Source organism: Gordonia otitidis (assembly GCF_020735545.1).
Taxonomy (GTDB): Bacteria; Actinomycetota; Actinomycetes; order Mycobacteriales; family Mycobacteriaceae; genus Gordonia; species Gordonia otitidis.
In genome coordinates this window covers 1,499,330-1,557,000 of sequence record NZ_CP085974.1, presented here as the reverse complement: position 1 = coordinate 1,557,000, position 57,671 = coordinate 1,499,330, and the positions used below count along the sequence as shown (strand labels likewise).

Below are 57,671 nucleotides of genomic sequence, written 5' to 3'. Positions count from 1 at the left end.
GATTGTCGTCGTCGAAGGTGATGAGCGCACTTTCGTCGTTGACGCGGGCCGCGATCTCGTTCATGGCGAGCTGCTCGATGGTGACACCCGGTGTGACGTGCTGGGTGCTGAGCAGGCGCTGGATGGCTGCCGCTGAGTTCTCGGGTATGTTCACGCGGGACATCGTATTGTGCCCGCATCTCTGCACAATGCCGGAGCCCGAGGCGTGTGCCCGCCCGACGATCGCAGGCGGCCGGGAGGTCTTCGGTCACTGTGCGGAGACAACGAAGTGAGGATTGAACGAATGCGCAAGGGTGGAATGAAGGTCGGAATCCTGACGGGATTCTGTGCTGTGGCGTGCGTATCGATGGTGGGGTGCTCTTCGTCGGACGAATCGTCGACGGCCGAGCCAACCACGACGGGCAGCGCGTCGCAGATCGACACCACTGGTAGCTCATCCACCGCTCCGGAGGGAAACATGGATGGTAAGTCGGGGATGAGCAAGCAGCTCCTCGCAAAGTCGGTGTCCGAAGAGCTCACGAAGAGCACCGGGCGCACACCAGACGAGGTCCGATGCGAGGGAATGCTGGTCGCCGAGCCGGGCGCAACGCAGACGTGTGCCCTCCGCGCCGGGAGTAGCTGGCTTCCGGTCAACGTGACGGCCACCAACGTGCAGGGCAACGGCGAGGTCGAGTTCACCGCGAGCGTCGGAAAGAGCCCGATCCCCGAGCCGGCGTACTGAATCGCCGGAGCGTCGCGCCCTTGTCAGTCGACATCGGACACGCTCGCAGCGAGCTGGGCTCGTGGCGGTGGTGTGGTGCCTGGTTCGCTGGAAGCGGGAGACGGCGAAATGCGCGCGCGTGATCGAGGCGTCGCCAGCACACCGGCCGCGCACCCGGCAATGACGAGGGCTGCCCCACCGAGTTCGAAGTAGGTGGGCTGCTCACCGAGGAAGAGCCACGCCGCGGTGATTCCGACGACCGGAACCAGCAGTGACATCGGCGCGACGCGACTGGCCGGATAGCGCTGCATCAGCGACGTCCAGAGGCCCGAACCCGCGATGGTTCCGAGTAGCACCACATACGCGAGACCGCCCAGTGCTACGAGGCCCGATGCCGAACCAACCGTTGCAATCGAGTGCCAGCCCGCCGCGGGGCCCTCGACGACCAGACTCAGCAGATACAACGGGATGGGCGGCACCACCGTCATCCACAGGGTCATACGCAGTGCGTCGCCCGAATTAGGTGGCAGCGCGAGGCGATTCCCGATGTTGCCGAACGCCCACGAGAGTCCGGCCAGGACGGTGAGCACGATCGGCACCACGACTCCGATGCCGAGCGCGCTGTGACCCGCTCTGTCGACACCGATGAGCACGATTCCTGCGACTGCGATGACAATGCCGATGACCTGCGCGGGAACGAGGCGTTCACGTAGGAACACGACGCCGAGCAGCACCGTGAACGGAGCCGACGTCTGTAACACGAGTGATGCCAGGCCGGTCGGCATGCCGATGTTCATCGCGAGGAAGAGAAACGCGAACTGCCCGACGCCGAATCCGAACGCATACAACAAGAACCACCTGATCTGCATGCGGGGGAAACGGACGAACAGCACCACCGGAACCGCCATCACGGCGAAGCGGAGCGCGGCGAAGAAGAACGGCGGGAAGTGGTCGAGTCCGAGACGGATCGCGATGAAGTTCAATCCCCATAGCACCACGACGGTCAGTGCCAGCATGCGATCACGCGTTGTCATGTGTCTATCGTCGAGGTCTCATCCGTGAAGCACAATCGAAATTAACTGGATGGACAATGTAGTAGATCTGCACAATCCTGCTGCTCAGGTCGCGTCGACAGCGCCGGAAGGTTCGTCGACAGCACCGGGAACAACGCCGACGGCACCGGGAACAGCGCTGACGGCATCAAAAAGAACGTCGACGGCACCGTGGTTCGGTGCCGTCGACGCTAAATGTGGTGCTGTCAGCGAGCGATGTGTCAGCGCCAGCCGAGCTCAGGAGCGACGTCGTTAAGAATCGACTCCATCACGTGGGCGTTGTACTCGACGCCGAGTTGATTCGGGATGGTCAACAGCAGTGTGTCGGCGGCGGCGATGGCCTCGTCCTCACGCAACTCCTCGATGAGCTTGTCGGGCTCGGCCGCGTAGCTACGGCCGAATCTCGCAAGTCCGCCCTCGAGGTGGCCGACCTGGTCCTGGTCGTCGCGGTCACGTCCGAAGTAGGCGCGATCCATGTCGGTCGTCAGCGGGAAGATGCTGCGGCTCACCGAAACTCGCGGTTCACGGTCATGTCCTGCCTTCTCCCACGCGTCACGGAAGCGTTGGATCTGCTCGGCCTGCAACTTGTGGAACGGGATGCCCGTGTCCTCGGTGAGCAGCGTCGAGCTCATGAGGTTCATGCCCTTCTCGGCGGTCCACTCTGCAGTGGCACGGCTACCGGCGCCCCACCAGATGCGGTCGCGCAGCCCCTCCGAATAGGGCTCGATGCGAAGCAATCCCGGCGGGTTGGGGAACATCGGCCGCGGGTTGGGTTGCGCGAAGGCGGTTCCTTCGATCACCTTCAAGAACACGTCGGTGTGCTGACGTGCCATGTCGGCGTCGGTCTCGCCTTCGGCGGGTACGTAGCCGAAGTACTTGTAGCCCTCGATCACCTGCTCGGGGGATCCCCGGCTGATGCCCAGCTGCAGCCGACCGTCGGAGATGAGATCGGCGGCGCCCGCGTCCTCCGCCATGTACATGGGGTTTTCGTAGCGCATGTCGATCACGCCGGTGCCGATCTCGATGCTGTTGGTTCGCGCGCCTACCGCCGCGAGCAGCGGGAATGGTGACCCGAGTTGGCGTGCGAAGTGGTGCACGCGGAAGTACGCGCCGTCGGCGCCGAGCTCTTCGGCGGCCACGGCGAGGTCGATGGATTGATGCAAGACATCTGACGCCGTCTGGGCCTGCGAACCCGGAGACGCCGACCAGTGCCCAAAGGACAAAAAGCCGATTTTCTTGGTCATGTGATATACAACCGGACCATGGTCCGATTATTCCGGCGGTAAAGGTCTTCCGTGGTGCTGTCGGCGCAGATTTCGGTGCCGTGGGCGGGTTTTTCGGTGCTGTCGGCGCTCGTCGCGGTGCCGTCGGCGCTTCGTCCAGACCGTTAAGCCGGATGACCCCGATCTGCGGAATCGTCGTAGCATCACTTCATGGATGTCAAGCGCCTGCGGCTGCTGCGTGAGTTTGCCGACCGTGGTTCGGTGGGCGCGGTCGCTGACGCGATGCACATGACGCCGTCGGCGGTCTCCCAGCAGTTCAAGGTCCTGGCCAGAGAGGCGGGTGTCGAACTACTCGAGGCGGACGGCAGGCGGGTGCGGCTGACCGCCGCGGGGCAGGCGCTCGTCCTGCGCGCCGACGAGGTGATCGCCGCGGTCGAGCGTGCGCAGGAAGAGATGGCCACGTACCGCTCCGGCCGGTCGAGGGTGCGGCTCGCAATGTTCCCGTCCGGCTCGACGCTCCTGCTGCCCGCCGTCCTCGACCGCGCTGCCGACAACGAGATCGCGGTCGACGCCTCGCACCTCGACGTCGGCTATCCCGATGCCCCACCTGCGCTGGCCGATTTCGACGTCGTGGTGACACACCGCGATGAGCGCACGGCTCCGGTCGCCTCACCGCGGGTGCGCGTCACAGAACTCATGCGCGAGCCCCTCGATGTCGTCGTCCCCCGTACGTCGTCTCTTGCACAGCGTGATTCGGTGTCGGTCGCCGAGCTTGCCGACCACGACTGGATCAGTGTCGAGGGAGGATTCCCTGTCGACGACGTGCTGCTCTCGATCTCGGCGGTCACAGGCGTGGCTCCGCGCGTGACACAACGGATGCTCGACTTCACCACGATCGAGGCGCTCGTCGCGGCCAGACACGGGATTGCGTTGATGCCTCGGCACGCGTCACGGCACCCCGGCGTGAAACCGCTTGTCCTGGAGGGTGTTCGAGCGGCACGGGTCTATGAGGCGCTGACGAGGCCTCGACCGCGTCGAGCAGTCGCGGCGGTGGTCGACACCCTTGCGGCTGCGGCAGCCGACCTTGCGGAATGAACCCTTCGATTTCAGGCCGTGGTAGCTCGCCGCCCTCGAGGCATCGCTGCGAGCGGGATGCCGAGGGCTACCAGCACCCCCACGTAGGCGGTGATCCCGGCCCAGCCGAAGGCTGAGTAGGTAAGCCCGCCGAGCGCTCCGACCACCGAACTGCCGAGGTAGTAGTGGAAGAGATATAGCGACGACGCTTCTGCGCGGTGTTCGGTCGCCCGCGCCGATACCCAACCGCTCGCCACGGAATGCGCGGCGAAGAACCCTGCGGTGAACAGGAACAGCCCGATGACCACCGACCAGAGGTGATCGGGGAGTGTGATGAGCAGGCCAGTCAACATCATCGACGTCGAAGCCACCAGGACGCGCCGTCGTCCGAGGCGGTCGGCGAGGCGGCCACCCCACGCCGATGACACGGTTCCGGCGAGATACATCAGGAAGATCGCCGCGACGACCCCCGCGGGCAGACCGAACGGCCCACCGAGCAGCCGGTAGCCGATGAAGTTGTAGACGGTGACGAAACCGCCCATGAGCACGAAGGCCAGTGCGAACAGCGACAGGAGGCCCGGATCACGTAGATGCCCAAGGAGATTGCGTCCGGTGGCACGCAGCGAGACGGGCTGCGGGGTGAAGAACTGTGAGCGAGGGACCATGCGCCAGAACGCGATTGCGAACACGAGCGAGACGATGGCCGCGATCTCCAGCGCCCACTGCCACGACACCACGTCGACCGCGAACCCCGGGATGAGGCGCCCGACCAGTCCGCCGATCGTCGTGCCCGCCACGTACTTGCCCATTGCCCCACCGAGCGAGCCGCCGTCGACCTCCTCGGCGAGATATGCCATGGCCACCGCGGGTACCCCGGCACACAGCAGGCCCTGCAGCGCGCGACCGGCGAGAAGGAACTCCATCGAGGGCGCCCACGGGAGCAGCAGCCCGATGACCGACGCGGCCACTGCGGAGCCGACCATCAGCCGCACACGGCCATACCGCTCCGATAGCGCGCTCGCGGGGATGATCGCGACGGCAAGGAGGCCGGTCGTCAGTGAGACCGCCAGCGCCGAGGTCGTCGGCGACACCTGAAAGTGCGACGACAGCTGCGGTAGCAGCCCTTGGACGTAATACAAGGCCATGAACGTCGTCATGCCCGCCGCGAACAGCGACAGCGTCGCGCGTCGATAACCGGGGGAACCGGGAACGTGTTTGACGGGCGCGAGGTCGGCGGCAGTGGAGCGCAGGGCGGTGGTTGTCACCGGATCCACTGTGGCCGGGTAAGCAGCTATGTGGAAATGAATGTTTAGCGACATATCAATTCATATGTGAATAACAGCAGCTAGGATCGATTCCATGTACGACGACCTCCGCTGGTTCATCGCGATCGCAGAGACGCAGAACCTCACCGCGGCGGCCGACCGCGTGCATTCCTCGCAGCCGACTCTCTCCCGCTTCCTCGGACGACTCGAACGCGACCTCGGGGTAGCACTCTTCGATCGGGATGGTCGACGCCTGGTTCTCAATCGATTCGGGCGGGTCTACCTCGACCGCGCGCGCCGCGCCGCGTCACAGTTGGAGGCCGGGCGACGTGAGATAGACGACATGCGCGCCCCGGCACGCGGCGCCGTGCGTCTGGCGTTCCTGCACTCGTTCGGGCTCGGACTGGTGCCCGAACTCATCAGCGGCTTCCGCATCGAGAATCCCGAAGCCCGATTCACACTGACCCAGGATGCCGCGGCGACGGTCGTCGGACACGTCGTCGACGGCGAGGCCGACCTCGCGATCGTCGCGCCCCGGCCGATGCGGACCGATATGGCGTGGGCGCGTGTCGCGGAACAGAAGCTCGCACTGGTTGTCCCGCGCGAGCACCGCTTCGCCGGGCGTGATCAGATCGGCATCGTCGAGGCGGGCGACGAGGAGTTCATCGTGATGCAGCACGGCTACGGCATGCGGCGGATCTTCGACGAGATCTGTGCAGCACACGATCTCAATCCCGCGATCGCGTTCGAGTCGTCGGAGTTGGCAACGGTGTCCGGGCTCGTCGCCGCGGGCCTCGGCGTCGGGGTGGTACCCGTCGAGGAGTCGGTGCGACACCCCGGCGTCGAACTCATCCCGCTCGCCGGAGAATCGCGCGAGATCGGTCTGACGTGGTTTCGTGGCCGTCCACTGAGCGACGTCGCATCGCGGTTCCGTGACTTCGTGGTGGCGCGAAGTACTGACGTGCGGTGAGCGGCTGACTTACATCCGTTCGGAAACCCGGCCTCACATCCGTTCGGAAACCCGGCGGGCCGCCAATTGCACTGCCTCCCAGACCGTTGCGAACGGTGGCGCGTAGGCGAGGTCCATCTCGGCGAGATCGTCGACGGTCATCTCACCCCACAGTGCCGCGGCGACGGTGTCGATGCGCTTACCCGATTGCATTCCGCCGACGATCTGCGCGCCCAGGATGCGTCGGGTGCTCTTGTCCGCAGTGAGTAGCACGGTGATCGGTGCGGCCTCGGACATGTAACCGCTTGCGGTGTCACTCTGCGTGATCAACGTGAGAGCGTCGTGGCCGAATCGTCCGGCGACCTCGGTGTTCATTCCCGTCCGCGCGATCTCGAGATAGGTCGGGCCCGCGGAGAATCGCGTGATGGCGGTCGCGAGCACCCCGGCGAAGCGTTTGGTCTCGTCGCCGCCCAGATTGAAGCCGCAGACCCGGCCCTGCTTGTTGGCGTGTGTGCCCAGCGGCGCGAAGATACGCTCCCCGGTCATCCTGTCGACGGACTCGCAACAATCGCCCGCTGCCCAGATACCGTCGGCAAGGCGTTGATGGTCGTCGGGCAGGTATCCGCCGTGGACTCCGATCGGTAGTCCCGCAGCTGCACCCAGAGACGTCGACGGTCGGACGCCCAATGCCAGCACCACGACGTCAGCCTCGATTGTCTTCCCGGAAACCGTTGTGACAGAGCGAATCCTCCCACTCGAGGATTCGGCACTCGCGATGACCGTGTCGGTCAGGACCGTGACACCCGCGGCTCGCATGCCGTCCTCGATGCGATCACTCATCTCCGGATCGAGCTTGCTCATCACCCTGGTGCGCGTGGCGAGGGTCGTGTCGAATCCACGCTCGGCCAACGCTTCTGCCATCTCCACGCCGATGTAGCCGCCGCCGATCACCACTCCTCGACGACCGGAGCCTGCGATCAGATCAAGCCAATAGCGTGCGTCGTCAAGGGTTTTGGCCGGGTGGACGCCCTCGATCAACGCGCCGGTGCTGTCGCGAGCCCACGCTGGGACGATGGCCTGCGCACCGGTGCACAATACGAGCTGGTCATAAGAGATCTCCGACGATTCGTCGAACTCCGACGTCGCCGAGACGTGCTTCCGCTCGCGGTCGATGCCGGTGACCGTCATTCTCATGCGGAGGTCGACGCCGAGTTTTCGGTGCTGCTGCGCGCTCCGTGCGATGAGGTCGGTGTCCGAATCGACGAGGCCGCCGACGAGGTAGGGAATGCCGCAGGCCGAGTAGGAGGTGTCCGACGTCTGCTCGAGTGCGATCACCTCGACGCCGCGCCCAGTGACCTCTGCGGTCCGAAGTGCCTGGTGAGCAGCACTCATGCCGGCGGCGTCTGCGCCGACCACGACGATACGTTCCACCTGCGTCACGCTACCCGCGTTCAGCGAGCATCCGTGTGCCGGAGGTCAGCGTTCCACGCTCACTGCCTTACCGATGACAACCCCGATCCCCGCGACCATGAGCGGCAGCGCAACGAGCACAGAGACCAGGAGAACCACTGTTTGCATACCGCCAATGGTCCGCCCATATTTCCGTGCCGTCGCGCTGACCAGGCGTAAGGTAGCCAGTTTCACAAATGGTACGGGTGACACGTTCTCGGCGTGGCCCAGGTAGATTCTCGTGAACGACAGAATGGGCCGGAACCCCTGCGAAGCGAGGATCGCCCGCTCACAGCAAGGGATTCCGGCCCATGCCAGTCACGCCGAACACCAGGGGTTACCCGCTGTCCCGTGAGTTCTTCGGTGAGAGAGGTTTACGGCGCCCAGGTGCGCGGCGCGGTGTCGGTCTCAGCGGGCGCCGGTGCGGTCACGCGGTAGGCGCGGTTGACCGCCGAGACCACGGCACGCAGGCTCGCGGTGGTGATCGACGACGCGACGCCGACACCCCACACGGTTTCGCCGTTGACCTCGGTCTCGACGTAGGCCGCAGCACTCGCGTCGCCACCTGCGGTCAGAGCGTGCTCGGCGTAGTCGAGCACGCGGACATCGAAGCCGACGGTCGAGAGTGCGTCGACGAACGCGGCAAGTGGTCCGTTGCCGCTGCCCGAGATCTCCTTTTCGGCGCCGTCGACCTTCACCACTGCCGTGATGTGGTCGTCGCCGCCGTCGACCTCGGAGGCGTCGACCTTCTGACGCATACGCTCCAGCGGACGGATCGGGTGCAGGTACTCGTCGGCGAAGACGTCCCACATCTCCTTGGGAGAGACCTCACCACCCTCGCCGTCGGTGATCTTCTGGATCTCGCGGCTGAACTCGATCTGCAGGCGTCGCGGCAGGTCCATGCCGTGGTCGGCCTTCATGATGTAGGCGACGCCGCCCTTGCCCGACTGGCTGTTGACGCGGATGACGGCCTCGTAGTTGCGGCCGACGTCCTTGGGATCGATCGGCAGATACGGCACCTGCCAGAGGATGTCGTCGACATCGGAGTCGGCTGCGTCGGCGTCGACCTTCATCGCGTCGAGGCCCTTGTTGATCGCGTCCTGGTGGCTGCCCGAGAATGCGGTGTACACCAGGTCGCCGCCATAGGGGTGACGCTCGGGTACGCCGAGCTGGTTGCAGTATTCGACGGTGCGCCGGATCTCGTCGATGTCGGAGAACGAGATCTGCGGGTCGACGCCGCGGCTGAACATGTTCATGCCCAGCGTCACCAGGCACACGTTTCCGGTGCGCTCGCCGTTACCGAACAGGCAGCCCTCGATCCGATCGGCACCTGCCTGGTAGCCGAGTTCTGCTGCGGCGACGGCAGTTCCACGATCGTTGTGTGGGTGCAGGCTGAGGATGATCGAGTCGCGACGCTCGAGGTTGCGGCTCATCCACTCGATGGAGTCGGCGTACACGTTGGGTGTGGCCATCTCGACGGTTGCCGGCAGATTGATGATGAGCGGCTTGTCCGGTGTGGGGGCGATGATCTCGCTGACTGCGTCGCACACCTCCTTGGCGTAGCTCAGCTCGGTGCCGGTGTAGGACTCCGGTGAATACTCGTAGCGCCAGTTGGTGTCCGGGAACTTCTTCTCCTCCTCGAGCACCTTGTGCGCGGCGTGCGTTGCGATCTCGGTGATCTTCGACTTGTCGGCGCGGAACACGACGCGCCGCTGCAGTACCGACGTCGAATTGTAGAAGTGCACAATCACATTCGACGCTCCGCGGCACGCCTCGAAGGTGCGCTCGATCAGTTCGTCGCGACACTGGGTGAGCACCTGGATCGTGACGTCGTCGGGAATGGCGCCGTCCTCGATGATCTCGCGGACGAAGTCGTAGTCGGTCTGGCTCGCCGAGGGGAATCCGACCTCGATCTCCTTGTAGCCCATGCGCACAAGCAGTTCGAACATCCGGCGCTTGCGGGCGGGACTCATGGGGTCGATCAGTGCCTGGTTGCCGTCTCGCAGGTCGACAGCGCACCACATCGGAGCCCTGGTGATGACCTTGTCGGGCCAGGTGCGGTCGGGGAGCGAGATCTTCTCGACCTCGTCGGCGAACTGCCGGTAGCGATGCACAGGCATCGCGGAATTGCGTTGCGGATTCCAGGAGGGCTGGTCTGCGGGGATCGGACCCGCCGGTTCGACGATGCGGCTCGCGCCCGAGGTGAAAGTGTCTGCTGGTGCCATGATGGTCAATCTCCGAAGGTGATATCGAGGGGAGTGACCGGCGCGTGATGAGGCCCCGCGACGGAGGGCCGGTCGATCAGACCCCGCCGCGGCAACCGAGAAGGAGTGCACGCTGCATGGCAATGAATGTACTCCCCGGGCCGGTCGTCGATCAAATGAGGGTCGAACGGACGGGGCACGTGCGCGCCGGGGAGAACCCGCATGTCAGGGCTCTGTGGGTGCATGGACCGCAGCGCGATGAGTGCACAGTGTCGCGCGAATGTCGGCGGGGATCGGCGACGACTGGTCGGTGCGGTGGCACCAGTCGAGCGTTTCGTAGCCCACGCGGCACAGTCTGATGTGTCGTGGCCAGCGTGGCGCTGACCAGCGAGGCTCGTCACTGGCGCTGTCCGTTGCGCTCATCTCCGCTTCGAGAAGCGCCCACTGCAGGTCCCGCCGTATCGCGAGCAGCGGTGCAGAACCGACCGGCGCGCGTGCGGAGCGGTCGAGAAGACGGTCGACATGATCGAGAACGTCGGTGTCTGCCCGTGCCCACGTGTGGCGGTGAGCGTGCGGCAGCAGCCAGAAGAGCGCCGCGACGGCCAAGCCGACGCCGAGCAGCGTTTCCAGGAAACGGTCGCGGACAGGGATGGTGATGTCGGAGTCGGGGGTGCCCATCAGCATGGCCAGCGGAGTGATGAAGGAGACGGCCACACCGTAGTTGCCGACGATGGTCAGTTCGATGAGCACGTTGAGCACCGCGATCACCACGATGAGCCAGGCGGTCGTCAGACCGAGCTGATGGAGGCCGACGTAGATCACCAGGCCGACAACGGTGCCCGCGAGCCGGTGGGTGGCACGCACGACTCCGCGGATTCGATCCGGTCCGAGTTGGAGAACAAGAACGGTGCCCAGGATCGCCCAGTCGGGTCGTGAGAGTCCCACCGCGAGTGAGGCGACACCCGCCGCGAGCGCTGTCACCGCCACCCGCACGGTCGTGACCTGCGCGTGGCTGTACTTGCGACGTGCAGCAGCCATCCGGTGTCGCACGGACGGTCGACGCATCGGTGGCGACAGCGGACCCGGCGGCGCCACGTGGAACTGATGTAGCGAGGTCCAGAGACGTTGCGCGAGCGGTGTGTCGGTGGCAGCGGCGTCGTGCAGCACGGTCCACGCGTTGAGCGTCGACATCGCCACACCGTGTCGGTGGGCGGGGTCGGTGGATTGATTGCTGGCGAGGTAGGCGTCGATCGTCTCGATCGCGGCGAGTGTCGCTGCGGTTTCCGGACCGTCGGGTCGCCAGAGCGCAGGCGCCATCCCGACCACGAGTGAACCCACGGCGCCGGCACACGTCGCGATCACCAGGTCTGAGACGTCGACGCCATGTCTGGTCACCACCGACGAGATGCAGGCGGTGAGCACGAAGAAGAACGGCCCAGGTGGTCCGAGACGCATGGCGTTGACGGTGAACACCGACGCCGACGCCCAGACGACGAGTCCGGCAACCACGATCAGCGAGGCGGTCGTACTCGGGTGGGCACCGGCGAGATCGCCCAGAAATCCGAAGATCGTCGCGGCAGCGATCAGCACGACGGCTGCGAGCGCGATGACCCGCCAGCGCACACGGTAAGGACGCTTCTCGCCGTAGAGCACCGCGAATGCGCCGAGTGCCGCGAGCAGGGCATCGCGCTCGAAGCCCGCGGCGAACAACACGGCTGCCGGTACGGCGAACGCAAGCCCTGCACGAATCGCGGCGGGCCATCGCCCGCGCACGTCGGGAATTGCGAACAGGATCCGTGTGGCCCGAGGTCGTGGTGGTGGCAGCGGGGCGTTCACCGCTCACACATTAGGCGGCGTCGTGGTGCCGTCGCGCGGCAACGATTCCAGCGGCCAGGGGGGTGCGGCGCATCCAGTCGGCAGCCAGCGTGTCCGGGTTCGGTGTCGAGTGTTCGGTCGCTCCAGGCCACCCGCCGCCGACCGCGAGGTTGAGAATCGCACATGTGGGCTCGTCGAACATCCATCGCGGCGCCTCGAGTGCTCGACGAGGTCGATTTCACCTGCGGCAGGAAACCTGACGAATGGATGTCGTTGCCCAACAGCCAGAATCCGTAAGTCCCTTATGTCGGATTACGGAAGCGACGAATAGTACATTCCTTTCGGCTGAAAGTCTCTTTGCCTGAGCATTACTGGGTATTAGCACTGTGAATTCTCAGCTGGCACTTAGTATTTGCGAGTTTGCTTCGAGTGGTCGCCGGAAAGCCGGTCGCCCCCACTCGACTGCGAGTGTGTGCCGAGAAAGGTAGAGACATGTCACGTTTGTTCACCGGAGCGGCGGCACGTCGCATCACCCTGGCGCTGGCCGGCGTCGGCGTTGCGAGCGCGATCGCCACGGGCGGTGTGGCAACGGCTGCGCCAGCGCCCGCACCGACAAAGCAGGCTCCGGCCCAGACGACGCCGGTGCCCGGTACCAAGTGCACGCTGGCCGGGGTCGAGAAGGCCTTGGCCAAGGAGGACCCCACATTGTGGAAGGAGATCGAGTCCCATCCACGCGCCAAGGAGCGGTTCGAGAAGACGATCGTCCTGACACCGCAGCAGCGCAAGCATCGCCGTCAGGAGATGCACAAGTCACACCCCGAGCGTGCGCAGATCAAGAACTTTCTTCGCGACCACGGTCTCGCCAAGAAGGACCGCACCGCTCACCGGGCAGCGATCAAGAAGGCCTTGGAGGCCTGCAGCGGATAGCCGAGCACGCGGATACACGTGTTTCTGACACACGCACGGCGAACTTCGCTCGCATTCGTCAGAAACACGTGTATCGACAGCGATCCGTCAGGCCTCGAACGGGTCTCCCCAGCGTCTACCGAACGCGATCTGGTCGAGCGGTAGCCGCTCACGTGGGCGCTCGTCACGTTCGCGGATCTCGTCGGGCAGGGTGGATCGGTCGGCCAGCTGTCCGACGGCGAGCATCGCGAGCGGCTTCTTGTCGTCGGGGATGTCGAAAGCCGTTCTCGCGGCGCCCTTGTCGAACCCCGCGAGCGGATGGCCGTTGAGACCGAGTGCCCCGCACTGCAGGATCATCTGCGCCAACGCCAAACCGAGGTCGACGCCACCGTAGAGGTCGGGTTTCGGGTCGGACGGATCGTCGGTGGTACACAACAAGATCAGCGCACCCGCCGCGGGCGCCCACGTCGTATTCCCTCGGTTGAGGACGGCGGTCAAGGCGTCGAACGTTTCGTCGCCGCGCAGTCCGACGACGAAACGGACCGGTTGCATGCTGCCCCACGTGGGTGCCCAGCGCCCTGCCTCGAGGATCTCGACGACGTCGTCGGCCGAGACCGCGGCGACAGGGTCGTAACCGCGGGCGCTCCAGCGCTGCCGTATCAGTTCGTGCACCGTGACGACGGTACTGGCCGGGGCTTGTCGAGGTGCGGTGACGGCGGGGTGCGGTGGATCGGTCAGAGGCGGGCGAGGTCACGCCGAGGGCGACGCATCCTGCTCCGGTTGGCCGACGGATCGCGGAGTACGCATGACCACCGCGAGGATCACGCCGAGCACGCCGAGCGCGATCACCGCAGCCAGCGACGCCGCGTGGATGCCGCTGACGAACGCCTCCTTGGCGGCGTCGGCCAGTGCTCCGCCCGAGGACCCCATGTCGTGGGATCGATGCAGCGTCTCGCCGAGCGTGTCGCCGAACGACCAACCGTTGTCGTGCTCACGGAACATCAAGGTCGCGAGCGAGCCGAGAAGTGCCAACCCGAGAGCAGTGCCCAACTCGAAACTCGTCTCAGAGATGCCCGACGCCGCTCCCGAACGCTCCGCCGGTACCGATCCGACGACGACGTCGGACACCAGCGAGAACTGGATGCCGTAACCGATGCCCGCGATCGAGGTGAACACGAGATAGATCCACAACGGACTCGACGTGGTGAGCCACAGCAGGCCGAGATTGCCGACGGCGGCCAGCGCGACCGAACCGACGAACGCGGTGCGCATACCCACGAGGACAGCGATTCGGGTGGCGCCGATGGAGAACACCGCGACTGCGATCGCCATGGGCAGTCCGGCGAGCGCGGCGTCGAGGACATCGAAATCTCTCACCGATTGCAGGTACACGCCCGTGAGGTACGACATGCCGCCGAGTGCCATCATCCCGACCAGCGCCACCGACACCGCTGCGCTGAACTGCACGTTCTTGAACAGTTTCAGGTCGAGCAGCGGTGCGGCGATGCTGCGCTGGTGGACGAGGAAGATCGCGAACATCACGACGCCGACCACGCCGACGGCGGCAACGGGAGCGGTGACGCCCTCCGACGCCATGGTCTTGATGGAGTACACCACCGGCAGGATCGCGAGCAGTGAGAGACCGACACCGACGAAGTCGAACGGGTCACCTGTCCCTGCGCGATACTCCGGAATGAGTTTTGGTGCGAGCAGGAACAGCACCGCGAGCACCGGCACGTTGATCAGGAAAACGACGCCCCACCAGAAGTGGTGCAGCAGAACGCCTCCGACGACCGGGCCGATGGCCGATCCGCCCGCGAACGCCGCGGTCCACACGCCGATTGCACGGCCCCGCGCCTTGGCGTCGGGGAACATATTGGCGATCAGCGACAGGCTCGACGGCATCAGCGTCGCACCGCCGATGCCCATCAGAGCGCGCGCCGCGATGAGGATGCCCGCAGTGGGGGCGAATGCGGCGATCACTGAGGCGATACCGAACAGCCCGGCACCAGCCAGCAGTATGCGCCTGCGGCCGATGCGGTCGCCGACGTTGCCCATCGTGATGAGCAGGCCGGCGATGAGGAAGCCGTAGATGTCGAGGATCCACAACTGCTGTGCTGCGCTCGGATCGAGTGCATCGGTGATCGCCGGGATCGCGAGGTAGAGGACAGAGAAGTCCATCGACACCAGCAGCACAGGGAGCGTCAGCACGGCCAGTCCCCACCACGCACGTCGATCGGCGCCCGGCTGTTCGCGGGTGCGCTTCTCGGACGGACGGATGCGGACGGACATGACTACTGCTCTCCTCGGAATAGGTAATGAATGCATCGACGCGTGGTGGCCATCGCGGCACTCGCGTACGCCGTACGCATCGACGGTACGGTCATGAGTACGCTGTACGCAAGTGAGTTATTCCCGCAGATAGAGGAGCGAGGGTGTCCGACGAGCGTGCACCGAAGCTGACGGCTTCGCTCATCGTCGACACCGCGATCTCCGTCGCCGACCGCGACGGCCTCCCCGCGCTCTCGATGAGACGTATCGCCGAGGAGCTCGGCGTGGGTGCGATGTCGCTGTATCGACACATCGCGGACAAGGATGCGCTACTCGAGGCCATGGCCGAGGAGATTGGTCGGCGCTTTCCGTATCCCGTCGACGAGACCGGCACGTGGACGTGGCGAGAGCGGGTGGCCATCGCGGTCGACGTCGACTGGGAACTGTATCGGCGTCACCCCTGGGTGGTGCTGGCTTACCCTCGATCCACCGATTTGCTTGTGATCGGTCGGTGAGGGATAAACGAAATGCCCTGTCTGAGTGACAGAATGGGACTTCTCTAGGGTTCCATCCACACACACAGGAGGGCATGTCGTAGATGCGATTGTCTCACACTCACCCGGTCCGGTCTGCATCCTGTGACGATCCGAATCTCCTCGCCGCTGCGGGGGTGGTGCCGGTGATGGCGCTGGCCGAACGCGCCAGCCTGTCGGAGTTGGCCCGCGAGCATCTGAGCGTGCCCACCGACAAGGGCGCCCATCCGGATCGGAAAATGTTTTCCCTGGTGGCGGGGATGGTGGCGGGCGCCGACAGCATCGACGACATGGCCGTGTTGCGACACGGCGCGATGGGCAAGGTGTTCGACCATCCTTACGCCCCGTCGACGTTGGGATCGTTTCTTCGCGAGTTCCGGTTCGGGCATGTCCGCCAAGCCGATGCGATCGCCACCCGGCTGTTGGCGGGACTGGCTCGCCATACTCCGGTGCTGGCGGGGATCGACGGGCCGGTGATGATCGATATCGACGACTCGATCATCGAGGTCCACGGCCCGGCCAAGCAGGGCGTCGGATTCGGCTACACCCGAGTGCGTGGGCTGAACTCGGCGATCACCACCCTCACCTGTGGTGACGGTGCGCCGGTGATCGCCGCTCAACGCCTGCGCAAAGGGGCGTGTAACTCCGCGCGCGGGGCGCATCGGTTGATCGCCGACACCCTGGCCACCGTGCGGCGGCTACGGTCGTCCGATGCGTCGGGACCGATACTGCTGCGAGCGGATTCAGCGTTCTACGGCCATCGCGCGATCACCACCGCGCTCCGGGCCGGTGCGCAGGTGTCGGTCACCGTGCGTCAGGATTCCCACGTCCGAGCAGCGATCAGCGAGGTACCGGCAGATGCATGGACGCCGATCGAGTACACCGACGCCGTCTTCGACGAAGACAGCGGCCAGTGGGTCTCGCGGGCCGAGGTCGCCGAAGTACCGTTCACCGCGTTCACCTCCAAAGCCAAGCGCCTGCAGGTATCCGGACGGCTGGTGGTGCGCCGTATCCCTGACTTCGCAGCCGAGGGAGACGGCTTGTTCGACGTGTGGCGGTTTCATGCGTTCTTCACCACCAGCGACCTGGACACCGTGACCGCCGACAAGACTCACCGCGGTCATGCGATCATCGAGCAAGTCCACGCCGACCTCAAAGCCTCCGCATTGGCGCATCTGCCCTCGGGAAAGTTCTGCGCGAACGCCGCATGGCTGGTGTGTGCGGTCATCGCGTTCAACCTGACCCGCGCCGCAGCCTGTCTCGGTGGACAGCGTCTGGCGAAGGCGACTACCTCCACCATCCGACGCACCCTGATCTGCATACCCGCTCGAATCGCGTCCTCAGCGCGGCGCATCACGATGCATCTACCCGCCCGATGGCCGTGGGAACGCGAGTGGAACCTGTTGTTCAACAACACGATCAAACGACAACACTCAGCCTGACCCCTAACCATCGGCCAGAACCGGCCCCGACACGAAACCCAGTGAAACACGCCGACACCAGAGATCGGCGACTCACCCACGCCCACCGCCACCCCGAACATACACAACACATTTCACGAGACATCAAAAAGCCGATCGGTGGATCGAGGCTTACTCGGCGCCGAGGTACAGCTTCGGCGTGGACGCGCTCGAGGGACTCGATTGGCTCGCCGCGGGTTTCACCGAACTCGGCGTCGACATCGCGACGGCAACGGAAATGGCGCTCGCGGTGTGGAACTACGTCAACGGCGTCGCGCTCGCGCAGGTCAGCGAGCAGTTGCTCGAAACAACGCCGGGTGAGCGTCCGAGTGGGCTCGCCGACCTCATCGACGGTCGGGTCGCGTCACGCCTGCCGCATCTCTCGACGCTGTCCGACGCCCCCGAGGCGGCACGCCTCAACGATCCGCGCGCGCTGCTCGACGCGGGCATCGACTATCTATGCGCCGGATTCGAGGCGAGAGCGGCGTCGTCGTAGGGACTTGGGCCCGCGCTCGCTCGGGGTGCTGGTCGGCTTCGCTGGCGTGGCCGAAAGTGGGGGAAGGGTTGCGGCGCGGGGCTGGAAGTCGCGGAAGGGTCTCGCGGTGCGGCCGAAAGTGGGGGAAGGGTTGCGGCGCGGGGCTGGGAGTCGCGGAAGGGTCTCGCGGTGCGGCCGAAAGTGGGGGAAGGGCCTCTTCCGCTACTTTTGTGCTCTTCCGCTGGTTGTTTCTCGGGGAGATGACAGGAACTCGCGGAAGAGCCGCGCCAGCGTGCAGGATCCCGCGGAAGAGTTGCGCCAGCGTGCAGGAAGCCGCGGAAGAGTCGCTCCGACGTGCAGAAACCCGCGGAAAGGACACTGCTGCTCGGCCGAGATTCGCAGAACGGCTGCAGGGTGCGCGACGAAACTAGCGGAACAGCTTCCGAGCGCGCCGAAATGCGCGGAAGAGCTGCGCCGAATGTGCTTGAACGCGCGAAGGGGCTTCGTGGCGTGGCTGAGCGCCGCGACAGCGCCGCGGCGCTGGAACCCGCCAAAAGTAGGGGAAGGGCCTGTTCCGCTGCTTTTGCGCTCTTCCGCTAGTTGTTTCTCGGGGAAATGACAGGAACCCGCGGAAGAGTCTCGCCAGCGTGCAGAAACCCGCGGAAAGCCCGCGCCAGCGTGCAGAAACCCGCGGAAAGCCCGCGCCGGCGTGCGGAAGCCCGCGGAAACGCACCGCACCGCGCCGCGGCTACCCACGACCACCCACGACCACCAGCGCCGCAAGAGTCCCGCCCGGAACCCCGCCCTCACATCGCGTGCGGGTAGACCGTCAGCATGTGCGCGCCGAACCATGCGCTGCCGATCACCATCGGGACGACGACGGCCATGGCGACCGAGGTCTTCTGCCGAGCCAGCGCTATGGCCAGCGGCAACAGCAGGACGAAAGCGGGGAGCAGTAATCGTGGTCGACTGATCATCAGGCCGCTGGACAACACGATCGACGCCACGATCAGCGTTCCGTAGACCAGCACGGGCCACGGCAGGCGGGCCCAGAACGCGACGACGACCATGACGAGCGTCGTGATGATGATCCACGCCGTCGCAACCGACGCCACCTCGCCGGAGTTCACCAGGGCGTCGTTGACGAAGTTGAAGGTGACCACTCCGCCGTCGATCCGGGTGTCCCACCCTTCGGTCTGGATGCGGAACCAGCCCGTCGGAGATCCCGTGTGTGCCCAGACGACGGCCAGATACCCGAGGTACCCGAGCGGGCTGATCACGATCGCCAACCAGAGGTAGACACCGCTGCCGCGCCGTGATCGCCACGACCTCGCGTCACGATCGCGCAGCAGTGTCAGGGCTGCGGCCACCATGACCACGCCGATCATCACGACGGCGGTCGGGCGGACGGTGCCCGCGAGACACGCGGCGATTCCCGCGAGCAGCCAGTTGCGTTCGAGGACGCCCACCAACGCCCAGACCGTCAACGCGCAGAACAGCGTCTCGGTGTAGGCCATGTTCAGCACCACCGACATCGGCGTGGCCGCCAGGATCGCGACGAGATACAGGCCGACCCGCTCCGGATTGACCGACGCCCCGCGCGTCAGCGGTGAACGGTTGCCCATGGTGCGCACGCAATCGGCGCCGAGGCGCGCGGCTCCGACGGCGGTCAGGCAACCGAGCACGACGTTGAGCGAGATCGCCGCACCGAACGGCGTGACGAACGGCAGCTTGGCGATCCACCCGACGAGGTAGGGGTAGCCGGGGAAGAAGGCATATGCGGTGTCGGCGGTGTGCAAGCCGCGGGCGTCGGTGAGCGTGTACGGGACGTCGCCGTAACCGTGCTCCGCGATCGCGAGCATCCATTTGCCGTCCCACGCCGAGAGTGCATTGCCGACCGTGGTGTCGCGTAGCTGTGCGAACCGGGCGAGAACCAGCAAACCGACGAGCCGGATAGCGATGAAGACCCCGATTGCCGAGACCCAGTAGGGCAGGGAATCGTCGTAGCCGCGGCCGTCGGTGGTCTCAACTCGACGCTCGGTGGTCGCGTCGGCTCGTCCAGCGGAGGGTGCGTCGGATCGAGTCGACGGGGGTGCGTCGGCGCGACCGGCGTCGAGGGTTGCGTCGGCTCGACCAGTGGAAGGCATGCGTGGGGTCCTGCGGTGCGTGCGCACCTTCCCGACCTCGGTCTCGCTGGTCACCACAGCGATGTTAGGTGACATGTGTGGTCTGCAGCACGGGTAAGGCGTCCCGTCGCCACCACGCCGTGGGCCAGCGGAGCGTCGTCGGTAAGGTTGTCTCGGCAGTGAAGCGGAAAACCCGACGTCGAACCCTGCTGGGAGGTTATCTACGTGGCACTCGTCGTGCAGAAATACGGTGGATCATCGGTTGCGACAGCTGAGCGCATCCGTCGGGTCGCCGAGCGCATCGTCGAGACCAAGAAGCAAGGTAACGACGTGGTCGTTGTGGTGTCGGCGATGGGTGACACCACCGACGAACTCCTCGACCTCGCGCAGCAGGTCAACCCCGCGCCGCCCGCCCGTGAGATGGACATGCTGCTGACCTCGGGCGAGCGGATCTCCAACGCGCTCGTGGCCATGGCCATCAGCTCGTTGGGTGCGCAGGCACAGTCGTTCACCGGCTCGCAGGCTGGCGTGATCACCACGAGTAGTCACGGCAAGGCCAAGATCATCGACGTCACGCCGGGGCGTGTGCGCAGTGCGCTCGACGAGGGAAAGATCGTGCTCGTCGCGGGTTTCCAGGGCGTTTCACAGGACACCAAGGACATCACCACGCTCGGTCGTGGCGGTTCGGACACGACAGCCGTCGCGCTCGCGGCGGCGTTGGAGGCCGATGTCTGCGAGATCTACACCGACGTCGACGGTGTCTACACCGCCGACCCGCGCATCGTGCCCGACGCACGTCGCCTCGAGACCGTTTCCTTCGAGGAGATGCTCGAGATGGCGGCCTGTGGCGCGAAAGTCTTGATGCTCCGGTGTGTGGAATACGCCCGCCGATACAACGTTCCCGTTCATGTGCGCTCGTCGTACTCGACCAAACCCGGCACGCTCGTAGCCGGCTCTATGGAGGACATTCCCGTGGAAGAAGCGATTCTCACCGGTGTCGCACACGACCGCAGCGAGGCCAAGATCACCGTCGTCGGCCTCGAGGACCAGCCCGGATACGCGGCCAAGGTGTTCCGCGCGGTGGCCGACGCCGAGATCAACATCGACATGGTGCTCCAGAACATCTCGAAGGTCGACACCGGAAAGACCGACATCACCTTCACCCTCCCGCGCGAACTCGGTCCGCTCGGCGTCGAGAAGCTCACCAAGCTGCAGCACGAGATCGGCTTCACCGAAGTCCTCTACGACGACCACATCGGCAAGGTCTCGCTCGTGGGCGCCGGCATGAAGAGCCATCCGGGCGTCACGGCGACATTCTGCGAGGCGCTCAGCAACGCAGGGGTCAACATCGAGCTGATCTCGACGTCGGAAATCCGTATCTCGGTGTTGTGCCGCGACACCGAACTCGACGACGCCGTGCGCGCACTGCACGAGGCATTCGACCTCGGCGGAGATGAAGAAGCTGTTGTCTACGCAGGAACGGGGCGCTGACATGGGCGAGCCCTTCGACGGAGCTCAGGAACCACGAAGCGACGGGAGATGTGACTGATGGGTGTACGTATCGGAGTTGTCGGAGCCACCGGTCAGGTCGGCGGCGTCATGCGAACCCTGCTGGCGGAACGCAACTTTCCCGCTGACGAGGTCCGCTTCTTCGCATCACCGCGGTCGGCCGGTAAGAAGTTGCCGTGGGGCGACGGCGAGATCGTCGTCGAGGACGCCGCGACGGCTGATCCGAGCGGACTCGACATCGCACTGTTCTCCGCCGGTGCCACGATGTCGCGTGAGCAGGCACCGCGCTTTGCCGCCGCAGGCGTGACCGTCATCGACAATTCGTCGGCATGGCGCAAGGATCCCGATGTGCCGCTGGTGGTTTCGGAGGTCAACGGCGAGCTCGCGAAGAATCCGCCCAAGGGCATCGTCGCCAATCCCAATTGCACGACCATGGCAGCGATGCCGGTCCTCAAGCCGCTGCACGACGCCGCCGGACTGGAACGACTGATCGTGTCGTCGTATCAGGCGGTCTCGGGAAGCGGCCTCGCAGGTGTCGAGGAACTCGCGACGCAGTCGCGTGCCGTGATCGACGACGTCGAGAAGCTGGTGTACGACGGCTCGTCGGTCGACTTCCCGGCTCCGAACAAATACGTGGCGCCCATCGCCTTCGACGTCCTGCCCATGGCGGGATCGTTGGTCGATGACGGGTCGGGTGAGACCGACGAGGACCAGAAGCTCCGCAACGAATCCCGCAAGATCCTCGGTCTGCCCGACCTGCTGGTCAGCGGCACGTGTGTGCGTGTTCCGGTCTTCACCGGGCACTCGCTGTCGATCAATGCCGAGTTCGCACAACCACTCTCCCCTGCACAGGCAAACGAGATCCTCTCCGGCGCAGCAGGAGTCGAGCTGGTCGACGTACCGACCCCATTGGCGGCTGCAGGTAAGGACAACTCGCTGGTCGGCCGTATCCGGCAGGACCCGGGTGTGCCGGAGGGTCGCGGGATCGCATTGTTCGTCTCCGGCGACAACCTGCGAAAGGGTGCGGCGCTCAACACTATCCAGATCGCCGAGCTACTCGTCCGATAGTCGATTTCCACCCACGGTCCGGATTGTCCGAGGCCGTCAACCGCCCGATTGGGGTCATTTCATGTCCACGCCCACAGACACCCCAGCGGTTGCCGACAGGCTCGGCCATTACTACAAGATCGACGAGCCCTATCAGGTCGGTCGCGAGAAGGTGCGCGAGTACGCGCGTGCGGTACAGGACCACCATCCCGCACACCGCGACGAGGCTGCCGCGCATGGGCTCGGCTACTCGGGACTCGTTGCGCCACTGACGTTCACCGCCATCCCGGCAATGGCGGCCAACCGGGATCTGTTCGAATCGGTCGTCGTAGGGTACGAGACCTACGTACAGACCGAGCAGGTCTTCGAGCAGCACCGACCCATCGTTGCCGGCGACGAACTGACCACCGACGTCGAGTTGTCGTCCATCCGGCGCGTTGCCGGGCGCGATCTGATCACCGTGACCAACACGTTCACCGATGCGGCAGGGGAGGTGGTGCACACGATGCACACGACCGTCGTCGGGGTGAACGCCGACGAGGTCGACCCGTCGATCAACGACGCGGTTCGCAACATCATGGTGCACGACGTGAACGTCCTATCCGCCGACGCGTCGGATGCCGCATATCAGAAGACAGTGAGACCCGAAGGTGTGCAGGTTATTTCGACTGCGGGTATCGAACGGTCGTCCGGTGCACTCGACTTCGATTCACTGAGCGTCGGCGATGAACTGCCTGTCCGTCACGCTCGCCTCTCGCGTGGAGACCTGGTCAACTACGCCGGGGTGTCAGGAGACGGAAACCCCATCCACTGGGATGAGTCGATCGCCAAGCTTGCCGGTCTTCCCGACGTGATCGCACACGGGATGCTCACCATGGGACTCGGCGCGGGGTTCGTGTCAGCGTGGTCGGGAGATCCGGGTGCGGTGACCCGCTACTCGGTCCGACTCTCGCAGGTGGCTGTGGTGTCGGCCGCGGAGGGCGGCGACATCGAGTTCACCGGCCGGATCAAGTCGCTCGATCCCGAGACCCGCAGCGGCGTCGTTCTGGTCGTGGCGAAGTCGGGCGGACGGAAGATCTTCGGCCTGGCGACGATGAACGTCCGCTTCGCTTAAACCGCCTCGTCGGCGGGCACTTTCACACTCGGCAGGGCGCGCTGAAAACAGTCCGCCCTGCGACGCCACGGCGAGAACTATGACTATGAGCGCGTATGCGCAATTCCGGCATACCGGTCCGCGATGGAGTCCTGGCTCACACGCCCACATTACTGTGCGGTAGGTTACTGGCCATGACACGGATTCGGGGATTCATCTCAGGTTGGCGGGTTCGTCGTGCGACGCGACGGTCCACGGTGGCGCTCACGGCAGGGGCGCTGGCTCTCGGAGCAGCGACAGCGGCGGTCGGCCCCGCCCACGCGGCCGACTTCTACACGCCACCCGCACAGTTCTCGGCGACCCCGGGGGCGATCATCCGCAGCGAGCCCAGCCCGCTACTGCTGCAGATTCCGGGCTTGAGTAATCAGTGGCCGGGAACGGCGACCCGGATCATGTACACCTCTCGTTATCAGAACGGGTTGCCTGCAGCGGTGACCGGGACCGTCGTCGAGCCGACCGCGCCGTGGAAGGGTAAGGGGCCACGACCCACAGTCGTCCTCGGACCGGGCACCATCGGCCAGGGTGATCAGTGCGCGGGATCGAAGCTCATGAACCTGCCCGTGGCCATCGATCCCGCCAAGCCGAGTCTCGCGATCAACTACACCGCGCTCGAGATGAACCTCCTGCTGATCAACGGCGTGCGCGTCGCGATCACCGACTACATCGGGATGGGCACGCCCGGCATCCACACATACGTGAACAGGGTCGAGACCGGACAGGCCATGCTCGACGCTGCTCGCGCGGCATTGAAGGTCGAGAAGGCCCCGGCCAACGCTCCGATCGCCTTCTCCGGGTACTCGCAGGGTGGCGGGGCGTCGGCGTCCGCGGCCGAGCTGGCGTCGACGTATGCACCAGAGCTCAATGTGAAGGCCAGCTACGCCGGTGCACCGCCGGCCGATCTGTCGAAGGTGATCAACCAGATCGACGGCACATTCATCGTGGGCGGTATCGGATATGCGATCAACGGTCTCGAGGCCCGGTATCCGGAGCTCAAGAGCGTCATCGACCAGGAGACGAATCCTCGGGGGCGGCAGGCGCTGAAGCAACTGTCGACGCAGTGCATCGCCGACACCGGACTGGCCTTCGGATTCCAGCGAACCAGTGCGTGGACCCGTGACGGCAAGCCACTCTCGGCGGTCATCAACAGGCATGCGAACGTCAAGAAGATCGTCGACGAGCAGCGAATCGGACGGCTCAAGCCCAATGCGCCGGTCCTGCTCGAGGGTGGTATCAACGATGACGTCATCCCGTACGGTCAGGTCGCGCAACTCGATCGTGACTGGCGGGCGCAGGGCGCCGATGTCCAGATGATCAGCAACACGATTCCGCCGATCTTCCCGGGACTCGTCGTCAACCATGCGCTGCCGATGGTGGCCACGCTGTTGCCCGCGACGAACTTCCTTCTTGCGCACCTGAACAACTGATCTGACGACGGACACGACGATGCCCACGACCGCTCAGGCCGGGGGCATCGTCGTTGATCGAGCCGTGAGACTATGCCGTGGATGAGGTCTGGTGGCGAGGCCCGACCCTTTCATGGTCGGCGTGGTGTTCAGCGACGCGGTCAGGTTGACGACGCCGCACCCCGATGGACGACCCGATCACCAGCAGCACACTCGCAACGTACGCGGCGAGCGCGTAGGGCAGGGGTCCGATCCGACCGCCACTGGGGGCCACGCCGTCGACCGCTGCGAAGTAGTCGGGAAGTGCACTGATCCAGAGAACTGCTGCGACGAGCAGGTAGATCACGCAGCAGATGACCGGAAACCATTCGCGTGCAAGGGCTTCGGGTAGTGCGGCAGGATCGGTCCGGCGTGCGCGGTAGGCGCGATAGAAGGCCACAGCGGTGATGATCGCCAGAATCGCGACATAGGCCCACGCCGAGGCAGCGCGGCCGACCAGCAGTGAACCGCCGAGAAGGTCGACGATCGTCGGGGGAATCGATCCGACGAACAGTACGGGCCACACCAACACACTCGTCACCACGACGTCGCGGACGATATACCACCCGCCGCGGTGGGGAATTGCGCACAGCCACCGGGTCACCAACGCGATGCCGAATGGGAGCATCACGCTGAACGCGCTCATGTTCAACAGAGGGATGCCACTCAGCGACGGGTGAGCTGTCGAGACCTCCTGGTTCCACACCCACCACTTCAGTTGCGGCCCTAGACCATCGACGACTTGGTACAGGCAGTGGAAGACAAAGGCCACGCACGCCGCCGACACGAAGATGTTGTTGCGCGAGAAGATCCCGGTCCGCTGGACGAGCGTGTACGCCACGTAGAGATACACCGGATACATCGCGATGATGTACAGCGGCAGACGGTCGTAGAGGAACTGCACGGTGAACAGGTTGTGGGCGAACGTGAGTCCGAGCTCGTCCTCGATACCGAACCACTGCGGAAAGTAGGCGATCGGCTCGACTACGAGTAGCGCGAGGATGCCACTGCACCACACCACGAGGTTCGACGCGTCGTGCTGCGACCGGTACCAGCGTACGGCGTGGACCAAGCATGCGAAGAGTCCGATCACAAGGGTCGCCTCGATGACGGGCAGGGTCCAGTTGTCCAGGTCCGCCGGGTTGGTGATGGTGATGAACGGGTTACCGTCGCACCGGACGCCGTGGAGAGTGGCCGACAATCGTGCGTACTCGGCTGTACATGTCTGCATCGTGCACCTCAGGATTGGTGGTGTCGTGACCCGACAGCCCGATCATACGAGTGTGTGCAATATGTATGACCGGTTTCGCGAATTCTCGTGGAACAGCACATGCGACGATGGACCGATGAGGACACGAGGGTGGGGCGGGAACCTACCGCGCACCGAAGACGAAGCGCGCGAGCGTATCGTGGCTGCCGCGATGCGGTGTATCGATCGATCCGGTCCGGCCAAGGCGACACTCGCCGACGTCGCTTCTGAGCTCCAGGTCACCAGACAGACCGTATATCGCATCTTTCCGACGACAGCGGATCTACTGACCGCTGTGGGCGAGGCGGGCGCTGATCAGTTCCTCGACCGACTCGCTGATCACGTCGCCGACATCACTGAGCCGCGCGATGCCCTCGCCGAGGCAATCGTCTACACGCTCGGCAGACTGCCGGAGGAGCCGTACATCGGATTGCTCGTCCAGGTCGGGGAGAACGAACTCTTCAGCCGGGGAGTGACGTCGTCACGTGCGATGGAGTTCGGGACATCGGTACTGCGCCGCTTCCCGATCGACTGGGCTGCAGCAGGATTCGACGACGACGAGAAGCTCGACGGTCTCGCAGAGTTCATGCTGCGAGTACTCATGTCCTTTCTGCAATATCCCTCTGATCCTCCCCGGAGCCCGGAGCAACTGCGTGCCTATCTTCGACGCTGGCTCGGTCCCGCAGTCGACTTCGGGCCCGCAGACGGCACACCCGCGCGGTAGGCCGCTGTCGAGAGGATCCTCAGGGCAATGAGATCTTGAGCTTCTCGGCCATCACCCGCACCATGTGCTGGACGCCGATCTCATTGCGGCCCAGCACCATGTGGTCGTGCTGGCCACGCCGGACGCCTTCGCCGCACTGCGGCAACATGGTGAAGTCCTCGTCTCTGACTGCTGCGTGCACCTGCGCGAAGATGCCGTCGTACATCTCTGTTTGCTCTGGGGTTGTCGCGGGGTAGCGGGCCATCCAGCTGTGTCGGACCGTGCAGGTCGTCGCCGAGTCTGCGGGTAGGATGTCGATGACTTCGACTCCGACCGGGCTATTCGCGAGGATGAGATTGGGATAGACCCAGTAGATGATGCCCATCTGTTGAACGGGGTCCCAGTTGTCGGCGGGCTCGGTGCCCTCGAGCTGGGTGATCCAGTTGAACGGGAAACCGATTCGGTGATGCACACCGAACTCGTCGTACACATGGGTGTTGGCCAACGTGTTCATGCCGATCACGCTGTTGCCGTGGACAAAAGGAAAGTGGTAACCCTCGGCGAACGCCTCCAGCGCCCCTTTCCAGCTCACCTCTGAGGTCAACAGTCGCTCGTCGTGATAGCCGAAGGCCTGGTAATTCCACTGTGCCAGTTCGGAGTCCATGGGTCCCAGGTGAGCATCGAGGTCCATCTCGGCTTCGGCTGTCAGCACGGCCCAGATGAAGCCATGGCGTTCCTCGCTGGGGAGCTCGACGAGTCCGTACTGATCACGGTTCATCGACTCGAATCCCGCTGCCCCCGGGACGCCCTTGAGTCTGCCGGTGTTGTCGTACACCCAAGCGTGGTAGGGACAGGTGAACCTGCGCGCATTCCCCGACCCGCATGCAGGCATCGCCCCTCGATGGCGGCAGTAGTTGAGCAGGACATGTGCCGTGCCCTCGCGATCGCGGGTGATGAGAAGAGAGTCGCCGATCACCGAACGCACGACATAGTCGAAGGGGTTGGGGATCTGGGCCGTTGCGAGGACGGCGATCGGCACGCGCCGAAGGATGCTCGATTCCTCCAGATCGCGAAGTGTGTCGTCGCTGTAGTAGTCGAGCGGTACCCGCAGTATGTCCGGGGCCATGTCGGTGGTCTGAGACAATGCCAGATCGAGTGCGCGGCCGGTCAATTGCCAATCGAGTTGCGTCGGCTGCGTGGCGACATCGGGGCTGGTGGTCATCGGGTGAATCCTCCTCGGAGGTTGTCTGATGATGACCATACGCCGATGTGGGTTAGTGTCTAGTCATGTTCGGCAAGTTCTCCGGCGTTGTCGTAGGCGAGCGTCATGGCGGTTGATTGGACGCGATTCGCAGAATTCGTGCGTGACGAAATCGTCGACGCTGTCGAGAATTTCGTCGCGGACGAGCCGGGGTGTCGTCCACAGCGCGCGGCGATTCACGACCTTCACACCGACGGGCTGGTGATCCTGTTTCCGACGATAGCAGTGGCCAAACCCGGCGAGGACGTGTGGTCGCCGGATGAGTGGGCATCGCAACGTGATTCGACGCGGAAGGCCGATCGGTGGGCGGCGCGGCTGACTGCCCACGCGGGCTCGGGCTGGGCGGGCTGGCCAGATGTCATCCACGGCTTTCGCGAGGGCATCGCTTCGGGATGTCGTGCCGCGAGTGCCGAACTGATCGAATCGGACCTTGTCGCAGAGGAATTCGTCGCGGTGGCGCTGGGCGACGACGAGCTCGTCGCCGCATGCCTGACGCCCGCCCGCCTGGACAGAGAGTTTCCGGCGGTGGCGGCTCGTCGGCACGGTTCCACGCGGATCGGCGCGATCGAGCCCGCCCGAGGCGGTAGGGTCGTCGCGCAGCAGGACGTCACCGTCGGGGTGGACACGGAACCGGTGTCGTTTTCGATGCTGGATTCGATCGATCTGGCGTCGTTCACCGACAGTGAAGCGCTCGCCGCGATCGCCGGGCCATACCTCGGTACGCGAAAGAACGGGCGACTGACATATCAGCCCCTGGAGCGGATTCTCTTCGAGCGCCCGAGACTTCACGATCGACTGATGAGCCGACTGACACCCGCCGAGATGTATCCGATCGACGCCGACGATCTGCCTGTGGCGGTTGCTGCGCTGTCGTCGGGCTGGCCGTTCATTCGGAGACACGCGGCCATCGTTCTCCTGAGTGCGCACCTGTGACGCCATTTGGTGAACGTCGACGCGCTGCAGAGGTGGATGGCCGCGTGCGAGGCCGGAGTGCTCAGATCTTGAAACTCCCCGCAAACGCGCGCAGGGGCAGATCGTTGCTCGTGATGATGCCGGGCCGCGCCTCGACCACAGACCGAATCGAGTTCAGAGCGGGTAGCCCGGTCACGGTCATTCCGATGGAGGCGAAGTTCTCGGGTTTGGACAGGTCCATGTCCGCCCTGGGGAAGATCATGTGTTTGCTGTAGATGCTCGGGTCGCCGGTGATCTGAGTGATGTAACAGGCCTTGATATCCCACGCCGGATCGGTGTGCGGGGTCATTTGCCATTCGAGGTGGGTCTCGACGCGCGGCACCCCGTCGACCATCCCCTGATACTTGATGTAGTTGGCACCGAGAGATCCCTTGGGTAGGAAGTACCACCCGAGATCGACGTCCTTGGTACATGCGCCGAGTTCGTAAGAGTACTTCACCTCGTCGAGCTCCAGACCGAATGCGTCGGCCATGAGATACACCGAGTCGGCGAACACCGCGGTGTACTTGTACAGCGAATCGGGGATTGACGGGTCATCGACGGGTAATCCGTAGCCCACTGCTTTCCAGGTGTCCACAGAGTGGTGGCATGAGACGTCCACCGACTCGGTGACGGTGACGTTCTCGATCTCGGCGACATCGGCGCTGTGCACGATACCGAGGATCTGGCAGAGTCCGGGATTCATGCCCGTGCCGTAGAACGTGGAACCTCCGCGTTGGCACGCAGCCTCGATGACCTCGCTGACCTTGCGTCCGGAAGGGTGCTGCCAGTTGGTGTCTCGGTGATACCCGGTGATCCAGTCGGCGGTGGTCACGACGTTGATTCCTGCCTCGAGTACCTTCTCGTAGAGGTCCTCGTCGGGGAAGACGCCGTGGAATGTGAGCACGTCGGGCTTTGCCGCGATGATCTCCTCCACCGTACCGGTGGCCGTCACGCCGAGCGGTGGTAGCCCGACGATCTCGCCCGCGTCGCGGCCGACTTTGTCGGCCGTGTAACAGTGCAATCCAACGAGTTCGAGGTCGGGATGGTTCTGGATTCTTCCGATCATCTCTGTTCCCAAATTACCTGTGGCGACCTGGAATACGCGGATGGCGGGGGAGGTACTCATGGATGGTCCTTTCGTGTGGACGTAGTGCTCAGGCGGTTGCGGCAATGGCCGAGGGATGCAGCGGAACGATCGCGCCGCTTTCAGGCCGGGCGGGATCCCGGCCGTACGAGGAATCGCCCCCGGGATAGAACTGCACTGCCCAGTTGCGTAATGCGGTGAAACCCTTGAACTCTCGTTGAGAAAGTGCGGGCGGGTCGGAATAGCGTTGGTGCGACCAGATCTCGACGTCGTTGTCGAACTGCTCGACGACGAGGTCGGTCATCACCTTGCCGTACTTGGTCAGTTCGGTGGCCTGTTCCTCACCCGGCTTCTTGCCGATCCAGACGGTGAAGCGTACGTCGCAGGTGGATTCGTCGACCGGCGTCACCGCAGGCATCGTCCGGTTCTCGACCATGCCCCATGACTTCGTGATCGAACAACCCAGTCCAGCGTTGACGGAATAAACGCCGCTGGAGGCTGTTTCGAGTGTGACGCCCTCTTCGAAAGCGATGGTGAAGTCGACATAGGAGACGGGGCCGTCGAAATCGTGCCGCGTGAACTCGGGCATGAACGGTGTCTGGTGTACGAACTTGAAGTGCGCGAAGTCGACACCGTTCTCCATGATGTACTGCGGATGGAGCTCGCGTTGCTTGTGGAACAACGTGCCGCCGGGGATCGGAGGGTAATAGTTGTCGGCGTCGCTCGGGTCGTCGCCGAAGGCTGTGAACATGTCGGGTACTTCGAAGTACGGCGGACGGGAATCGACGTCGAACCAGATCCAAACCGCATGGTTGCGCTCGACGACGGGGTAGCTGCGAATGCGCCTGCCCTTGTTGGGGCGCTTCTCGTACGGGATGCAGACATTGCGTCCCTGTTCGTTCCACTGCCATCCGTGGAACGGGCACACCAGATTCTCGCCCTCGACCCGACCGCCGTATCCGAGATGCGCGCCGAGGTGCTCGCAGTAGGCGTCGAACACCGACAATCTCCCCGACGCTGCGCGCCACGCGACCATGTCACGTGAGAAGTACTTCATGGTGTGGACGTCGCCGATCGCGATCTCGTTCGACCAGGCGACCTGATACCAGCCGGTCGGTTCCATCGACAACGGGGTCTGTGCCATGTGCAAAACCGTAGAACCCTCTGTGAAAGAATGCAAGAGGGTTCTGTGTAAATATCGCCGGGCGGTTAAACTCGGTCAGCATGAGCGAGGCGACGACCACCCCCCGACGCGCGAACAAGCGCGGTCAGGCGACGCGCGACAGCATGATCCGGGCCGCCATCGCGGCGCTGGCGACAGGTGATCCGACCGCTGTGTCGGGCAACCGCATCGCCCGCGAGATCGGCGCCACCTGGGGTGTGGTCAAGTATCAGTTCGGCGATATCGACGGTCTGTGGGCGGCGGTTCTTCGGCACACGGCGGACGAACGCGGCGATCTGCCGGCGAACGTCAAACCCGGTGGCACATTGGAGGAGAGGGTGTCGGCCCTCATCGACGCAATGTTCTACGGACTGACGACGCCCGAGGCACGCGCGATAGAGACACTACGCGCGGCCCTACCGCGCGAGCACGCCGAACTCGAGCGCGAATTCCCGCTCACCGCAGCAGAATTGGCATCGTGGAAACCGAGTTGGGATGCAGCGTGCGAACGTGCTTTCGCCGATCTCGACCTCGACCCGCAGAAGGTTCGCCAGATGGCAGCCCTCATCCCGGGAGCGATGCGTGGACTCATCTCCGAGCACACGTTGGGCACATACGGCAACCTTGACGACGCCCGTGCGGGAATGGTGGGTGCCATCGTCGCCTATCTGTCTACAGTGACCCGGTGACATTGCTGCGTCGTCGGTGGACTGCTGTTCTCATCGGCCTGCTCGTTGCCTCGGTATGCGTGGTTTCGGTGTCCACCGGAATCGCGCTCGCGGCTCCCCGGCCGAGTGGTTCGGCGGCACCGGCTCCCGGCCCGACGATGGGCCTCGGTCCCGTCGGGACGTCGCTGATGCACGGCGATCTCTGGTCGTCGGACTCGACGCCGTTCGCCGGGCCCGGGGTGAGCGCGCACGTCGCCGCGTCGTCGGTGCCGGGCGGCGCATGTGCGGCCACATTCATCGGCGGTGACGGGTTTCCGGTGTCGCTGTGTACCCAGTACGTCGGTACGGCTCCGCTCAGCGTCGCGGTGGCGACGGTGACCCTCTTCGACCCGAAGACCGCGGCCCCCATCGCCCGTAGGCAGCTGACCAAGGGTGGACTTCTCGGTGGTGTGTACGGGTATCTGGACGACCGGGACAGGGTCGTCGTCGCCGACGGTTCCGGTGCGATTCTGCGAGTGGCACACAGACATTCGTCGCAAGGGTGGCAACTGTATGTCGACGACCGTATCGATCTGGCAGCTCATGTGCCTGCGGGAGATTCGGTCACGGCTCTCGCCCCCGACTTCGCCGGCCGAACGTGGTTCGTGACCACACACGGTGTCGTGGGAACGGTCGATGACGCTCGGCGCGTTCGATCGATGCACTTGCCGGCGGGTGAAGATCTCGGTAACGGTTTGTCGGTACGTGCGACAGGGGTGTCGGTGATATCGACACACGCACTGTACGAGATGCGTGCCGCTGCCGACGGAACGCCAGAAGTGTTGTGGCGCCGAGAATACGACCGCGGCCCGGCACGCAGGCCCGGCCAGCTGACCTGGGGATCCGGAACGACGCCCACCTACTTCGGACCGGGTGGCGACGGATGGGTCGCGATCGTCGACAACGCCTCCCGACCACAATTGATCGTCTACGACAGCAACAACGGCGAAACAGTCTGCCGCATCCCCGCATTCGGCTCGTCGGGTCAGGGCACAGAGAACTCGCCGATGGCGTGGGGGAACTCGCTCATCATCCCGAGCACATACGGCTACCAGTACCCACCCATGGCCGTGACCGGGGCGAGCATTCCCGGGGACGCACCGTTCGTCGGCGGATCGACTCGCATCGACGTCACGGCCGCCGGCTGCCGTCGGGTGTGGGAGAACGGAGACCGGCTGGCGTCGCTGCCCCGGCTCTCACGAGCCGACGGACTCATCCACGGTCTCGGCTACGGGCCGTACCGTCCCGGTGCGATCCAACAGGTCGGGCCGATCGACTACATCGCCACCGACTTCGCGACCGGCGCCCGTGTGCGGACCCTGCACGTCGGAGAAGGTCCGGTCGACGAGCCGCTCGAATTGACGGGAACCATTGGTCCCGACGGCGCTCTCTGGCAGGCCACGGCGACACGGATGATCAAAGTCGCACCGCGCTGAGGTGCGAGGCGTGGCTCCGGAACACGTGTGTGCGGGCCGCGTCGTGGTGGTGGACCGATTCGGGGATCTGCCGGGCGCGGCGCGGGTGTGCGGGAACTAGGGGAAGGGTTCGTTCCGCGGGTTTTGTCACTTTCCGTGGGTTGTTTCGCGGGGAAGGGGCGGGAACTGGGGGAAGAGTTGTTTCCGCGGGTTGTGTCGCTTTCCGCGGGTTGTTTCGCGGGGAAGGGGCGGGAACTGGGGGAAGGGTTGTTTCCGCGGGTTTTGTCGGGGCGCGGGGCTGCGTTGACTGCCTGGCTGCGCGGGTGCTGGAAGGGGTCTTTCCGCGGGTTGTGTCGCTTTCCGTGGGTTGTTTCGCGGGGAAGGGGCAGGAACTAGGGGAAGAGTTGTTTCCGCGGGTTTTGTCGGGGCGCGGGGCTGCGTCGACCGCCCCGCGGCGCGGGACCGGCTTCGCAGCGGTCACCGCGCCGCGATCCCGTCGTCTGACGGCGGGGCGCGGATCTCAGGATCGCGCTGTGCCGGCAGTGCGACAATCGTGACCATGACCGACCCCGACGACCCAGATCGCGTACCAACCCAGGCTGAGCTCGACGCCGAGGACCTGGCAGCGATCGAGCGTCGATCGAAGGACAAGGACGAGGCGATGCTCTACCCCTCGCGGCCGGTCGATCCCGGTCCGCCGCCGCGCGCGTTGACGGTCCATGCGCGCGTCGCGTTCTGGGGCGCGGCCGTCGCAGCGATGGTCTCGTTCGTCTACGGCCTCGTCAATATCGGCACGATCAAGGGCTTACTTCGCGATCGGTTGCGAGAGGGCGTCGCGAGCGACCCACGCAACGCGGCGCCCGCCGATCGCATCGACTCGCTGGCGAACTTCTTCCCGGTGTTCATGTTGGTCATGATCGTCGTGTTCCTCGTCGTCGAGTACGCACTGCTCGTCGGAGCGGCGAGTCACCACAGCCGCAACTGCCGGAACTTCTACCTCGCGGCCGTCGTCGTGAATCTGCTCTGCATCCCCAGCGGCATCGACCTTCTGTTCCGTTACCCCGATCTGTGGTCGGCGATGCCGATCATCGGGTGGTTGCAGTTCGCCCTGTTGGTGGTCTCTGCGCTGTGCACGATCCAGAAGTCCGTCAATCGGTGGCTGCCACAATTGACGCGGATGCGACCGACCAGGATGCTGCGGGGTAGCTGAGGGGGTTCCCGACCCGGGCGGCGGAATCGGCCCGCTCAACCAGCGGGCACGAACTCACCCAGCGAAGAACAGCGAACCGAACGTCACCGCGGTGCTCGCTGCGAGAAGCCCGACGATCACCGCTCCGGACCTGGCCGACGCGATCAGTGGAGCCGCCTCGGGTGTTTCGGCGGTTGTCGTCGTTCCGGCGAGCGGCTGGTCCTGAGATGGGCCGGGGGCGCTGCCAGGGTGAACGTCCGTGGTGACCACCGACATGAGCGTCTCCTCACTCCAGATGTCGTCACGAAACGGCTGCCATGACGCTCTGTGGTCGACAGTAGGTCTCAGCGCACATCGCTGACCAGCGCGAAAGAGTTCTGATACCTCAACAGCAACCCTTGGTAACGAACCGATCACAAGGTCCCCGGGGACCCTGTACAAGCCACTGACTTTCGCATATCTCGTAAATGGATGGTTAGCTAAGAAGATGAAGCGTCTTTCTCGACGATCCACTTACCACTCGTCGGTGCTGTCTGCCGAAGATCTGTCGATGGAGGTCGTCATGCAGTTCGCCCCGGTCCGCCGTCTCTCGGACGGTGCGCTCGCGGCTGTCGAATTGCAGGTCCGTGGTCTTGCCGGAAGCGCGATGGGCACGGCAGAGTCGTTGCGTCGCGCAGCTCGACTCATGGAGCAGAAGGCTGCACTCGACAAGCAGAAGATGGTCTTCGCCGAGTCGCCGCAGGCCGACGAGCTCGCCGAGATCCTCCCGGTCCTCATCGCCATCGACATGGATTCCATTGCGGTCGACGACCTCGAGGCGCTCCCGACCCCGCCGACATTGCAACGACTGGTGTTCTCGGTCTCACCAGCACAGTTGCTCTCGCGTCCGCACGAGATGCTCGCCGCCGTCGCGGCCGCGCGCAGTCGCGGCAGGGTGATCTGCGTCGACGGCATAGGCGTTGACCCGCATGCGATCTCTATGCTGCCGCTCATCGAACCGGACGTGATCATCACTGGACCGGAACTGCTCTCGGTGACCACCGAACCCGACATGGCCGAGGTGGCGCACGCACTCGCCGCCCACGTCGAACGAAGCCACGCCGTCGTTGTCGCGGAGGGAATCGACGACGAGAAGTCGCGATCAGCGGCCCTGACGATCGGGGCGACCCACGGCACCGGCAAGCTGTATCCGGCGGTAGCCAATCCCTCAGAACTACCTGACGATGAGGTCGTGCCCTTCCCCGAGGCGCCGGTCTGGTCGAGTCCCGCCCCGGCGGCCGACACGCCCTATGGGCTGGCGTCCGGTCTGTCCGAGCCGCGGCGGGGAACCAAGCGGTTGCTGGTGGAGATGAGCAAATCCCTGGAGTCGCAAGCGGCGTCGGCAGGGCAGGCGATGATCGTGGTCGGGACATTCCAGCACGCCAAGCACTTCACCGAGGTGACAGCCTCGCGCTGGCGTGAACTCGCGGATGTCACCGGATTCGCGGGCGTCTACGGGGTCGGTTTGTCGCACATGGTCGACGGCAACATCCGGCACGCGCCACTCGATCCGGCGGACGATCTCGTCAACGAGTGGACCGTCGCTGTGCTCGGCCCGCACTTCGCGGCATTGCTCTCGGCGCGCGATCTGCACGACGACTGCGCGGACCTCGAACGCAGCTTCGATTTCGTGCAGTCCTACGACCGACTCACCGTGACACAAGCGGTCCACAGCATCCTGACCCGGTTCTGCTGACGAAGGGAGGGGAGTCAGACGCGGCGGCGTCGACTCCCTCCCTTCGTCCGAAACGCCGGCCCGCAGGGTGGTGTCGATCCTCAGGACAGGGCTGCGATTTCCTTCGTGAACGCGGCCTCGTCGATTCGAACGCTACGACCGTCGGAGATCACTACGTCGCCGTCGACCATCACGATGTCGACGATCGAGCGCGAGCCGGTCGTGAGCAGTGATGCCCCCGGATCACGCACCGGCAACGTCGCGTAATCGCGGTCGAACCGGACAAGCGTCAGGTCGGCCGGTGACCCGACGCTGACGCCACCGATCACCTCGGGCAGCCCGAGCGCCACATTCGCTCCGCCGCAGGCGATGTCGAGCATCGTCTCGAAACCCATGAGGTCGGCGCGTTTGTGCGCCGCACGCTGTAGATACGCTCCGACCCGGAAGGTCTCGAGCATGTCCTGGGTGTCGTTGCTGGCTGCGCCGTCGACGCCGAGTCCGACGCCGAGGCCGCGGTCGAGCATCGCTGGGACAGGTGCGATGCCGCTGCCGAGCCGCATGTTCGACAACGGATTGTGCGACACGGCAACTCCACGCTCGGCAAGTATCGACTGTCCGACGTCGTCGAGCTCGACACAGTGCACGGCGAGTACCCGGTTCCAGAGGAAACCGTTCGAGTCGAGGTATTCGACAGCACCGAGCCCCGCGTGCTCGAGGCACATGACGTCATCGGTCGGCGTCTCGAGTAGATGGATCATCACTGACATGTCGCGTTGCTGTGCGAACTCGCGCAGCGTGATCATTCCGGTCTCGGTGACCGATCGGGGATTCGGCACGGCCAGCGCGACGGTGATCGGGGAGTCGGCGACCTGATTACGCAGATGGTCGACGTGATCGAGCACGTCGGTGAGCGGTTGCATGAGGCGCGGCTCGAAACCCCACTTGCGGGTGGCATCCGGCCTGTCGGCGACACCGCGCCCGAGGACCGCGCGGATCCCTGTGTCCTGCAACGCTTGGATGACCGCACCGTGTACCTCATCGGACGGATGTGGCCACATGTGCTCCACAACGGTCGTGGTGCCGGATCGAAGCATCTCGAGGCTCGCCGCGACCGCCGCCGTGTAGGCGCGCTCCGGCGTGATCGCGACCGATTCCTCACCAACCGCGAGCAACCATTCGAGCAGCGGGGTGCACTCGGCGATGCCACGCATGAGCGACTGCTGCAGGTGCGTGTGCGTATTGACGAAGCCGGGGATGACGTAACCACCGGTCGAGATCGATTCGCCTGGAGCATGTTCCGACGACGCATGAGCAGTGATGGATTCGACGACGCCGTCGACCACGCGTACGTCCTGGTGCTCGATCCAGATACCCCCGCTGTAGACCGAGGTGTCGGAGAACACCGATGCCCGGTGTCCTCCGACGGTCACTCCGGTCGTCACTTGGCGAAGTTCGCGGCGATGCGCTGGGCGATGTAGTCGCCGCCGGTGATCGGCGGGTACTTGCCTGCGGCGCTTTCGATCACGGCATCGGTGTTCGCCTGCGCGAAGTACGCGATCGTGTATCGCGGCCCCGTGTACTCGCCACGACGCGGTGCGCGCACGCGATGGAAGTTCGACGGCAGACGGTCGTCGGACCAGCGCATCAGCATGTCGCCGATGTTGCAGGTGATTGCTTCATCGGAGGGCTCGACGGGCGTCCAGGCCTGCGACGAGGCCTCGGCTCCCGGCAGTACCTGCAGGCCACCCTGGCCCGCGCGCTGGAACAGCAGCGTCAACGCGTCGAAGTCGGTGTGTGCGCCCGCACGCCAGACGTTCGGCTCATCGAGCATGGCGTCGGGGAAGGCGTAGTAATGGAGCAGACGTAGTGTGCTCTGGTAGGTCGCTGTGCTGGGATCATGTGCGCGAGTGAAGAATTCGCGGTCGAAGCCGAGCTTGTCTGCGAAGCACCCGAGGATGTCCATAGCGAGCTTCCAGCACTTGTGCTCGAAGTCGAGGAGAGTCTGGCGGAAGCCAGCGAGCTCCTCCTCGGACGGCCACAGGCCCTCCATGCGGGGAAGCGTGAGCTGGTAGGACTCCTTCTGGTCCGGTGTGCCCACCGACGGGCGAACCTGGCTGGAGAACTCCCAGCCCGCGTTCTGCCCCTTCTTGAGTGGGAACTGCTCCTTGATCTCACGCGGGAGCTCGAAGAATTTCGCCGACATCTCGAAGGCGTGGTTGACCTCGGCCATGTCGATGCCGTGGTCGACAACCTGAAAGAATCCGATGTCTGTTGCAGCGGACCACAGTTCGTCGGCGATCTGCTCGCGACGCTGTTCGAAGTCGGCGAGGCTGATACGCCGGACCTCGCGATCGGTGGTCTCGGTGCCCAATCCACCCATCTGCGCTTCGCGGTTGAGCTCGGTCATTCCGTAGGAATCGGATTCCGGGGAGGATGCAGCGGCGGTTGCCGAAGTGGTGTTGCTCATGGTGTGTTCTCTCTTCACGAATGAGATCGCGTGCGCTTTTCGACGCGGGACCCGAGAGAAGGGCCGTCACGGACGCGAACATCGGGACTCTTCCCCGTTGCTACACGTGATCTCGTGGGAACAACGATACGACAGGCGGAGCGGCTGCGCCACTCGAGAGTCCGGCGACGGGCGAGGTCAGACGACCGGGAGTCGGAGGGTCTGCTCGGGGCCCGCATCGATCGACACCGGGGTCGGGCGCATACCGCCGCGATAGTTCGTCGATCCTCCGGAGACCACGAGCCGTAGCCGGTGGCCGGGGCCGAAGCGATGGACGACTGCGGGAAGAGTGATGGTCAGCGGGTGGTCGGGATTCGAAATCCGCACCGGAGCAACGAGATTGCCGACCGTTGTCGATACTCCCGCCGCATCGACGTCGACAAGCCGGGCGAACAGTACGAGTTGGTCGGCGAGAGCCGCGCTGCTCGTCTTCGGTGCTCGCACACGCAACCGCAGTGTCGGTGTTCCGACGACATCGAGGGCGGCAGGCAGCGGAGCGGTGTCCCACTGTGCGAAGGTGCCCGCGACATCGCGTTCGGGGGCGCTGATCAGTCCGAGCGCGTCGGGCTTGTCGTGTGAGGTCGGCAGTCCTGCAGGTGGCGTGGTCAGCCGCGCGGTGCCCCGACTCGGCATCGACGAGGAGGGCACCAGGCCGTTCACCCCGGAGAGGGCGAACTCCTCGCGGTCGCCGACGTCGACAGTTGTGGCCGTCGCATAGGCGGGGGTCGCGATGCCCCGATAGTCGATCCAGTTGCGGAAGTAGGCAAAGGCGGGGCCGGTACCGGTACCGATTCCCTTCAGATAGTGGTCGAGCCACGCCGTGGCGCGATGCATGACGTACTGGCCATCGGGGTCGGGCTTGTCAGACGAGAAGTCGCCGGGAGCGGGCGATCCCGAGTGTCCGCCGGAGAACCAGATCATCGACGTGGGGACGCCCCTCGCCAGCAGTCCGCGGTGGGTGGCCAGTGCTTCTCGGAGAGTGAACAGGGTGTCCTGTTCGCCCTGCACGAGCAGTGTGGGAATGGTGATGCGATCGAGGAACGAGGCAACCGAGCCCCGTCGGAATCCATCCAGGATCGACGGGTCGACTGTTCCGGTCGTGGCCGATTGGACGAGCGCGTCGCACACCGCCGCAGGAAAGTCGGGGCACCCTGCCAGTCGTTGCGGCTCGACAGCCGCGTGCTGGACACCGGAGACGAGTCCTCCGGCGACCAGGGTGGCGCTCCAGTTGAGCTTGACCGCACCCTGTGTCGGGGTACTGACACCGACCGTTTGGCCGGTGTTGTTGGGCGACAACGAATACGAGAGGTCGTTCCAGGTCGCCATCGGCACGATCGTGTCGATTCTCGGATCGACAGAGGCGGCGGCGAACTGGATGTGGCCGCCGTAGGAGCCACCGATGATGCCGACGCGCGGATCGTGGGAGCTGTGGGCGCCCCGATGGTCGACGCTGTCGCGCTCGACGACGTCGAGTACGGGTGCGGGCGTCGTGTGTGCGGCGTCGCGGAAGGCGATGCCGTTCGTGCCGCCCAGATAGCTGACGAGTCGCGACGCGGCGTCGCCGTCCGGGGTCGGACTGTCGAACGTGACGCGGCAACCCGATCCGCCGAACCCGAGCCCGGAGTAGGCGAGTACGACGTAACCGCGCGCGGCGAACATGCGTGCCAGCGGTGCCTGATCGTCCTTGCTGCCGCTGAAACCGTTGGTCGTCAAGATCGCAGGTGCACGCTTCGCTGACGAAACACCGTGCGGGACATAGAGATCACCGATCACGTCGCAGCGCGGGCCCGAGTCGTGTGCGACGTCGAAATGCAGTGTTGTCACCGTGCTGGAGTCGGATGCATGCGCCGGTGGCGCCACGACCGCGCCGACTGCGCCCAGTAGTACGGCAAGCGCGCTGACGACGAGCGAGCGGATCAATCCCTCAGAGAGCCCAGACACCCTGAGAGCATGCCAGTTGCCGTGCGGATTCAGAAATCGCTTCATCGTCTCACTGCACCGAATGACCAAAATTGGACATGATCTAAAAACTAGACCAAGTCCAATTTGGCTGTTACGATGAACTCCATGCAGGATCGACAGGCCCTCGGACGACAGCTCCGTGACGCGGGGATGCGGGTCACCGCCCCTCGTCTCGCGGTGCTCGAGGTCTTGGCCGCGTATCCGCATTCGACGGCCGACTTCGTCGCCCGCGGAGTGCGGGAGCAGCTCGGGGGCGTGTCGAAGCAGACCGTCTACGACGTGCTGCGTTCATGTACGGAGAGCGGATTGCTCCGTAGCATCGAGCCTGCAGGTTCTGCGGTGCGCTACGAGACACGCACCGCAGACAATCACCACCATCTCGTGTGCCGCACGTGTGGCGAGATCGTCGATGTCGATTGCGTCGTCGGATCGGCACCGTGTCTCATGCCGGACGCCGACCACGGTTACTCGATCGACGAGGCCGAGGTGACGTTCTGGGGTCAGTGTCCAGCCTGTCGTGCCACCGCGCCGTCGGAGCCGGATCGCTGATCTGTCACACACCAGCTCAACCACGACAACAGTTCTCACACACTTCCAGGAGATGACCATGGCTATCGAACCCGCATACACGATCTCGTCGACAGCAACCGGAGGTGGTCGCGACGGTGAGGTCGTCTCGGCGAGCGGGCAGATCGATCTCGATCTGCGTCCGCCCAAGGAGCTTGGCGGTAGCGGAGAGGGCAGCAACCCCGAAGAGCTCTTCTCGGCCGGATATGCAGCCTGTTTTCTCGGCGCGCTACGCGCGACATCCAAGAATGCTGGAACGCCCGTCCCCGATGAGTCGACGGTCACCGTCACCATCGGTATCGGGAAGGACCCGGCCGACGGAGGGTTCGGACTCGTCGCCGACATCGAGACCTACATCCCCGGCGTCGACGAGGCGAAGGCGAAGGAACTCGCCGAGGGCGCGCACGCCTTCTGCCCGTACTCGAAGGCAACGAAGGGCAACATCGCCCACAACCTAACGGTCCGCGTCTGAGCAGCTGACGCGACCGTTGCGAGTCCGGCGCCACAGCCCGGCGCCGGACGTACGTCACGACCCGCCCACCGGCGGGCAGACATGAGAGAAGGAGTCACACAATGACGAACACTCCGATCACGAGCACGTTGACCGATGAGCAGAAAGCGATCACCGGTCATGCGCTGCAGCAGACGCTGGTCGATCTGATCGACCTGTCCCTCGTCGCCAAGCAAGCGCACTGGAATGTCGTCGGGCGCAACTTCCGCTCGGTTCACCTCGAACTCGACGAGCTGGTCACGGTGAGCCGCGAGTTCACCGATCAGGCCGCAGAACGGGCGACGGCCATCGGGGTCTCGCCGGACGGCCGGGCGGAAACCGTGGCCAAGACGGCGGGCACCACCGGATTCGGTGACGGATGGACTTCTGACACCGAGGTCATCACATCGATCGTCGACAACCTCAAGGCAGTGATCGCCGGTCTGCGCACGCGGATCGACGAGACAGAAGACGCCGATCCGGTCACCCAGGACCTGCTGATCTCGTTCGCCGCGAAGCTGGAACAACTCCATTGGATGTGGCAGGCGCAGATCGCCTGAACCGTCTGCCCAGAACGTGCGGCACAGAATCAGCGGCACGGTAGCGTCTAGTGCGTGAATGATCTGGGGGTCATGGTCGGCCTGGGGCTCGTTGCAGCCACGGTCGCGACCATTGCATATGTCCGAACCCGCGAGCGCGAGGCCGACAGATTGGCCGGCGCCGCGGGTTTGGCGCGTGATCTCCGTGAACTCGCCGACGGCGATCCGGTCCGTCTCGCCGCGGTCGAGGAGTACGAGGTCTCGCTGTATCAGCGGCTGTTCTACTCGTCGACGGTGACGCCGCGACTTCGTGGTGCGGCGTGGGCCCTGCTCGCGGCCGTGCTGGCCGCCGCGGGCGCGGTTGCCTCGCGTGGCGACGGCTTGGTGATCAGCGCGGTACACATTGGTGCGATCGTGCTCGCGGTGCTCTTCGGTGTCGCCGCGATCGTCTACGTCGTGCTCGCGGTGATTCATGTCGCGACCACGCCACGCGTGTCCTTCAGCGAGTCCTATCGCGACTCGGTCGAGGACGCATCGACGGGTGAGGAACCGGTGGTGAGCGATGCGGTGGCGCCCGCGGCCGGCTCGATCGGTGCCGAACCGAGCGATGACGCGTCGACAAGCGCCGAAGTGGCGTCGACGAAAGCCGACTAACCGGCCTGATCTGCGGCGAAGCGTCGGCGATAGGTTGCAGGCGACACGCCGACAGCGGAGGCGAAGTGGTGTCGCAGCAGCGTCGCCGAGCCGAATCCCGACTGCGTGGCGATGTGGTCCATGGACAGCGAGGTCGTCTCGAGAAGTCGGCGAGCGTGGGCGACGCGCTGCTCGGTGAGCCATCTGTGCGGCGACACCCCGACCTCGTCACCGAATCGCCGCGCGAACGTGCGTGACGACATGTGCATCCGTGCGGCCATGTCGTCGACCCGGATGTCCCGGTCGAGGTTCTCGACGAGCCAGTCGAGCATCTCGGCGAATCCCGCGGAACCGCACACCGGGACCGGCGTCTCGACGAATTGGCGCTGACCGCCGTCGCGATGCGGCGGGACGACCATTCTTCTGGCGATCATATTCGCGGCCTCGTGCCCGCATTCTTCCCGCACGAGATGTAGAGCCGCATCGATTCCGGCGGCGGTGCCCGCGCTGGTCGTGATCGGACCGTCGTCGACGAAGAGCACGTCTGTGTCGACCAGGGCCGCGGGGTACATGCGCGCGAGTTTCTCGCCGTAGGCCCAGTGCGTTGTGCAGCGTCGTCCGTCGAGCAATCCCGCTGCCGCGGCGACGAAAGCGCCCGAACACACCGTCAGCACCCGTCCTCCGTTGGCCACGACCGATCGCAGCGTCTCCAGAATCTCCTCGGGATAGTCGCCGCTGGTGCTGCCACCGGGGATGGCGACGAGGTCGACGTCGTGCGCGGCGTCGAGCCCGTGTGATGCCACGATGCTGGCCCCGTTGCCGATGCTCAACGGCTGGGTCGGGTCGGGCGCGCAGACCCGGAAGTCAAATGGCGGCACTCCATAACTGGTCCGGTCGAGACCGAAAACCTCGTTGAGCACGCCGAACTCGAAGAGCGCGACGTCGGCGTGCAGGATCGCTGCCACTTTGCTGAGCACCCGACCAGTATGGCAGGAAATTGTCGGATGTTGGCTTTGGTGCCACTGGTGGCTGAATCTGCGCGCACGGATGATTTCGGACATGACATTCTCAGAGATCCTGCTCCTGGTGCTCGTCATCCTGGTCTTCGTGACTCCTGCGGTCTGGGCCGTGGTCCGCGTTCACTGGGATCGCGAGCTTCCGGTCATTCCTTTCGGTTTCGACCACGCGGGCGGACACATCGACGGTATGGGCGGATCGACGACGCGGTCGAGCGGCGCCGACACAGAGCGCATCGCGGACGAGTTGTCAGTTCTCTACCTGCATCGACGAGACTGCGCGTGAACGTTTCCGACACGGACATGAGCGCCGCGCCCATGAAAGCCGCCGTGATTGTTAGGTTGGAGACGCATCGGGCACATGCGTCGGAGACACACGCAACACACGCTCGGGAGAACTCGTGAGGGAGGGGCGCGTCGGTGGTGTCACGAGGACGAATGGTTGCCCTCGTCGCCGCCCTCGTCGTCTTCGCGCTACTGACCACGGCGTCGACGCTGCCTCGTGTCGCCGATGTCGCGGTGTATGCGACACCGGCTGCGACGGCACAGGTCGTCGACACCCCTTCTTCCCCCGCGATCGCCCTGAGCAGCAAGCTGTTCCGTCGTTCGAATGATGCCGTGGTGGTCACGGATTCGGCCACGCCGGAAGAGTGGACGCAGGTCTCCGACGTCGCGGCTGCGCGACACGTGCCGGTTTTCGCCACGCGACCGGCAACGGGTTCGGCCGTCGACGGCGAACTCCGGCGACTCGGTGTGCGAACCGCGTGGGTCGTCGGTACCGGCGCGACCGGCCTCCATACGGCGACGCGCCCGGCGGACCTCGGCCGGGTGCAGGGCAACCGGCCGCCGAGCGGACCGCGTCCGGTCGTGCTCGTAGCCGGGCAGCCCGACCGAGACCTGGTCGCCACGGCCGGGGCCGGTGGAACGCGGCTCGTCGACGTTCCGGTGCCCGACCCGCGTGCGAGCAGCGACTCGGTGCGTGCGCTGCGTGAGACGCGCGGCGCGGTGCCTGTGCTCGCACTCGGCCGGACTTTCGGCGACACCGCCGAATTGGCGCGCAACGTCGAGCAGGCGATCACGGTTCCGGAGGTACCCGGGGGTGGTCAACTCGTCGCGGCCGGCCGACGGATGGTGGCACTGTACGGATCACCGGGTTCGCCGTCGCTGGGGCCGCTCGGCCGCCAGGATCTGAATGCGACGATTGCTCGCGTCAAGGGCATTGCCGCCCAGTATCAGCGCGTGAGTCGCGAGAAGGTGGTGCCCGCCTTCGAGATCATCGTGACCGTGGCGTCGGCATCGCCGGGAGATGGCGGTGCGTACACGTCGATGATCGACCCCGCCGAGGTCAGGCCGTGGGTCGAAGCCGCGGGGCGGGCAGGTGTCTATGTGACCCTCGATCTACAACCCGGCAGGATGGACTTCCTCACCCAGGCCAAGCGATACGCCGACCTCCTCGCGATGCCCCATGTGGGTCTCGCACTCGATCCGGAGTGGCGGCTCAAGCCCGATCAGGTGCATCTGACCCAGATCGGTTCTGTCAGTGCCGGCGAGGTGAACACGACATCGGAGTGGCTCGCGCGCCTGACGCGTGAGCGCCGGTTGCCGCAGAAACTGTTCGTGCTGCACGAGTTCGACACCGACATGCTCGCGAACCGCGGACAGATCGTGACAACGCATCCAGAACTGCAGACCGTGATCCATGCTGACGGACACGGCATTCCTTCGGTGAAGATGGACACCTGGAATCGTATTCTCGTCGACCTGCCGCCGAATGTCGCGATGGGGTGGAAGAACTTCTACACCGAGGACACCCCGATGCTCACCCCGGCACAGACAATGAAGGTGAAACCCACACCCTTCTTCGTGTCGTTTCAATGATCGTTCTCCGCGTGCGTACGAATCGTGACGCGATGACTCACATTTTGTGACGGGATGCCCAGAAGCAGACACTGTCCTGCTTCCGCGGGTTACAGTAAAACTGCAAATCGATGAACCCAGATTCCGTGCCGCGCGTCGCGTGTCGATGTGAGGTGTCTTCAGCCTGACCCAACTACGGTCGGGCCGCCGCTGCATGCCATCGACGTGGCTGCGAAGGTGCTCTGAAAGTGGTTGTACGGCAGATGATCTCGGATGAGAGCGCATCTGTGTCGGCGTGTCACGCAGATGGACAACCGCACGAAACGGTCGCTAGCCTCAGCGGCATGTGTGGTCAAGAAAACAGCGGCGGACGAATTGTCGTACGCAATGTGAAGATTTTCGACGGTTTCTCTGATTCTATTTCGGGTCCTTCTGACGTTGTCATCGAAGGAAGTCGCATCAGCGCAATCTCGTCGAATCCCGTGGGTGAGATACCGGGACGTTCGACCCTTGTGATCGACGGCTCGGGTCGTTTCCTCATGCCGGGCATGACCGACGCTCACGTGCACCTGATGGGAAACGCGAACAACTATCTCGATTTCGTGATGGGTGCAACGGGGCTCCTTTTCGGGAACACCATTGCCGAAGCGCGACGGATGCTGCTGCGCGGATTCACCACCGTTCGTGACATGGGCGGCGATACCGCACCGGTCAAGACTCTCATCGACAAGGGTGAGTTCGAGGGGCCGCGGATCTATCCGAGCCAGGCGATGATCTCGCAGACGTCGGGGCACGGCGACTTCGCCTTCGTCTATGAAACCCCCTATGAGTTCGACGGCGGCCCGAGTCGCACGGATTCGATCGGCTTCACCCGGGTTGCCGACGGCGTGAGCCACGTGTTGACGGCGGTGCGCGAACAGCTTCGCAAGGGGGCTTCGCAGATCAAGCTCACCATCGGCGGCGGCGCGGCGTCGATGTACGACCCCCTGTACACGCTGCAGTTCACTCCGGAGGAGATGCGGGCCGCGGTGCAGGCCGCCGAGGACTACGGCACGTATGTCGCGACCCACGTGTACACCGTCGCAGGCATCCGACGGGCCATCGACGCCGGAGTTCGCTCGATCGAGCACGGTCACCTCGCCGACGAACAGACCGTGGCCCTCATCGGCGAAAAGGGGCTGTGGTTGTCGATGCAACCCTTCTTCGAACACGACCACAGCTACCCCGACGCGAACCGTGCGGAGAAGAACCGCGAGATCTGCAACGGGACGAGCAACGTCTACGAGTGGGCGAAGAAGTACGGCGTGAAGACCGCGTGGGGCACGGATCTGCTCCTCGAGCCGGAATCAGCACCCCGACAGAGCGAGATGGCCGCACGCCTCGGTGAGTTCTACTCCAATGTCGATGCTCTCAAGATGCTCACCTCGGGCAACGCGGAGCTGTTTGCGATGTCGGGCGAGCGTGACCCCTACGGTTCGGCACCTCTCGGTGTCGTGAAGGAAGGCGCGTGGGCGGACCTGATCGTCGTCGACGGCGACCCGATCGCCGACATCTCACTCATCTCGGATCCGGCGAAGAACTTCTCGCTGATCATGAAGGACGGCCGGGTGGTCAAGAACACGCTGCCCGTCGATGATCCGACCGCTGCGGCGAAGTGAGTCGGCGACATGTCTGAGTCAGCGCACGACGCCAGGTTGTCGCCGGACGATCCGGCAACGGCTCCGATCGCGGTCCAGAGTGCGCCCGACGGCGATGTACTCGTCCGGGCGGAGGGGATAGGGGTACGGGCATCGTGGGGGCCGATCTACGGTCCGACCGACGTCACCATCCGCGAGGGCGGACTCACGGTGTTGGTCGGGTCCGGAGGTCGCGGCCGCACTGCGCTGCTGCTCACCCTCGGTGGCCGGATGCGGCCGTCGTCGGGAAAACTGCACGCCTTCGGGAAGACGAACAATGCCCAGTACCTGTTCTCCCGAGCCGCGATCGCCTGGATCGACGAGGTCGACGGTATCGAGCAGACCATCCGGGTCCGCGACGTCATCACCGAGCAGATCCGTTGGGCGGCAAAGTGGTACAAGTGGGTGCCCCGAGCAACCCCTGCCGACATGGAGCGCATCTGTCGGCCCGTGTTCGGACCGTACTCGCTTCCGGACATCGACGACTTCGTCGAGGAGCTCCCGGAGTTCACCGCCGCGCTGCTGCGCATCGCGGTGGCGAACATCCGCCGGCCACCATTGCTCGTGGTGGGCGGCGTCGACAGGCTCACCAGGATCGACAGCGCCCAGAAACTCATCGACCGTCTCGCCGCTCTGGGCGAGACCCAGACGGTCGTCACCGCAGACGTGAACGGCACTTTTCCCGGTGCTCGCGTGCGTGACGTCATCGATGTACACAACCTGACCGACCACGAGTTCGTCGAACTCGAGACCGAGGACCGTACCTGATGCTCGCTGCATTTTCCCCCGGTAGCGATTTCAAACGCTATTACCGCGGCCGGATGCCACGCCTGGCGCTCATCGTCATCATCCTGATGCCGCTCATGTACGGCGCGCTGTACCTGTGGGCCTTCTGGAATCCGTTCAATGCCGTCGACAAGATCCCGGTGGCGCTGGTCAACGCCGACGTCGGCACCACGGTGCAGGGAAACAAACTCGACGCGGGAGCCCAGGTCGCGCAGGGGTTGATCGACTCCAAACAGCTGGATCTGCATGAGGTCTCAGAGAAAGAGGCCGCTGAGGGCGTGCGCGACGGCAAGTACTACTTCTCGATCACGTTGCCGAAGGACTTCAGTGAGTCGGTCGCCTCTCCCACGGGCGACAATCCGCACTCTGCACGACTGATCTTCACCTACAACGATGCGAACAACTATCTGTCCACGGTGATGGGACAGGACGCGGCACAGCAGGTGGTGAACAAGGTGAGCGCCCAGGTCGGTGCGCAGACCTTCGACATCGTGCTGAGCGACGTCAGCAAATTGATTCCCAAACTCAAAGAGGCCCAGGCCGGTGTCAACCAACTGAATGCGGGTATGAAGACCGCCAACTCCGGCGCACATGAGCTCTCGACCAATCTCGTCACGGCGAAGAACGGTGCGGGGCAACTCGCCGGCGGACTCAATCAGCTCGACTCCGCGGTCACCAGCGCGACCGATCCCATTCTCGCGGCGCTCGACAACTCCGGTGGTACCGGTATCTCGTCGGCAGAGTTGGCCGCGGCCGCGAATCGCCTCGGCACCAACACGCAGACCGTGTCGACCCAATTGGTCAACGCTGCGACGACACAGTCTCAGGCGAGCCGAGCCCTCGACGGCGTTGTTGCCCAACTGCAGATGAGTGGTGACCCGAACCTGAGAGCACTCGCGGGCGCGTTGTCGCCGGCACAGACCTACTTGCGGACCGAAGGACTGGGGCCCGACGCGAACAACCAGCTCACCCAGGTCAAATCCGACGCCGTACTCCTCTCGGGGCAGATGAACAATCCGCAGAGTCCCGTGCGGCAGGCGCTCTCGCTACTAGAGAGTGGTCAGCTCCGTAACGACGTGATCGCAGCGCGGACTGCGGCAAACGAGCTCAGCAGTGGTGCCGATCAACTGAGTTCCGGGCTGGTGGAACTGAGTGACGGTGCCGACCAATTGGCCTCCGGCACAACGCAGCTCGCGGCAGGCACACAACAGCTCGCCGGCAAGGTCAACGACGGGGTCAAGGAGATCCCAAAATGGTCGGAGAAACAGAAGGAGGAGTTCGCGAACGCATTGTCGCAGCCCGTCGCGCTGCACGAGAACACCCTGAACGAGGCCAAGACATTCGGTACCGGCTTCACCCCGTTCTTCTTCGGCCTGGCGCTGTTCGTCGGAAGCATCATCGCCTGGATGCTTTTCACGCCGCTGCAGTCACGGCCGATCGCCCAGGGACTCAACTCGTTTCGTGTGGTGCTCGCGTCCTATGCGCCGACATTCTTCGTCGGTTTCCTGCAGGCGACGATCCTCTATCTCGTCGTGGTGTTCGCGATCGGGCTGCGTCCGACACATCCATGGGCGACTTTCGGGTTCATGCTCCTGATGGTCGCGATGTTCCTGGCGATGATCCAGATGTTCAACGCATTGTTCGGGCCGGCGGTCGGACGCGTGGTGACCTTGGCATTCCTGATGATCATGCTGACGTCGGCAGGCGGTATCTACCCGGTGCCCACCACGACCAAACCCTTCCAATACATCCACTGGGTGGATCCGATGACCTACACCGTCACCGGGCTACGACAGTTGACGGTGGGGGGCGTCGACTCCCGCTTCTGGGTGTCGCTGGTCGTCGTGGTGGCGCTGACCCTGGTTTTCCTCGCGGTGTCCACCTGGGCGGCACGTCGGGACAGGCAATACAACATGGATCGCCTGTATCCGCCGGTAGAGGTCTGAGGAGGGATCGACGGATCAACGCCATACGTCTGAGGGCACCTCGGGTTCGTACGAATCCGATGCCGCACCAACACTGTTGAAAAAAACTCATCCCAATCGTCATCAAAGGAGAATCGCGATGTTCCAAACACATCACACCCACAGCCGGTTCAAGACCAATATCAACGATTCGCTGGCTCTGCCGGTCTTCTCGAGGAACGGTGAGGCGACCACGATCTCGAAGTTCAAGATCCCGGCAGAGCCGATGCTGCCGGAGACCGCCTATCAGATCGTTCACGACGAAGCGATCCTCGACGGCAACGCACGCCTGAACCTGGCGACGTTCGTGACGACCTGGATGGACGATCAGGCCAACCGGATCTACGCGGAGACCTACGACAAGAACTCGATCGACAAGGACGAGTATCCCGCGACCGCCGCAATCGAAGAACGCTGCTGGAAGATCATGGCCGATCTCTGGCATGCACCCGATCCCGAGGGCACGATCGGCACCTCGACCGTCGGATCGTCGGACGCCTGCATGTTCGGTGGTCTGGCACTCAAGCGGAAATGGCAGGAGAAGCGTAAGGCCGAGGGCAAGCCGACCGACAAACCCAACCTCGTGCTCTCCGCTGCAGTGCAGGTGTGTTGGGAGAAGTTCTGCAACTACTGGGATGTCGAGCCGCGTTTCGTCCCGTGCACCCCGGAGCACGTGCTGTTCGACGGCACCGATCTCGAGAAGTACGTCGACGAGAACACCATCGGGGTCGTCGCGATCATGGGAGTCACCTACAACGGACTCTACGAGCCGGTGAAGAAGATCGCAGCCAAGCTCGACGAGATCGAGAAGGAGACGGGGCTCGACATCAAGATCCACGTCGACGGTGCATCAGGCGGATTCATCGCACCGTTCTGCCAGCCGGAACTCGAGTGGGACTTCCGGGTGCCGCGTGTGGTGTCGATCAACACCTCCGGGCACAAGTTCGGCCTCGTCTACCCCGGAATCGGGTGGGTTGTCTGGCGCGACAAGGAGTCTCTGCCGGAGAGCCTCGTCTTCCACGTGAGTTACCTCGGCGGTGACATGCCCACCCTGGCACTTCCGTTCTCGCGGCCGGGAGCACAGATCCTCCTGCAGTACTACAACTTCCTACGTCTGGGTTTCGAGGGGTATCGGCAGGTTCAGCAGGAGTCTCTGGACGTCGCTCAATATCTGTCGAAGCACATCGGCGAGATGGCGCCGTTCGAGCTGATCAGCAAGGGCGACACCATTCCCGTGTTCGCCTGGAAGCTCAAGGACGGCTACACCGACAAGTGGACGCTCTACGATCTCGCCGACCGCCTGCGCCTGTCGGGGTGGCTTGTGCCCGCGTATCCGATGGCCGACGACATGTCTGATCTGACGCTGCAGCGCATCGTCGTGAAGAACGGGATGAGCCACGATCTCGCGACCGCGCTCCTCACCGAGATCAAGACGCAGGTCGCCTACCTCGACGACCTCGAAGGCCCGCTGCCCAAGGAAGGTCAGCACCCGGGCTTCAGCCACTGATGCGTGAATCCGGGTGGGCGGCGACGCGCCGTCCACCCGGAGTCCGCAGTGATCGCCGAATCGATGTCTGCATGTCTACGAAGAGTGGGTACCCGTCGTGAGCACGACTGTCCTCGACAACAGCGACTGGCGCCGGTCGCTGTTGACACCGACGCTGAGAAAACAGTGTTGGGGCTTCATGATCGGATCGGCACTGTTCGCATTGGGATCGGCGCCGTGGCTCGGCATCTGGATGGGCGCCGCCAATGCCAACATCTGCTATTTCATCGGCGCCTGGTTCTTCACCGCCGCGGCTTTCGTGCAGTTGATGCTCAGTGGTCCGGTGACGGTACCCGTCGATTACTCGCCCGGAACCATGGTGCGTGCCGAATGGCTATGCGCTGCAACACAGTTTTTCGGCACCCTGATGTTCAACGTGAGCACCGGGTCTGCGCTCGCTGCACACTCGATTGCATCGGAGAAGCATCTCGTGTGGTCGCCGGATGCCGGCGGCTCGGTGGCGTTCCTCATCAGCGGCGCGTTCGCGATCATCGCCTACAGCCGGGTGAACAAGGCCTGGCAACCCGGCGATGTCAACTGGTGGTCGGTACAGATCAACATGGTGGGGTGTATCGCCTTCGGTGTGAGTGCGTACGGCGCCTACATCACGCCGAACGGCAACACGGTCGACAACGTGCTCGCCAACAGCTGCACGTTCATCGGCGCTGTCTGCTTTTTCGTGTCGTCGATGATCGTGCTGCCGCGCAACTCGGCACATAGCGCTTCGTCGACAACCGGGGGAGCGGGTCCATCATGACAGAACCCGACGATCTGCCCGGCAGTCTCGATTCGCAGCGAGTGCACGACTGGCATCACCGCGTCGGCAAGACGAACCAGTTGGGCGGCAACCGCTCTCGACGACTTCACCGCCAGGGGATCTCCGGCGCCGAGAATTACATGCCGACCTTCACCCTCGACCCCGACGGCGACCCCGCGGACTTCGACGAGTATCTCTTCTGGCGCCCACTCTCGTTGGTCGTGACCTATGTCCTACTGCGAACCCCTGCGACCATGAGCCGCACGTCGGCACGGATAACCGAGCGGCATTCCCCCTACGTCCTGTTCGGCACGGCCGATACTCTGGTGCACGGGCACGTGATCACCGGTGGACGGGAGCACTCATACACGAGGCCCAATCCGCTTGCCGCGCTGTCGATGTCGCAACCCTTCTCGGTCACGAACGACTCGGTGGCCGAGTTCTCCAGCGTCTGGGTGCCCGCGGAGATGGTCGACCCGGACGACCTCGCGGCATCGGATCCCGTGATCCCCGACTCGCCGCTGTCACGAGCAACCGCGGTTTTCCTGCGAAACTTCGCTCACGACGTCGCGGTGCGTGGAGCCGACGTCGACGTCGACACGGAGATGGCGGCAATCGATCTGCTCAGATCCACTCTCAATCCGCACCGTGCCCGCACGGCCAGTGCGCTCGACAGCCCGTCGATCCTGCGTGAACGCGTCTCGGAGGTGATCGACCGCAATTACCGGGATCCCGCGTTCGACGCCGATACCCTGGCGGCGATGCTGCACCTCAGCCGTCGGCAACTCTATCGGCGACTCTCGGGGTTCGACGAGTCGCCGGCCGAGATGATCGCGCAGCGACGCCTGGACAGGGCGCACGAGTTGCTCTCCTGTGCAGGTACATTCGGACTCAAAGCCGTTGCCCGGGCATCCGGGTTCTCCTCCGTGGCGACGTTGCGCAACCGTTTCACGGCGCGGTACGGGATGACCCCTGTCGAATTCAGACAGCAGGCTGGGCTCGGATGACGACTGAAGCACCTTCTGGTGGACTGTGTCGCGAGTCGGCGAGCGGTTCGACTCGGAGGAGATACTCCGGGACAACCCATCCCGTTGCCACCGGCGGTCTGGCACCGTCGGACGTGGCTCGTTGGCGATCAAAACTCGGACTGTCGCGGGCGGTGCCGGCGCCGGAAGCCTATGCCGGCAGGACCGGCCTCATGCGCTACTCGGCAAACGCGATCCCCGGCGCCGCCGGTGCGGATGTGTTCGAAGCACTGGTGTACCGACGTGCGTTGTCGAGCGTGCACGTGCGCGCGGAGTTGTCGACGGCGCGCCGGATCTGTCGTTCGGAAGCTTCCGTCGAGCGGTCGAGGAGCGGCCTGGTCGCCGTCGTACTGAACGGGGTGGCCGGTTGTAGTCATATCGAGCAGCACGGTCGGGTGCACACGATCGGACCGGGTGAGGCGGCGATCATCCACATGGATGTGCCGTTCACGAACTGGACGACGTCTGTCTCGGACTTCACGGCCGTGCTCATACCGGAAGCCGAGATCGGTGTGTCACAACGCTGTGGTGATCAAGTGCTCCTCGGCGTACCCAACGGACCATTGGCCAGGGGAACCGCGATGTTTCTCCGACGGTTCGTCGTCGACGCCGCCGTCGGTTTGCACCCCGCCCCTGATGCGGACACCGAGCGCGTGGTCATCGACCTGATACGCGCGACACTGAGCCGGCAAGACCTCGACTCGCGACGATTGATCGACAGCGCGCGGTCGGTGAAGGACTCCGTACGTGACCTGATCGAGAAGCGCTACTCCGACCCTGCCTTCTGCGCCGATGTGCTCGCGCGGGAACTCTTCATGAGCCGACGCCACCTGTATCGACACTTCGACTCCGAGGAGTCGACACCCGCCCGGCTCATCGCCACCCGTCGCCTGGCCAGGGCACGGGAACTGCTGGCGGAGGAAGTACCTGCCCCTCTGCAGCAGATCGCGCTACGGTCGGGTTACGCCTCGGCGAGCACGCTGCGGAGCCGCTTTCGGGCGGAGTACGACCTCTCCCCCCGGGAGTACCGCGAGAGCATCACTGCCCAGCGAGCCGCCGGGATGGCCTGCTCAGGTCCTGTGAATCACGGCCATCCCGTCGAGGACGACGTGTACGAATGAACCCCGCGAGATTGGAGGGGACTGCCTGAATGAGTGAGTCGTTGACGCCAGACGTGGTGACTGCGTGGCGTCGCCGCGCGGGTGTGTCCGAGACACCCGGTCCGAACCCGACCAGACGGCTGCACCGCGTCGGTGCGGCAGGATTGGCGGAGTACCTACCAGCTCTGGAGGTCACGCCACTCACCGATGTCGAGTGGGAGGAGTACGCCTACTGGCGCCCGTATCGGTGCTCATGGCGTTCGCGTTGTTGCGGACGCCGTGTGCGACCGCGAGGTCCGAGCGACTCATCGGCGACTACCCTTCGGATTTCGTGATTGTGGCGACACAGCGACTGCCGGTGTCCGCGACCCTGGACCTAGACGGCCGACACTGTTCGTTGGGCGCCGATGACCGGCTGGTGATCACCGACAACAGGGCTCCGTACACGTACAGCTCTTCGGTCGTGGCCGATCCGGTGGGTATCTGGGTGCCGACCGAACTTCTCGCAAGCGAACTGGAGCCCGGGGAACAGGCGTTGGGCCCGATCATCTCCGGGTCGCCGTTCGCCAGCGCAGTCGCGGCGTTCATCATGAATCTCGCTTACGCGTCAGCGGTCCGCGGTGCCGACATCGATCTGGAGACCGAACTGGGCGCCGTCGACCTGGTACGGACCGTGATACGCCAACACACTCTGACGGCGCTGCGGGTTGGTGACAACGCACGTTTCGTTCGCGAGGCGGCCATGCGATTGATCGACGAGAACTATCGCGATCCCGATTTCGACGTCGATGAGATCGCCCGGCGGCTCTATATGAGTCGTCGCCAGCTGTACAGGCAGTTGGCGACGGCAGGATTCTCGCCGGCGGAATCGATCGTCGAACGGCGTCTGGAGTTGGCGCATCGCATGCTGGCCGACACCGATGGACTCAGCGTCGCCCATGTCGCGAAATATGCGGGATTCGTCTCGACCGGTGCTCTGCGGAACCGCTTCCGAGCGCGTTATGGAATGACACCCAACGAGTTTCGACAGAAGGCGGCTCATCCATGACCGCTGATGCCCCGACAGGTCTCGATGACAATGTGATTGCGGCGTGGAAGCGCGCGCTCGGTGCTGCCGAGCCCGACACGTCGATGACGCTTCGTGGTAAGCGGGGTATTGAGCAGTATTCGAGGGCCTTCGGGCGGGCCACAGTGCGCGATCCCGAGGCGTTCAGTGTCACCGTCTTCTACCGGCCGCTGTCGATCATCCACACTCTGTGTGAGCTGTCGACACCGCGTCGGACCGAGCGAACCGCGGAAGATGTTGCGGCCCAAGCCGACCAGCCTCTCGTCATAGCGGCGGTCCATCGTCTGCGTGGGACACTTCACCTCACGCAGTATGGGACCGAGAAGCGCTACGGGTCCGACCAGTTGGTACTCACCAGTACTGCGAGCCCATTCGTCGGGAGGTTCGACACGGTGTGCGAGTCGGTGATGCTGATGATCCCGGCTGAAAGGATGGCGCCTGAGCTGAACTCGACGACAGGACATGTGCTGCCATCGGTTGCGACCTCGACATTCGGTTTGGCGACAGCAGGTTTCGTGCGGGCGCTGGCTGTGGAAGCGGCGGCGCAGGGCAGGCAGATCGACGAGGACGACGAACTCGCCGCGATCAGCCTGATCCGCAACACTCTCGGGCACGACACGGCGCTACCGACGCACAACTCGCGTGCCGTACTCGCCGCGGCGCGCGAGGCGATCGACCGACATTTCGCCGATCCCGATTTCACCGCAGACTCGTTGGCTGAGCTGCTCGAGATCGGGCGGCGTCAGTTGTACCGCCACTTCTCCGGTAGTGGGCAGACGCCGGCTCAGTGCATCTCCGACCGGCGCCTCGAACACGCTCGCCATCTGGTCGACACCCACCCCGCAATGACGGTCGACGCCATCGCACGCCGGTCGGGATTCACCTCGTCGGCCACGCTGCGCAATCGCTTCCGACAGGAGTTCGGCACGAGTCTGCGCGAGTACCAGCTGAGCCGACAGCACCGGCTGGATGTCACGGAGGGTGAGGACGGAGTTCGTCGGCGTGACACACACGCCTGGATGTGAGTTACTCGAAGTATGACCGCATCGACGGACCTCGAAACCCTGCGTAGCCGTGTACGTAACCTGATGCCGCAGACCAAAAGCGACCTCGCGGAGATGGTCGCATTCAAGTCGGTCTTCGATCCCGCGGGTGAGCCGCCGCCGGATTGCGATGCGATGGTCGACTGGCTGATCGCGGCGTTCACCGACCTCGGTGTGCACGACGTCGAAGCGCATGTGACCTCCGACGGCAGTAAGGCGGTGACAGGGCACATCCCCGGTCCGCCTGATGCGCCGACCGTGTTGCTCTATTTCCATCACGACGTGCAGCCGCCGATGGACGACGGCGGCGAGTGGAAGTCTCCCGCCTGGACGCTCACCGAGCGTGACGGACGGTGGTACGGGCGCGGTGCCGCCGACTGCAAGGGCAACATCGCGGTTCATCTGACGGCCCTGCGCGCACTCGCGGGTGGAGCCTCGGTGAACATCAAGATCATCGGTGAAGGGTCGGAGGAGCAGGGTTCCGGGGGCATCGAGAACTTCGTGCCAGAACATCCCGAACTACTCGAAGCGGATGCCATTCTCATCTGCGACTCCGGCAACTGTGCTGTCGGGCAACCGACGCTGACGACGAGTCTGCGGGGCATCGCGAACGTGGTCGTCAGCGTCGAGACACTAAAATCTGCGATGCATTCCGGAATGTTCGGGGGCGCGGCACCCGACGCGCTGGCCGCGCTGATCGCCATGTTGGCCAGCCTGCGTGACGAGCACGGGAACACCACCGTGCGCGGTCTGGATTCCACCCAGGAGTTCGACGGCATCGACTATCCCGCAGAGAATTTCCGACGTGACGCCACCGTCCTCGACGGCGTGGACATCGTTGGCTCCGGCCGTATCTCGGACATGGTGTGGGCCCGGCCCGCGGCGACCGTACTGGGAATCGACTGCTCACCGGTTGCCGGATCGTCCGCCGCGGTGACGCCGCGAGCGCGGGCCCGTATCAACCTCCGGGTACCACCCGGTATGGACGCGAAGACCGCGCAGGACGCGTTGATCGCGCATCTCGAAGAGGTCGCGCCATGGCACGTG

At 64.6% G+C, this 57,671-nt stretch carries 51 protein-coding genes and 1 pseudogene (2 of these 52 running past the window's edge); 33 read left to right on the top strand and 19 right to left on the bottom strand.

Annotated features, from left to right (window positions below):
- Nucleotides 1-163, bottom strand: the 5' portion of a protein-coding gene (locus LK459_RS07075; protein WP_039993317.1) for a hypothetical protein. The gene continues 368 nt to the left of window position 1, outside the view; the window shows 163 of its 531 coding nt (coding positions 1-163); its start codon is at nt 161-163; its stop codon lies beyond the left edge, outside the window.
- Between the two features lie 105 nt (nt 164-268).
- On the opposite strand from LK459_RS07075, the gene LK459_RS07070 reads away from it, so the two are divergent.
- Nucleotides 269-721, top strand: coding sequence for a DUF4333 domain-containing protein (locus tag LK459_RS07070; RefSeq protein WP_227922371.1), 453 nt, complete (start codon nt 269-271; stop codon nt 719-721).
- A 23-nt stretch (nt 722-744) separates the two neighbouring features.
- Here the strand turns inward: LK459_RS07070 and LK459_RS07065 are convergent, their stop codons facing one another.
- Together LK459_RS07065 and LK459_RS07060 are read right to left on the bottom strand one after the other, a co-directional pair.
- On the bottom strand, nt 745-1,734 hold the full coding sequence (locus LK459_RS07065; protein ID WP_007237218.1) for an EamA family transporter: 990 nt from the start codon (nt 1,732-1,734) through the stop codon (nt 745-747).
- Between the two features lie 239 nt (nt 1,735-1,973).
- The gene (locus LK459_RS07060; protein WP_007237219.1) at nt 1,974-2,996 is read right to left on the bottom strand and encodes an LLM class flavin-dependent oxidoreductase; all 1,023 of its coding nucleotides are present in this window, start codon (nt 2,994-2,996) and stop codon (nt 1,974-1,976) included.
- A gap of 189 nt (nt 2,997-3,185) precedes the next feature.
- Here LK459_RS07060 and LK459_RS07055 point away from each other — a divergent pair, with 189 nt between their 5' ends.
- On the top strand, nt 3,186-4,070 hold the full coding sequence (locus tag LK459_RS07055) for a LysR family transcriptional regulator (RefSeq protein ID WP_227922370.1): 885 nt from the start codon (nt 3,186-3,188) through the stop codon (nt 4,068-4,070).
- An 11-nt stretch (nt 4,071-4,081) separates the two neighbouring features.
- On the opposite strand, the gene LK459_RS07050 is transcribed toward LK459_RS07055, so the two are convergent.
- On the bottom strand, nt 4,082-5,368 hold the full coding sequence (locus LK459_RS07050; protein ID WP_007237222.1) for an MFS transporter: 1,287 nt from the start codon (nt 5,366-5,368) through the stop codon (nt 4,082-4,084).
- A gap of 40 nt (nt 5,369-5,408) precedes the next feature.
- Between LK459_RS07050 and LK459_RS07045 the strand changes: the two genes are divergently transcribed.
- Nucleotides 5,409-6,284 (top strand): LysR family transcriptional regulator, encoded by an 876-nt coding sequence (locus LK459_RS07045; protein WP_007237223.1) that lies wholly within the window; start codon nt 5,409-5,411, stop codon nt 6,282-6,284.
- A gap of 33 nt (nt 6,285-6,317) precedes the next feature.
- Here the strand turns inward: LK459_RS07045 and LK459_RS07040 are convergent, their stop codons facing one another.
- The 3 genes from LK459_RS07040 to LK459_RS07030 form a co-directional block, all read right to left on the bottom strand.
- Nucleotides 6,318-7,694, bottom strand: coding sequence for an FAD-dependent oxidoreductase (locus LK459_RS07040; protein ID WP_227922368.1), 1,377 nt, complete (start codon nt 7,692-7,694; stop codon nt 6,318-6,320).
- A 392-nt stretch (nt 7,695-8,086) separates the two neighbouring features.
- Nucleotides 8,087-9,937: a 2-isopropylmalate synthase gene (gene leuA, locus LK459_RS07035; RefSeq protein WP_007237225.1), complete on the bottom strand. Its 1,851-nt coding sequence runs from the start codon at nt 9,935-9,937 to the stop codon at nt 8,087-8,089.
- 204 nt (nt 9,938-10,141) lie between these two features.
- On the bottom strand, nt 10,142-11,752 hold the full coding sequence (locus tag LK459_RS07030; RefSeq protein WP_007237226.1) for an FUSC family protein: 1,611 nt from the start codon (nt 11,750-11,752) through the stop codon (nt 10,142-10,144).
- 471 nt (nt 11,753-12,223) lie between these two features.
- Here LK459_RS07030 and LK459_RS07025 point away from each other — a divergent pair, with 471 nt between their 5' ends.
- Nucleotides 12,224-12,658, top strand: a complete 435-nt coding sequence (locus LK459_RS07025) for a hypothetical protein (RefSeq protein WP_007237228.1) — start codon at nt 12,224-12,226, stop codon at nt 12,656-12,658.
- An 87-nt stretch (nt 12,659-12,745) separates the two neighbouring features.
- Here LK459_RS07025 and LK459_RS07020 read toward each other — a convergent pair whose 3' ends face one another.
- Nucleotides 12,746-13,309: a nitroreductase family protein gene (locus LK459_RS07020; RefSeq protein WP_007237229.1), complete on the bottom strand. Its 564-nt coding sequence runs from the start codon at nt 13,307-13,309 to the stop codon at nt 12,746-12,748.
- A 78-nt stretch (nt 13,310-13,387) separates the two neighbouring features.
- Complete coding sequence (locus LK459_RS07015) at nt 13,388-14,929, bottom strand: MFS transporter (RefSeq protein WP_227922366.1); 1,542 nt, start codon at nt 14,927-14,929, stop codon at nt 13,388-13,390.
- A gap of 93 nt (nt 14,930-15,022) precedes the next feature.
- Here LK459_RS07015 and LK459_RS07010 point away from each other — a divergent pair.
- The 3 genes and pseudogenes from LK459_RS07010 to LK459_RS07000 all read left to right on the top strand — a co-directional run.
- Nucleotides 15,023-15,387: pseudogene (locus tag LK459_RS07010) on the top strand (TetR/AcrR family transcriptional regulator); the annotation flags it as partial.
- Between the two features lie 119 nt (nt 15,388-15,506).
- On the top strand, nt 15,507-16,883 hold the full coding sequence (locus tag LK459_RS07005; protein WP_064862420.1) for an IS1380-like element ISGbr1 family transposase: 1,377 nt from the start codon (nt 15,507-15,509) through the stop codon (nt 16,881-16,883).
- A gap of 178 nt (nt 16,884-17,061) precedes the next feature.
- Nucleotides 17,062-17,397, top strand: coding sequence for a hypothetical protein (locus tag LK459_RS07000; protein WP_265416859.1), 336 nt, complete (start codon nt 17,062-17,064; stop codon nt 17,395-17,397).
- Nucleotides 17,398-18,182: 785 nt separating this feature from the next.
- Here LK459_RS07000 and LK459_RS06995 read toward each other — a convergent pair.
- A complete protein-coding gene (locus LK459_RS06995; RefSeq protein ID WP_007237232.1) occupies nt 18,183-19,598 on the bottom strand; it encodes a glycosyltransferase family protein in 1,416 nt (471 codons plus the stop codon).
- 129 nt (nt 19,599-19,727) lie between these two features.
- Between LK459_RS06995 and LK459_RS06990 the strand changes: the two genes are divergently transcribed.
- From LK459_RS06990 to LK459_RS06975, 4 genes are all read left to right on the top strand, one after another.
- Nucleotides 19,728-20,993, top strand: coding sequence for an aspartate kinase (locus LK459_RS06990; RefSeq protein ID WP_007237233.1), 1,266 nt, complete (start codon nt 19,728-19,730; stop codon nt 20,991-20,993).
- 57 nt (nt 20,994-21,050) lie between these two features.
- Nucleotides 21,051-22,079 carry an aspartate-semialdehyde dehydrogenase gene (locus LK459_RS06985; RefSeq protein WP_007237234.1) on the top strand — a complete coding sequence of 343 codons (1,029 nt, stop codon included), beginning with the start codon at nt 21,051-21,053 and terminating at the stop codon, nt 22,077-22,079.
- Between the two features lie 61 nt (nt 22,080-22,140).
- On the top strand, nt 22,141-23,172 hold the full coding sequence (locus LK459_RS06980) for a fused (3R)-hydroxyacyl-ACP dehydratase subunits HadA/HadB (RefSeq protein ID WP_007237235.1): 1,032 nt from the start codon (nt 22,141-22,143) through the stop codon (nt 23,170-23,172).
- Between the two features lie 173 nt (nt 23,173-23,345).
- On the top strand, nt 23,346-24,635 hold the full coding sequence (locus LK459_RS06975; protein ID WP_039993321.1) for a lipase family protein: 1,290 nt from the start codon (nt 23,346-23,348) through the stop codon (nt 24,633-24,635).
- A gap of 70 nt (nt 24,636-24,705) precedes the next feature.
- Here LK459_RS06975 and LK459_RS06970 read toward each other — a convergent pair whose 3' ends face one another.
- Nucleotides 24,706-25,884 (bottom strand): hypothetical protein, encoded by a 1,179-nt coding sequence (locus tag LK459_RS06970; RefSeq protein WP_227922362.1) that lies wholly within the window; start codon nt 25,882-25,884, stop codon nt 24,706-24,708.
- Between the two features lie 115 nt (nt 25,885-25,999).
- On the opposite strand from LK459_RS06970, the gene LK459_RS06965 reads away from it, so the two are divergent.
- Complete coding sequence (locus LK459_RS06965; protein ID WP_227922361.1) at nt 26,000-26,626, top strand: TetR/AcrR family transcriptional regulator; 627 nt, start codon at nt 26,000-26,002, stop codon at nt 26,624-26,626.
- Nucleotides 26,627-26,645: 19 nt separating this feature from the next.
- Here LK459_RS06965 and LK459_RS06960 read toward each other — a convergent pair whose 3' ends face one another.
- Entirely contained in the window at nt 26,646-27,827 is a 1,182-nt protein-coding gene (locus LK459_RS06960; RefSeq protein ID WP_007237239.1) for an aromatic ring-hydroxylating oxygenase subunit alpha, read from the bottom strand.
- Nucleotides 27,828-27,932: 105 nt separating this feature from the next.
- On the opposite strand from LK459_RS06960, the gene LK459_RS06955 reads away from it, so the two are divergent.
- Nucleotides 27,933-28,799 (top strand): hypothetical protein, encoded by an 867-nt coding sequence (locus LK459_RS06955; RefSeq protein ID WP_007237240.1) that lies wholly within the window; start codon nt 27,933-27,935, stop codon nt 28,797-28,799.
- Nucleotides 28,800-28,860: 61 nt separating this feature from the next.
- On the opposite strand, the gene LK459_RS06950 is transcribed toward LK459_RS06955, so the two are convergent.
- Nucleotides 28,861-29,946, bottom strand: coding sequence for an NAD(P)H-dependent amine dehydrogenase family protein (locus LK459_RS06950; protein WP_227922359.1), 1,086 nt, complete (start codon nt 29,944-29,946; stop codon nt 28,861-28,863).
- Between the two features lie 28 nt (nt 29,947-29,974).
- Nucleotides 29,975-31,048, bottom strand: coding sequence for a Rieske 2Fe-2S domain-containing protein (locus LK459_RS06945; RefSeq protein ID WP_007237242.1), 1,074 nt, complete (start codon nt 31,046-31,048; stop codon nt 29,975-29,977).
- A gap of 80 nt (nt 31,049-31,128) precedes the next feature.
- On the opposite strand from LK459_RS06945, the gene LK459_RS06940 reads away from it, so the two are divergent.
- The 3 genes from LK459_RS06940 to LK459_RS06930 all read left to right on the top strand — a co-directional run bounded on the left by LK459_RS06940 (nt 31,129) and on the right by LK459_RS06930 (nt 34,398).
- Entirely contained in the window at nt 31,129-31,755 is a 627-nt protein-coding gene (locus LK459_RS06940; protein ID WP_007237243.1) for a TetR/AcrR family transcriptional regulator, read from the top strand.
- A gap of 80 nt (nt 31,756-31,835) precedes the next feature.
- Nucleotides 31,836-33,209 (top strand): hypothetical protein, encoded by a 1,374-nt coding sequence (locus LK459_RS06935; protein ID WP_085949766.1) that lies wholly within the window; start codon nt 31,836-31,838, stop codon nt 33,207-33,209.
- A gap of 538 nt (nt 33,210-33,747) precedes the next feature.
- The gene (locus LK459_RS06930; RefSeq protein ID WP_227922357.1) at nt 33,748-34,398 is read left to right on the top strand and encodes a hypothetical protein; all 651 of its coding nucleotides are present in this window, start codon (nt 33,748-33,750) and stop codon (nt 34,396-34,398) included.
- Between the two features lie 54 nt (nt 34,399-34,452).
- On the opposite strand, the gene LK459_RS06925 is transcribed toward LK459_RS06930, so the two are convergent.
- Nucleotides 34,453-34,653 (bottom strand): hypothetical protein, encoded by a 201-nt coding sequence (locus LK459_RS06925; protein WP_007237246.1) that lies wholly within the window; start codon nt 34,651-34,653, stop codon nt 34,453-34,455.
- 286 nt (nt 34,654-34,939) lie between these two features.
- On the opposite strand from LK459_RS06925, the gene LK459_RS06920 reads away from it, so the two are divergent.
- Nucleotides 34,940-36,112: a DICT sensory domain-containing protein gene (locus tag LK459_RS06920; RefSeq protein ID WP_007237247.1), complete on the top strand. Its 1,173-nt coding sequence runs from the start codon at nt 34,940-34,942 to the stop codon at nt 36,110-36,112.
- 80 nt (nt 36,113-36,192) lie between these two features.
- Here LK459_RS06920 and LK459_RS06915 read toward each other — a convergent pair whose 3' ends face one another.
- The 3 genes from LK459_RS06915 to LK459_RS06905 form a co-directional block, all read right to left on the bottom strand.
- Nucleotides 36,193-37,533 (bottom strand): amidohydrolase family protein, encoded by a 1,341-nt coding sequence (locus tag LK459_RS06915; protein ID WP_227922355.1) that lies wholly within the window; start codon nt 37,531-37,533, stop codon nt 36,193-36,195.
- On the bottom strand, nt 37,530-38,558 hold the full coding sequence (locus LK459_RS06910) for an isopenicillin N synthase family dioxygenase (protein ID WP_007237249.1): 1,029 nt from the start codon (nt 38,556-38,558) through the stop codon (nt 37,530-37,532). Before LK459_RS06910 ends, LK459_RS06915 begins: the two co-directional genes overlap by 4 nt.
- A 177-nt stretch (nt 38,559-38,735) precedes the next feature.
- Nucleotides 38,736-40,583 (bottom strand): CocE/NonD family hydrolase, encoded by a 1,848-nt coding sequence (locus LK459_RS06905; protein ID WP_227922352.1) that lies wholly within the window; start codon nt 40,581-40,583, stop codon nt 38,736-38,738.
- Nucleotides 40,584-40,664: 81 nt separating this feature from the next.
- Here LK459_RS06905 and LK459_RS06900 point away from each other — a divergent pair, with 81 nt between their 5' ends.
- The 4 genes from LK459_RS06900 (at nt 40,665) to LK459_RS06885 (ending at nt 42,809) form a co-directional block, all read left to right on the top strand.
- Nucleotides 40,665-41,108: a Fur family transcriptional regulator gene (locus tag LK459_RS06900; protein WP_007239333.1), complete on the top strand. Its 444-nt coding sequence runs from the start codon at nt 40,665-40,667 to the stop codon at nt 41,106-41,108.
- A gap of 58 nt (nt 41,109-41,166) precedes the next feature.
- The gene (locus LK459_RS06895; protein WP_007239332.1) at nt 41,167-41,598 is read left to right on the top strand and encodes an organic hydroperoxide resistance protein; all 432 of its coding nucleotides are present in this window, start codon (nt 41,167-41,169) and stop codon (nt 41,596-41,598) included.
- Between the two features lie 101 nt (nt 41,599-41,699).
- Entirely contained in the window at nt 41,700-42,176 is a 477-nt protein-coding gene (locus LK459_RS06890) for a Dps family protein (RefSeq protein ID WP_007239331.1), read from the top strand.
- Between the two features lie 72 nt (nt 42,177-42,248).
- A complete protein-coding gene (locus LK459_RS06885) occupies nt 42,249-42,809 on the top strand; it encodes a hypothetical protein (RefSeq protein ID WP_007239330.1) in 561 nt (186 codons plus the stop codon).
- Here LK459_RS06885 and LK459_RS06880 read toward each other — a convergent pair.
- Nucleotides 42,806-43,765, bottom strand: a complete 960-nt coding sequence (locus tag LK459_RS06880; protein WP_227922349.1) for a GlxA family transcriptional regulator — start codon at nt 43,763-43,765, stop codon at nt 42,806-42,808. The two genes, LK459_RS06885 and LK459_RS06880, sit on opposite strands and share 4 nt — an antisense overlap.
- A gap of 82 nt (nt 43,766-43,847) precedes the next feature.
- Between LK459_RS06880 and LK459_RS06875 the strand changes: the two genes are divergently transcribed.
- From LK459_RS06875 to LK459_RS06820, 12 genes are all read left to right on the top strand, one after another.
- A complete protein-coding gene (locus LK459_RS06875; RefSeq protein ID WP_007237328.1) occupies nt 43,848-44,090 on the top strand; it encodes a hypothetical protein in 243 nt (80 codons plus the stop codon).
- Nucleotides 44,091-44,242: 152 nt separating this feature from the next.
- Nucleotides 44,243-45,682 (top strand): hypothetical protein, encoded by a 1,440-nt coding sequence (locus tag LK459_RS06870; RefSeq protein WP_007237329.1) that lies wholly within the window; start codon nt 44,243-44,245, stop codon nt 45,680-45,682.
- Nucleotides 45,683-46,005: 323 nt separating this feature from the next.
- Nucleotides 46,006-47,319, top strand: coding sequence for a metal-dependent hydrolase family protein (locus LK459_RS06865; RefSeq protein WP_007237330.1), 1,314 nt, complete (start codon nt 46,006-46,008; stop codon nt 47,317-47,319).
- Between the two features lie 9 nt (nt 47,320-47,328).
- A complete protein-coding gene (locus tag LK459_RS06860) occupies nt 47,329-48,105 on the top strand; it encodes an ATP-binding cassette domain-containing protein (RefSeq protein ID WP_007237331.1) in 777 nt (258 codons plus the stop codon).
- Nucleotides 48,105-50,069 carry a YhgE/Pip domain-containing protein gene (locus tag LK459_RS06855; protein WP_227922346.1) on the top strand — a complete coding sequence of 655 codons (1,965 nt, stop codon included), beginning with the start codon at nt 48,105-48,107 and terminating at the stop codon, nt 50,067-50,069. Before LK459_RS06860 ends, LK459_RS06855 begins: the two co-directional genes overlap by 1 nt.
- A 118-nt stretch (nt 50,070-50,187) precedes the next feature.
- Nucleotides 50,188-51,594, top strand: a complete 1,407-nt coding sequence (locus LK459_RS06850) for a glutamate decarboxylase (RefSeq protein ID WP_007238552.1) — start codon at nt 50,188-50,190, stop codon at nt 51,592-51,594.
- 97 nt (nt 51,595-51,691) lie between these two features.
- Nucleotides 51,692-52,390 carry a hypothetical protein gene (locus LK459_RS06845; RefSeq protein ID WP_227922344.1) on the top strand — a complete coding sequence of 233 codons (699 nt, stop codon included), beginning with the start codon at nt 51,692-51,694 and terminating at the stop codon, nt 52,388-52,390.
- Nucleotides 52,387-53,397 carry an AraC family transcriptional regulator gene (locus LK459_RS06840; RefSeq protein WP_227922342.1) on the top strand — a complete coding sequence of 337 codons (1,011 nt, stop codon included), beginning with the start codon at nt 52,387-52,389 and terminating at the stop codon, nt 53,395-53,397. Before LK459_RS06845 ends, LK459_RS06840 begins: the two co-directional genes overlap by 4 nt.
- Nucleotides 53,398-53,588: 191 nt before the next feature.
- Complete coding sequence (locus LK459_RS06835; RefSeq protein ID WP_083835895.1) at nt 53,589-54,536, top strand: AraC family transcriptional regulator; 948 nt, start codon at nt 53,589-53,591, stop codon at nt 54,534-54,536.
- 310 nt (nt 54,537-54,846) lie between these two features.
- Complete coding sequence (locus tag LK459_RS06830) at nt 54,847-55,563, top strand: helix-turn-helix domain-containing protein (RefSeq protein WP_227922339.1); 717 nt, start codon at nt 54,847-54,849, stop codon at nt 55,561-55,563.
- Nucleotides 55,560-56,606, top strand: coding sequence for an AraC family transcriptional regulator (locus tag LK459_RS06825; protein ID WP_007238569.1), 1,047 nt, complete (start codon nt 55,560-55,562; stop codon nt 56,604-56,606). Before LK459_RS06830 ends, LK459_RS06825 begins: the two co-directional genes overlap by 4 nt.
- A 12-nt stretch (nt 56,607-56,618) precedes the next feature.
- Nucleotides 56,619-57,671: the 5' portion of a dipeptidase gene (locus LK459_RS06820; protein ID WP_227922338.1), read on the top strand. It continues 309 nt past the right edge of the window; only the first 1,053 of its 1,362 coding nucleotides appear in the window; its start codon is at nt 56,619-56,621; its stop codon lies beyond the right edge, outside the window.

What these genes read in the sequence shown, in the direction of transcription:
- leuA (WP_007237225.1), bottom strand. Translation starts at nt 9,937, where the DNA reads ATGGCACCAGCAGACACTTTCACCTCGGGCGCGAGCCGCATCGTCGAA.
- LK459_RS07065 (WP_007237218.1), bottom strand. Translation starts at nt 1,734, where the DNA reads ATGACAACGCGTGATCGCATGCTGGCACTGACCGTCGTGGTGCTATGG.
- LK459_RS06860 (WP_007237331.1), top strand. Translation starts at nt 47,329, where the DNA reads ATGTCTGAGTCAGCGCACGACGCCAGGTTGTCGCCGGACGATCCGGCA.
- LK459_RS06900 (WP_007239333.1), top strand. Translation starts at nt 40,665, where the DNA reads ATGCAGGATCGACAGGCCCTCGGACGACAGCTCCGTGACGCGGGGATG.
- LK459_RS07015 (WP_227922366.1), bottom strand. Translation starts at nt 14,929, where the DNA reads ATGTCCGTCCGCATCCGTCCGTCCGAGAAGCGCACCCGCGAACAGCCG.
- LK459_RS06980 (WP_007237235.1), top strand. Translation starts at nt 22,141, where the DNA reads ATGTCCACGCCCACAGACACCCCAGCGGTTGCCGACAGGCTCGGCCAT.
- LK459_RS06890 (WP_007239331.1), top strand. Translation starts at nt 41,700, where the DNA reads ATGACGAACACTCCGATCACGAGCACGTTGACCGATGAGCAGAAAGCG.
- LK459_RS07060 (WP_007237219.1), bottom strand. Translation starts at nt 2,996, where the DNA reads ATGACCAAGAAAATCGGCTTTTTGTCCTTTGGGCACTGGTCGGCGTCT.
- LK459_RS07005 (WP_064862420.1), top strand. Translation starts at nt 15,507, where the DNA reads ATGCGATTGTCTCACACTCACCCGGTCCGGTCTGCATCCTGTGACGAT.
- LK459_RS06985 (WP_007237234.1), top strand. Translation starts at nt 21,051, where the DNA reads ATGGGTGTACGTATCGGAGTTGTCGGAGCCACCGGTCAGGTCGGCGGC.
- LK459_RS06870 (WP_007237329.1), top strand. Translation starts at nt 44,243, where the DNA reads ATGGTTGCCCTCGTCGCCGCCCTCGTCGTCTTCGCGCTACTGACCACG.
- LK459_RS06945 (WP_007237242.1), bottom strand. Translation starts at nt 31,048, where the DNA reads ATGGCACAGACCCCGTTGTCGATGGAACCGACCGGCTGGTATCAGGTC.
- LK459_RS07055 (WP_227922370.1), top strand. Translation starts at nt 3,186, where the DNA reads ATGGATGTCAAGCGCCTGCGGCTGCTGCGTGAGTTTGCCGACCGTGGT.
- LK459_RS06905 (WP_227922352.1), bottom strand. Translation starts at nt 40,583, where the DNA reads ATGAAGCGATTTCTGAATCCGCACGGCAACTGGCATGCTCTCAGGGTG.
- LK459_RS06995 (WP_007237232.1), bottom strand. Translation starts at nt 19,598, where the DNA reads ATGTCACCTAACATCGCTGTGGTGACCAGCGAGACCGAGGTCGGGAAG.
- LK459_RS06930 (WP_227922357.1), top strand. Translation starts at nt 33,748, where the DNA reads ATGACCGACCCCGACGACCCAGATCGCGTACCAACCCAGGCTGAGCTC.
- LK459_RS06850 (WP_007238552.1), top strand. Translation starts at nt 50,188, where the DNA reads ATGTTCCAAACACATCACACCCACAGCCGGTTCAAGACCAATATCAAC.
- LK459_RS06920 (WP_007237247.1), top strand. Translation starts at nt 34,940, where the DNA reads ATGCAGTTCGCCCCGGTCCGCCGTCTCTCGGACGGTGCGCTCGCGGCT.
- LK459_RS06940 (WP_007237243.1), top strand. Translation starts at nt 31,129, where the DNA reads ATGAGCGAGGCGACGACCACCCCCCGACGCGCGAACAAGCGCGGTCAG.
- LK459_RS07025 (WP_007237228.1), top strand. Translation starts at nt 12,224, where the DNA reads ATGTCACGTTTGTTCACCGGAGCGGCGGCACGTCGCATCACCCTGGCG.
- LK459_RS06835 (WP_083835895.1), top strand. Translation starts at nt 53,589, where the DNA reads ATGCGCTACTCGGCAAACGCGATCCCCGGCGCCGCCGGTGCGGATGTG.
- LK459_RS07050 (WP_007237222.1), bottom strand. Translation starts at nt 5,368, where the DNA reads ATGTCGCTAAACATTCATTTCCACATAGCTGCTTACCCGGCCACAGTG.
- LK459_RS06975 (WP_039993321.1), top strand. Translation starts at nt 23,346, where the DNA reads ATGACACGGATTCGGGGATTCATCTCAGGTTGGCGGGTTCGTCGTGCG.
- LK459_RS06840 (WP_227922342.1), top strand. Translation starts at nt 52,387, where the DNA reads ATGACAGAACCCGACGATCTGCCCGGCAGTCTCGATTCGCAGCGAGTG.
- LK459_RS06925 (WP_007237246.1), bottom strand. Translation starts at nt 34,653, where the DNA reads ATGTCGGTGGTCACCACGGACGTTCACCCTGGCAGCGCCCCCGGCCCA.
- LK459_RS06960 (WP_007237239.1), bottom strand. Translation starts at nt 27,827, where the DNA reads ATGACCACCAGCCCCGATGTCGCCACGCAGCCGACGCAACTCGATTGG.
- LK459_RS06885 (WP_007239330.1), top strand. Translation starts at nt 42,249, where the DNA reads ATGGTCGGCCTGGGGCTCGTTGCAGCCACGGTCGCGACCATTGCATAT.
- LK459_RS06865 (WP_007237330.1), top strand. Translation starts at nt 46,006, where the DNA reads ATGTGTGGTCAAGAAAACAGCGGCGGACGAATTGTCGTACGCAATGTG.
- LK459_RS06910 (WP_007237249.1), bottom strand. Translation starts at nt 38,558, where the DNA reads ATGAGCAACACCACTTCGGCAACCGCCGCTGCATCCTCCCCGGAATCC.
- LK459_RS06875 (WP_007237328.1), top strand. Translation starts at nt 43,848, where the DNA reads ATGACATTCTCAGAGATCCTGCTCCTGGTGCTCGTCATCCTGGTCTTC.
- LK459_RS06895 (WP_007239332.1), top strand. Translation starts at nt 41,167, where the DNA reads ATGGCTATCGAACCCGCATACACGATCTCGTCGACAGCAACCGGAGGT.
- LK459_RS07045 (WP_007237223.1), top strand. Translation starts at nt 5,409, where the DNA reads ATGTACGACGACCTCCGCTGGTTCATCGCGATCGCAGAGACGCAGAAC.
- LK459_RS06825 (WP_007238569.1), top strand. Translation starts at nt 55,560, where the DNA reads ATGACCGCTGATGCCCCGACAGGTCTCGATGACAATGTGATTGCGGCG.
- LK459_RS06970 (WP_227922362.1), bottom strand. Translation starts at nt 25,884, where the DNA reads ATGCAGACATGTACAGCCGAGTACGCACGATTGTCGGCCACTCTCCAC.
- LK459_RS06965 (WP_227922361.1), top strand. Translation starts at nt 26,000, where the DNA reads ATGAGGACACGAGGGTGGGGCGGGAACCTACCGCGCACCGAAGACGAA.
- LK459_RS06855 (WP_227922346.1), top strand. Translation starts at nt 48,105, where the DNA reads ATGCTCGCTGCATTTTCCCCCGGTAGCGATTTCAAACGCTATTACCGC.
- LK459_RS06955 (WP_007237240.1), top strand. Translation starts at nt 27,933, where the DNA reads ATGGCGGTTGATTGGACGCGATTCGCAGAATTCGTGCGTGACGAAATC.
- LK459_RS06950 (WP_227922359.1), bottom strand. Translation starts at nt 29,946, where the DNA reads ATGAGTACCTCCCCCGCCATCCGCGTATTCCAGGTCGCCACAGGTAAT.